Genomic DNA, 57,273 nt, shown 5'->3' with positions numbered 1-57,273 from the left:
GCAGCGCCTTGCGGCGGGCGGTGCGTGCGGCGGCCGTCCGCACGGGGCGTTCCGGGGCGGTGGCAGCGGCTTTGCGGACAGGGTCGAGAAGGTCGGTCATGGCTCAGTCACCCGCCGAGATCAGGTTGTTGCGGCCCCGCATCAGCAGCGCCGTGAAGGCCATGGCCAGGGCGAACAGCACGAGGGCGACGACACAGGCGGCGCCGTAGTCGAAGCGCTGGAAGCCCAGGTTGTAGACGAGCTGGGGCAGCGTCAGTGTCGACTTGTCGGGATAGCCGGGTTCGAAGGACTGGCCGGAGCCGCCGATGACCCCGGAGGCGACCTTTCCGGCGACCAGCGGCTGCGTGTAGTACTGCATCGCCTGGATGACGCCCGTCACCACGGCGAACATCACGATGGGCGAGATGTTCGGCAGGGTCACGAACCGGAACTTCTGCCAGGCGGACGCCCCGTCCAGCTCGGCCGCCTCGTACTGCTCGCCCGGCACGTCCAGCAGGGAGGCCATAAAGATGACCATCAGGTCCCCGATGCCCCACACCGCGAGCATGGTGAGCGCCGGCTTGGACCAGGACGCGTCGTTGAACCAGCCCGGTGCCGGCAGCCCGAAGTCCTGGAGGATCGCGTTGACCGGCCCGGTGCCGGGGTTGAGGAGGAAGACGAAGGCGAGCGTCGCGGCGACCGGCGGAGCCAGGTACGGCAGGTAGAACAGGGTTCGGAAGACACCCGTCCCCGTCTTGATCTTCGTGATCAGCAGCCCGATCCCGAGGCCGAACACGACCCTGCAGGTGACCACGACGACCACCAGCCAGAGCGTGTTCCCCAGCGACGGCCAGAACATCGGGTAGTCGCTGAAGACATACGTCCAGTTGGTCAGTCCGTTGAAGACCGGCGCCCCGAACCCGTCGTAGTCCGTGAACGAGAAGTAGACCGTCGAGACCATCGGGTAGGCGAAGAAGACCGAGAACCCGATCAGCCACGGCGACATGAAGGCCGCGTTCCGCAGCGCCGACCGGCGGCGCTTGGAACGGAGGGTGTGCGTCGTCATCGGAGGCTACTTGGCCTTGGCGATGTCGGTGTCGATCTGCCGCGCGGTCTTCTCCAGACCCGCCTGGAGGTCCTTCACCGCGCCCTTCTCGTACTGGTAGCCGAAGTCCTGGAGGGTCAGCTGGTACGTGGCCCCGTTGACGGCACCGTCGGAGGTCATGGACTCCGGGTGCTGGGCGATGTCCAGGAAGGTCTTGAAGCGCGGGTCGAACTTCAGGTCGGGCGACTTCAGCGCCTCCAGGGTGGAGGGCACGTTCCGGATGCCGTTGGAGAAGTTGACGACCGCCTCCGTGTCGCTGGTCATGAACTTGACCAGCTCCCAGGCGGCGTTCTGCTTCTTGCTGGCCGGGGCGATACCCACGATGGTGCCGGAGAGGTAGCCCTTGCCGTAGCTGTCCGCCTCGTCGTCGGCGACGGGCATCGGCGCGACCCCGATCTCGAAGTCGGCCCCGGCGTCCTCGGCCATCCCGAGCCGCCACTCGCCGTCCAGCTGCATGGCCACCTGGCCGGTGTGGAACGGGTGCTTGGCGCCCCACTCGTCACCGAAGGCGCCCCGGTACTTCTCCAGCCTGTCGTAACCACCGAGGCTGTCCACCAGCTTCTTCTGGTACGTGAACATCTTGGCGAACGCCGGGTCCTTGGCGATGTTGGACTTGCCGTTCTCGTCGAAGTAGGCGTGGTTCCACGAGGGCATGTAATGGCTGACGACGGTCTCGTAGCCGTGGAAGTTCGGCATGAAGCCGAGCTGCTCGTAGGTGTCGCCCTTCTCGACCGTCAGCTTCTTCGCCACGTCGGCCAGTTCGGACATCGTCTTCGGCGGCGCGGTGATCCCGGCCTTCTTGAAGGCGTCCTTGTTGTAGTAGAGGCCGTAGGCGTCGGTGAGCAGCGGCAGGGCGCAGCGCTTGCCCTCGAACTGGGTGTAGTCCAGGAGGACCTTCGGGAAGGTCTTCTCCAGGTCCAGCTTCGACTTCTCGATGAACGGCTTCAGATCGGTGAAGGCGCCCGACGAGCAGAACTTGCCGACGTTGGCCGTGGTGAAGGACGAGACCACGTCCGGCCCGTCCGAACCGCCCGCGCGCAGGGCCTGGTTGAGCTTGTCGTCGTTGATGTTGCCGGAGACCTTCACCGTGATGTTCGGGTGGGCCTTCTCGAACCGGTCGATATTGTCCTGGATCGCCTTCACCTCGGCGGGCGCGCTCCAGCCGTGCCAGAAGTTGATCGCGGTCTTCGCGTTCGGGTCGTCGGAGGCGCCGGCCTCCGACTGGCCGGTACACGCGGTGGCGAGCACCGATATCGCGGCGACGGCGACCGCGGTGGTGGTGAGACGGCTGGTGCGCATGACGAAACTCCCAGGGACCAGGGACGGGGAAGAGAGCAGACGGCAGGGGACGGGAAGAACGGGGACGGGAAGAGGGGGACGGGCTCAGCGCGAGGTGTCGAACACTTCGTCGCGGGTGTCGGCGAGCGCCCGCTCCAGGGCGCCGCGCAGGACGGGGGTGCGGTCGATCTCGCCGACCACCAGACGCGGCCGGGAGGCGGCCAGTTCGGCCAGCTCGGACTGGATCAGGGAGCGCAGGACCTCGCCGCCCGCCGCGACCGCCCCGCCGGAGAGCACGATCAGCCCGGGGTCCAGGACGGCGGTGACGGAGGCGAGGCCGGTGGCGAGCCGCTGGGCGTACTGGCGCAGCAGCTCGGTGAGCGCCTCGTCCTCCTCGTACGCGCCGGCCGCCCGCGCCAGCAGTTCGGCGGCGACCTTCGCGTACGGCTGCTGCGGGGTGCCGATGCCCAGCGCCTTCGCGAGCCGGGGCACCGCCTGGGCGCCCGCCAGCTCCTGGAAGCCGCCGCTGTTGGCCTTGACGACCTGCCGGACCAGCGGGGTGCCCGGCACCGGCAGGAAGCCGACCTCGCCCGCGCCGCCCGTGAAGCCGCGGTGCAGCCGGCCGTTGATGACGAGGGCGGCGCCGAGGCCCTCCTCGTTCCACAGCAGCACGAAGTCCTCGTGGCCGCGGGCCGCGCCGAGGCGCTGCTCGGCGACGGCGACGAGGTTGACGTCGTTCTCGTACTCCACCGGCATCGGCAGGAACGCGGCCAGCTCGTCCAGCAGGGTGGGGGAGTGCCAGCCGGGCAGGTGCGAGGCGTACCGCAGCCGCCCGGTGCCCGGATCGAACGCGCCCGGGGTGCCGATGACGATCCGGTGGATGTCCGCACGGGTCAGCCCCGCGTCCTTCACCGCCCCGTCCAGCGCGTCGGCGACCTGCCGCACCACGCTGTCGGCGCGCCGCCCCGGGGTGGCCAGCTCGAACTGCCCGACGGTCGCCCCGGTCACGTCCGCGACGGCGGCGACGATGCGCTGCCCGTTCACGTCGAGCCCGGCGACATGGGCGGCGCGCGGGTTCACCGTGTAGAGCTGCGCGCTGGGCCCGGGGCGCCCCTCGCTGGTCCCGGTGGCGACGACGAGCCCCGCCGCCTCCAGCCGGGCCAGCAGCTGGGACGCGGTGGGCTTGGAGAGCCCGGTCAGCTTGCCGATCCGGGTCCGGGAGAGCGGCCCGTGCTCCAGCAGCAGATCGAGGGCGGCCCGGTCGTTCATGGCCCGCAGTACCCGGGGGGTGCCCGGGGTCGTTCCCGTCATCGTGGATGCACCCGCCTCTGTGAGGAGCTGCGCCGGATCCGCGCGGACTCTGTTAGGAAACTTTCCTATTCAGGGAGGACCGTAAGGCGCGGGTCGCCGACACGTCAAGAGGCGCCCCACCGATCCGGTGGAGCGCCTCTTCTCCGGCTGACGCGCGGCGTTACGGGTGCCTGGCCGGCTCCTACTGCTTGTTCAGGCTGGGCGGGGGGATCGGTGCCGCCGCCAGGGACTGCGGGGAGACGGCGGACGCATACGCGGAAGGAGCGGCGACGCCCGCCGCCGGGTCGGCCGAGCTCCCGCCGTCGTCCTGGAGCGGCAGGGTGCCGACCATCCGGATGCCCGCGTCGTCCAGCGCCTGCTTGATGCGCCAGCGCAGTTCGCGTTCCACGCCGACCGACTTGCCCGGCATCGTCTTCGCGGTCACCCGGACCGTCATCGAGTCCAGCAGCACCTCGTCCAGGCCGAGCACCTCGACCGGGCCCCACAGCTGCTCCGACCAGGGCTCCTGTTTGCTCATGCTCTCGGCCGCCGCGGTGATCGCCTTGCGGACCTGCTCCAGGTCCTCGGTCGGGCGCACCGTGACGTCGACCCCGGCCGTGGACCAGCCCTGGCTGAGGTTGCCGATCCGCTTCACCTCGCCGTTGCGGATGTACCAGATCGCACCGTTCTCGCCGCGCAGCTTGGTGACGCGCAGCCCCACCTCGATGACCTCGCCGGAGGCCACGCCCGCGTCGATCGTGTCGCCGACCCCGTACTGGTCCTCCAGGATCATGAAGACGCCGGAGAGGAAGTCCGTGACCAGGTTGCGGGCGCCGAAGCCGAGCGCCACACCCGCGACACCGGCCGAGGCCAGCAGCGGCGCCAGGTTGATCTTGAAGGCGCCCAGGATCATCAGGGCGGCCGTGCTCATGATCAGGAACGAGGCCACCGAGCGCAGCACCGAGCCGATCGCCTCCGACCGCTGGCGTCTTCGCTCGGCGTTCACCAGCAGCCCGCCCAGCGCCGTGCCCTCCACGGCCTGGGCGCTGCGGTTCATCCGGTCTATCAGGTTGGTCAGGGCACGCCGGATCAGATAGCGCAGTGTGATCGCCACGGCGACGATCAGCAGGATGCGCAAACCGGTGCTCAGCCAGGTGGACCAGTTCTCCTCGACCCAGCCCGCGGCGTTCCCGGCCTGCTCGGCGGCGTCGCCCAGCGAGCCGACCGGCTCGGGAGACGGGGCTGCGGCCAAGAGGGCGGACAGGGACACGACGAGGACCTCCAGGGGGACGACGGCTGGTCAATAACATTAACGAAGCCGGGGGAGTGGATCGTTGCCGTCGCGGGAGGAGAGACGGGTCTCACCGGGAACACCTGTGCTGTGGCCGATCGCACAGCACGGACGGCCGCCCTGGTGAGCCGCCTGTTCGACGCCGCGGGACGGTGCGCGGAGCCCGGGGTGAGGAAAATCCTCCCGGCCCGTTACCCGTACGTGGTGGCGCTTTGACCAGGCATGAGGAGAGACTGAGATCGGATCGTCCCGGCGCGAGCCACGCGCCGCCGGCGTACAAGGAGGCATCCACCGTGCCGCACGTCCTGGTTCTCAACGCGTCGTACGAGCCGCTCGGCGTCGTACCGCTCCGCCGCGCGCTCGTCCTCGTCCTCGAGAACAAGGCCATCTGTCTTGAGGAGTCCGGCGCCTTTCTGCACAGTGCCACCCGTGCCGTGCCCGCACCCAGTGTGGTCCGGCTCAAGCGCTTCGTCCGGGTGCCCTACCGGGGCCCCGTCCCGCTCACCCGCCGGGCGCTGTTCGCCCGGGACGGCGGGCGCTGCATGTACTGCGGGGCCGCCGCGACCAGCGTCGACCATGTCATTCCGCGCAGCCGCGGCGGACAGCACGCCTGGGACAACGTGGTGGCGGCCTGCCGCCGCTGCAACCACGTCAAGGCCGACCGCCATCTGCCCGAGCTCGGCTGGCGGCTGCGCCATCAGCCCGCCCCGCCGACCGGCCTGGCCTGGCGGATCATCGGGACCGGACACCGCGACCCGCGCTGGCTGCCGTATCTGCAACCGTTCGGCGCGGACGACGTGATGGCCCGGATCGACGGCGTGTCCGCCTGAGACCGGGCCTTCGTCGTCCCCGGTCGTCCGGTCGGCTGCCCCGGTACGGCTCAGTCGTCCGCGACCGCGTACGCCTCCACCGACCAGAGGGAGTAGCCGTACTCCGTGGCCCGGCGCTCGCCCTGCACCCGGACGAACCGGGTGTCCTTCGCGTCCATCCGGACCGACTCGCGGCCGCCCCGGCCCTCCGTCACGGTCGCGGCGGTGCGCCAGACGCGGCCGTCGGCGGAGACCTGTATGCGGTAGCGGGAGGCGTACGCGTCCTGCCAGCTCAGCACCACCTGGCCCAGCCGCACCGGCTTCGCCAGCTCGGTCTGCCACCAGGCGCCGTCCTCCGCCGGCGAGGACCACCGGGTCTCCGGATCGCCGTCGGTGGCCGCCGACGCGGGGAAGTCCGGGGTCTCGTCGCCGGACGAGGAGGCCTTCGCCGTACGCGCCAGATCCGGGCCGCCCGTACGCGGGAAGGCCCGCACGGTCAGCGTCGACTCCTGGCCGCCGAAGGCCAGCGGCACCTCGTACTCGCCCGCCGGGGTGTCCTTCGGGACGGTGATGTCGACGGGCACCTCCGTACGCGATCCGCGCGGCACGGTCGTCTGCTTCGGGACCCGCACCTCGATGCCCTTCGGGGCCTTGGCGGTGAGCCTGCCCTTGACCTCGGCCGGACGCCGGCCCGCCAGCCGTGCCGCGACCCGCTGGGGTTCGCCGCCGATCTCCGCGTCGGTCTCGCCGTGCTTCAGGTCGAGCGTGGCCGCGGGCTCGTCGCCGAACCACGGCACCAGGGCCCGCACCTGCGGGGCCCCCGCCACGACCGCGGGGGCGGCGGGCAGGGTCGGGCTGAGATACGGCGGCCGGGCGCTCCCGGCGGCCTCCGGCACGGTGACCCGTACGGCGTCGGCGCGCAGCCCCTTCGCCTCGGTCTGGGTGAAGCCGCTCGGCGAGAGCCGCCCGAGCGGACGCCACCCCTCACCGGGCACATGGGCCTCCACGACCGCGTCGGCGAGGGCGTGCCCGGGCTCGGCGAGCGCCGTGACGGCCTCCACCGGGCGGGCCGCGTCCAGCCGGACCGTATAGCTGCGGGCGTCCTTGGTGACCCGGCCCGAGGCGCGGTCGGTGCCGTTCCACCCGGCGGCCACCTTCGCCGCCCTGTCCAGGAACGGGTCCAGCACCCCCTTGCCGACGGTGGCCCGGCCCGCCCTGATCTCCTCGCGCAGCGGCTCCAGGGCCAGCTGGATGCGCCAGGCGGCGGCGCCGTCCCCGGCGGCCTGGGCCTGGAGCAGGTCAACCGCCAGCTCACCGGCCCGGCCGTAACGGGCCAGCTGCTCGGTCCAGGGACGCACCTCGTCGGTCAGCCGGCCCTCCGCGGGGGTCTTCAGCCGCTCGGGGGCCTGCCGCATCACGGAGAACGCGGCCCGCAGCTCCTTCGCCGCCCGGTCGCGGCGGGCGGCGTCGGCGCGGGTGCTCCAGAAGGCGTCGAACAGGGGCTGGAGGTAGGCGGACTCCTCCGCGCCGAGCACCGAGCCCGCGCTGTTCCCGGCCAGGGCCAGCAGCGCGTCCCGGGCGGTCGCGTCCCCGCCCGCCAGATCGTCGATCGCGGCCCGCCAGGACGCGGCGGGATCGTAGGCCTTGGGGTTCCAGGCGAAGTCGGCGGCGGTGAAGAGGGGAATCCGGGAGGCGGACGGCTGCTCCATCGCGTTGGCCAGCAGCACCGCCGAACCGCTCGCCACGGCCGGGTCCCGGCCGGTGTACGGACCGAGGAAGATGCGGTCCTGGGCGTAGTCGTTGACCGGGTAGTTGTCCATCGTCACCAGCGGGTGGCGGAACGCGGCGCGTGCCCCGGCCAGTTCACCCCCGGTGATCTTCTTCGGGACCACCCCGACGCCCGTCCAGGCCACCTGCACCCGATCGTCCAGCTCGGCCGCCAGCGCGGTGCGGTAGTCGGTGGCCCCGTCCTGGTAGAACTCCGTCGGCAGCACGGACAGCGGAGCCCCGTCCGGGTGCCGTTCGGCCAGATGCCGGGCGAGGGCGCCCGCCACCCGGGCCTGGGCGCGGGCCGCCGCCTTCGGGCCGCTGCCGAAGGTCTCGGCGTCCAGATCGCAGTGCCACTCGCTGTAGCTGACGTCCTGGAACTGGAGCTGGAAGACCCGGACGCCCAGCGCCCACATGGCGTCGATCTTCCTGGTCAGCGCCCTGACGTCCTGGTCGGACGCCATGCACATCGCCTGACCGGGGGAGACGGCCCAGCCGAGCGTGACGTGCTCGGCGCGCGCCCGCTCGGCCAGCGCCCGGAAGTCGGCCCGCGTGTCCGCGGGATAGGGCTCGCGCCAGCGCGCCAGCCGGTAGGGGTCGTCACCCGGCGCGTAGAGATAGCGGTTCTGCTTGGTGCGGCCCATGAAGGAGATCTGGGCGAGCCGCTCCTCGCGGGTCCACGGCTGTCCGTAGAACCCCTCGGCCATGCCGCGTACGGCGGTTCCCGGCCAGTCCCGGACGGTCACCCCGGCCACCGATCCGCCGACGACCAGTTGGCGCAGGGTCTGGACGGCGTGGAACAGGCCGTCCCCGCCGAGCCCCTCCAGCGCGACGGTGGCCCGCCCGGCGACCTCGCCGACCGCGAGCCGGTAGCCGCCCGACGGCAGATCGGCCCGTTCGGGGGCGCGCAGCGCCCGCAGCGCCTCGCCCGCCCCCGAGCCGCCGAGCCGGACCACGGGGCCACGGCCCGGCAGGCTCTCGTGCAGGGTCCGGACGCCCGCCGAGCGCAGCAGCGAGCGCGCCTGTTCGACGGCGTACGGATCGGCGTCCGGCGCGGCGACGAGCGTGGCCTCGGAGCCGAGCGGTACGGCGGACCCGGTGGTCCTCATGCTCTGCGGGCGGGGCCACACGGACGGCGTCCGCGCACGGTCGGCACGGTCGGCGACGGACCTGCCGGGATCGCCGGGGACGGCGGGGGCGGCCGCCGCCGACGGAGCGACGGCGACGGATCCGAGGAGTCCGCCGATCACGGCGGCGGCCACGGCCGTCGCCTGCCTTCTGCGCCCGATCCGCACGTCGCGTCCCCTTCCGTACGTCACCACTGCCGCTGGCGGGCTCCGAGCCCACCACCCGGGCGCAAGGGTGTCAATGCGCTTGGCCGTTCTGCCGGAATTGCCGGAAATCGTGACACCTCGGGTCCTGTGGGACTGGTGTGACGGGCGGGAGTGGCTGAAAACGGCCCATACCTGCCGTGCGGGGGAACGGAGTGTGACCCAGAGCACGTTGTGCTCGTTGTCATAACGCCTACATCACGTCCACGTCTGCCGGGGCGAGGCCTGGGTAGGTCTGCTGTGTCCTGTTCCCCATGGCCAGGAGGCCACCATGCCCGCAGCTGCGCAGCTTCTGCTCTCCGCCCTCTCCAAACAGGTGCCCACCCAGCCCGCGTCCGGGCCCCTGACCAGCGAACTTCCCCTGTCCGACGTCGCCCACCTGATCAGCGGGCCGCCGCTCGCCGAAGTCCCCCTGCTGCTCGGTGAATCCTCGTTCGCCGATTCCGCGCCGCTGACCAGCGAGCCGCCGCTCGCCGATGCCACACCTCTCACGAGCGAGCCGCCGCTCGCCGCCGTCGCCCCACTGACCAGCGAGCCGACCGCACCCGGCACCGCGGGGGGCATGGAGTTCCCAGGAGTCTGAATGGGCTTGTCCCGGCTCGCCGCACTGCACGGTGTCGCCACCTCCTACTCCCCGTCGCCGGATGTCACGGTGTCCGTCCCCGACGACACGGTCATCGCCGTGCTCGCCGCGCTGGGCGTCGACGCCGGCACTCCGGCGGACGTACGGAAGTGCCTCGCCGCCGCGGAGTCCCGCTCGCGCCTGCTGCCGCCGACCGTGGTGGTCTGGGCCGGCGAGCCCCTGCCGCCCGCTCTGGCCGGCCTGCCCCCCGGCTCGACCGTCACGGTCGAGCCGGAGCCGTCCGACCCCCCGGGACGCCCTGCGGGCCGCCCGCCCGCCCCGCTGAGCATGCGGGCCCGGGCGGCGGCCCCGGCCCCGGCCGCCGGCGAGGGGGCCGTTCCGGCCCCGGACGCCCCGGGCGGGGCCGCTCCGGCGTCGGGCGGGACGGCCGCCGAGGGCCTCACCCCCGCCTGGTGGATTGCGCCGCCCCACGGCGTCCACCGCATCCACGTCCGTACGCCGGACAACCGCCGGGCCACCGCCACCCTCGTCGCCGCCCCGCCCCGTGTGCCGCAGCCGCCCGAGCGCACCCACGGCTTCCTGGTGCAGCTCTACTCCCTGCTCTCCGCCCGCTCCTGGGGCATGGGCGACCTCGGGGACTTGGCCGACCTCGCCATCTGGGCCGGGCGCAGCGTCGGCTCCGGGTTCGTGCAGGTCAACCCGTTGCACGCGGCCGTTCCCGGGAAGCCCACCGACCCCTCCCCGTACCGCCCCTCCTCGCGCCGCTTCCCCGACCCGGTCCACCTGCACATCGAGTCGATCCCCGAATACGGCCACGTCCGCGACCGGGCCACCCTGGACGACCTCCGGCAGGACGCCGCCGCGCTCAGCGAGGCCGTGCTGAACAAGGGCGCCCTGATCGACCGGGACGCCGTCTGGGAGCTGAAGCGCCAGGCCCTGGAGCTGGTCGTCCGAGTGCCCCTCACCCCCGGCCGCCGCGCCGACTACTGCGACTTCCTGGCCGAGCAGGGGCAGGCGCTGGAGGACCACGCCCTGTGGTGCGCCCTCGCCGAGGTCCACGGCCCCGACTGGCACACCTGGCCCGAGGCCCTGCGCGACCCCCGCTCCCCGGGCACCTCCCGCGCCCGCTCCGAGCTGCTGGACCGGGTCGACTTCCACTGCCGCCTCGCCTGGCTGACCGCCGGCCAGCTCGCCGCCGCCCAGCGGGCCGCCGAGGACGCCGGGATGGGCGTCGGCATCGTCCACGACCTCGCCGTCGGCGTGCATCCGGCCGGCGCCGACACCTGGTCCCAGCAGGAGGCCTTCGCCCACGGCATCTCGGTCGGCGCGCCCCCCGACGCGTTCAACGCCCGCGGCCAGGACTGGGGCCTGCCGCCCTGGCGCCCCGACGTCCTCGCCGCCACCGGTTACGCCGCCTACCGGGGCCTGCTGCGCGGACTGCTGGCCCACGCGGGAGCCCTGCGCATCGACCACGTGATGGGGCTCTTCCGGCTCTGGTGGGTCCCCGAGGGCCGCCCGCCCACCGACGGCACGTACGTCGCGTACGACGCCGAGGCCATGCTCGCCGTCCTCGTCCTGGAGGCCCACCGGGCCGGGGCCGCCGTCGTCGGTGAGGACCTCGGCACCGTCGCCCCCGGGGTCCGCGAGGCGCTCGCCCGGCGCGGGGTGCTCGGCACCTCGGTGCTCTGGTTCGAGCGCGACTGGGAGGGCGACGGCCGGCCCCTCGCCCCGGAGGAGTGGCGCCAAGACTGCCTGGCCACCGCCACCACCCACGATCTGCCGTCCACCGCCGCCCGGCTGACCGGCGATCATGTGACGCTGCGCCACCGCCTCGGTCTGCTCACCCGCTCCCTGGAGGAGGAGCTGACCGAGGACACCACCGACACCGCCGAGTGGCTGGCCCTCCTGGCCCGGCTGCGGATGCTCCCCGAGGGCGACGGCGACGAGGAGGCCGCCGTCCGGGCCGTCCACCGCTTCCTGCGCCGCACCCCCGCCCGGATGACCGGCGTCTGGCTCCCCGACACCGTGGGCGACCGCCGCCCGCAGAATCTCCCCGGCACCTGGGACCAGTACCCCAACTGGCGGCTCCCGATCGCCGACCCCGAGGGCCATCCGGTCACCCTGGAGGAGATCACCGCCTCGCCCCGGCTGCACGCGCTGATGGAGGTCCTCGGGCCCCGAAAGCCCCGTACGGCACCCCCGGGCGAGCGCCTCCCGTAGGCGTTCGCTACGTTTGCACCGTGGACAAGAAGAACGCTATGCGCGCCGGCGTCGTTGCGGCCGGGACGACGCTGATGATGCTGCTCATGTCGGCCCCGGCGCTCGCGCTCACGCCCGACGACGGTGACGACCCGGCTCCGCGCCTGAGCGCGATCGAGACCATCGGTCTCTACGTGGTCGCGCCCATCGGCCTGTTCGTGGTGATCACGGCCCTGGTGATGGTCCTGGACAAGTCCAAGAAGCAGGTCTGACCCGCTCACGTACGACACGTACAGAACGCTCGACTCGCGTACGACACGTACAGCACGCTCGACGGGTGCGCCGCCGGTGAGAACCACCGCGCGGCGCACCCGTGCGTGCGGTCCCGGACGGCCCCGCCCGTGCCGCGTGCGGCCGCGGACGGTCCGCCCCGGTTCCGTACCGCTCCGCCCGCGCCGGGCCGGTAGGTTGCGCCCATGACCGAGTGGGACGTCAAGAAGCTCCGCATCCTGCGCACCCTGCGCGACCGGGGCACGGTCACGGCGACCGCCGAGGCGCTCCTGATGACCCCCTCCGCGGTCTCCCAGCAGCTCACGAACCTGGCCAAGCAGCTCGGCGTGGACCTCCTGGAGGCCCAGGGCCGCCGCGTTCGCCTCACCGACGCCGCCCACCTCGTCCTGCGCCACGCCGAGGCGGTCTTCGCCCAGCTGGAGCGGGCCGAGGCCGAACTGACCGGCTATCTGCGCGGCGAGGCCGGAGAGGTCAGGGTCGCCGCGTTCTCCACCGCCGTGCCCGCCCTCGTCGTCCCCGCCGTCCGGCTGCTGCGCGCCGGGGACCGCCCGGGGCCCGACGTACGCGTCCGGGAGGCCGAGGCCGCCCAGGCGTACGAGCTGCTCACCGCGGGCGAGGTGGACCTCGCCCTCTCGCTGGCCGCCCACGCGCCCACCGCCCGCGATCCCCGCTTCAGCCTCTTCCCGCTGCTCGCCGACCCGCTCGACGTCGCCCTCCCGGCCGGCCACCCGCTGGCCGGCGCGCCCGGACTGCGCCTCGCGGACCTGGCCGCCGACCGCTGGATCTTCGGCGGCTCCGGACCCTGGTCCGAGATCACCACCGCCGCCTGCGAGGCGGCGGGCTTCGTCCCCGAGCAGGCCCACAGCGCCGCCGGCTGGACCGCGATCCTCGCCCTGGTCGAGGCGGGCATGGGAGTGGCGCTGGTCCCCCGGATGGCCGCCAGGGAGCGCCGCGAGGGCGTGGTGATGCGGGTGCTGGAGGCGGACCGGCCGCGCCGCCACGTGGTGGCGGCACTCCGGCACGGGGCGGAGAGCGGACCGGCGGTGGCGCGGGTCCTCGCGGCGCTCACCGAAACCGCTCGATCGTTCAGCTGAGCTGAAAGATATCTGCGAAAACTTTCGATGGACCTGATGTGTCCGTTGCGGCGAAGGTAGGAGACATGACCTTCGACGCGAGCGAGACGACATTCCAGAACCCCGACACCGACCCCCATGCCAATGACGCCGCGCCCTACGGCGGCGGCGACCCGTACGCCGACTACCGCGAGGCGGGTGACCTCGCCTTCACCGAGCTGGTCGACCTCGCCGACCGCCGCCTGGGCGCGGGCGTGATCGCCGCCAACGACGAGTTCTTCGCCGAACGCGAGAACCTGCTGATCCGCGAGCGCGCCGTCTTCGACCCCGAGCACTTCGGGCACAAGGGCAAGATCATGGACGGCTGGGAGACCCGCCGCCGCCGCGGCGCGGACGCCGACCACCCCTTCCCCGCCCCCGAGGACCACGACTGGGCGATCGTCCGCCTCGGCGCCCCCGGGATCATCCGCGGCCTGGTCGTGGACACCGCTCACTTCCGCGGCAACTACCCGCAGCGCGTATCCGTGCAGGCCGCCTCCGTCGAGGGCGCCCCGGGCCCCGGGCACCTGCTCGCCGACGACGTGAAGTGGGAGGAGATCCTCCCGCCCACCCCCGTACGCGGCCACGCCGCCAACGCCTTCGAGATCACGAGCGGCCGCCGCTACACCCACCTCCGCCTCTGCCAGCACCCCGACGGCGGCATCGCCCGCCTCCGCGTGCACGGCGAGGTCGTCCCGGACCCGGCCTGGCTCGCCGCGCTCGGCACCGTCGACCTGATCTCGGTCCTCAACGGCGGTACCTGCGAGGACGCGTCCGACCGCTTCTACTCCTCGCCCACCCAGATCATCCTGCCGGGCACCTCCCGCAAGATGGACGACGGCTGGGAGAACCGCCGCCGCAGGGTCCGCGACACCAACGACTGGGTGCGCTTCCGCCTCCCCGCCCAGGGCGCGGTCCGCGCGATCGAGATCGACACCGCCTACCTCAAGGGCAACTCCGCCGGCTGGATCGCCCTCCAGGGCCGCAACGGCGACACCGGCGAGTGGTTCGAGATCCTCCCGCGCACCCGCCTCCAGCCCGACACCCCGCACCGCTTCGTGCTGCGCGCCCAGGCCGTCGTCACCCACGTCCGCCTGGACGCCTTCCCCGACGGCGGCGTGGCCCGGATGCGGCTGCACGGCACCCTCACGGAGTCCGGCGCGGCCGAGCTGACCCGCCGCTACGAGGAGTCGGGCGCGTAACCCGTAGAACCTCCCGGCGGCCCCCGGTCCCCGCCCGGCGGACGGTTGCGCACCAGCGCCCGCCCGCCGGGCGGCTTCCAACGGACCCGGCGGACCCAACGGACCCGGCGGACCCAACGGACCCGGCGGCCCGGCGGCTCAGGCCGCGTACGCCGTGAAGCGCAGCGTCTTGGCCAGCACCCGCCAGGTCACCCAGGCGAACGCCCGGTTCACCCCGTTGCAGAAGGCCTCGCCCGTGCAGTCGGTGGGCCGGTCCTGCCAGGCCCGGACCGTCATGGTGTGGAAGCCGAGGGTCCGCGAGAACGCGAAGCGGATGTGCATGCCCCGGCCCAGCTGGTGGCCCGGCAACGTGTTGATCTGGAAGAAGTCGTCCCCGATGTGCTCGACCTCGACCGGGTTGCCGCCCAGCAGCTCGCAGCGCGCCCCCGCCCGGATCCGCCCCGCACACCCGCCGCTGACCGGGAAGAGCCAGAAGTGGCGGGTCAGCTGCCGCCGCACGGCGTCCGGCCCGGTGAACGGGTGCAGCCCCAGGGTGTAGCCGTACGTGTAGAGGTCGTAGCAGTCCGCCGGACCGGCCCGGCAGTCGGCGGCGGGAGACGCGGCGGTGGCAGGCGCGGGGGAGGGACCTGTCAGCAGACCCGCGCACAGGGCCAGCGCGACCGGCACGGCGGCGAAGCCGGGCATCCGAACCCTCCCGTGGCCCGCGGCCGAAGCATCATGCGACGACCCTTCGGACCGTAGGCCACGGGAGACCCACCCGCGCGCGGGCGTACGGCAAAAGCGTCATGGCGTACGGCGAACGCGCGAGCGCACGGGCGGCCCGGCCCGCGACCGCACGCCGAAGGGGCGCCCTCCCGAGCCGGGCGGCCCGCACCCCGGCCGACGCCCGTGACCGCACGCCGAAGGGGCGCCCCCTTGGCCGCGACGAATCCGCCGCGGCGAAGCAGACGCCCCTGGGGGTGTACGGGTCAGGCCGTGGCCGCCGCCGCGTCCGCCGCCTGGGCCTTCAGGGCGCGCTCCACACCGGACCGCGACTCCGACATCAGCCGGCGCAGGGCCGCGCTCGGCTCGGCCGAGTCCAGCCAGGCGTCGGTGGCGTCCAGGGTCTCCTTGGAGACCTGGAGGGCCGGGTAGAGGCCCACGATGATCTGCTGGGCCATCTCGTGGCTGCGCGAGTCCGAGACCTCCTTCACCGAGGCGAAGTACTTCTCCGTGTACGGGGCCAGCAGCTCACGCTGGTCCGGCTGGACGAAGCCGCTGATGACCGCCTCCTGGAGGGAGTTGGGCAGCTCGCCGGATTCCACGACCGCGGCCCACGCCTGGGCCTTGGCCTCCTCGGACGGCTGGGCCGCCCGCGCGGACGCCGCGTGACGCTCACCCGCGGCGGTCTTGTCGCGCTCGTACTCGGCGGCGATCTCCTCCTCGTCCAGCAGCCCGGCCGCGGCCAGCCGCTGCACGAACGCCCACCGCAGCTCGGTGTCGACGGCCAGGCCCTCGATCGACTCGGTGCCGTCCAGCAGCGACTGGAGCAGGTCCAGTTGCTGCGGGTTGCGGGCCGTGGCCGCGAAGGCGCGGGCCCACGCCAGCTGGTGGTCGCTGCCCGGCTCGGCCGCCTGCAGGTGCGCCAGCGTCGCTTCCGTCCACTGGTTGAGCGCGGCCTGACGGGTCTCCGGGGCCGCGTACAGGTCGAGCGCCAGCTTCACCTGGCGGTGCAGCGACTGGACGACGCCGATGTCCGACTCCTTGCCGATGCCCGAGAGCACCAGCGAGAGGTAGTCGCGGGTCGCCAGCTCGCCGTCGCGCGTCATGTCCCACGCCGAGGCCCAGCTCAGGGCGCGGGGCAGCGACTCGGCGAAGTCGCCCAGGTGCTCGGTGACGACCCGCAGCGACTCGGCGTCCAGGCGGACCTTCGCGTACGACAGGTCGTCGTCGTTGAGCAGGACGACCGCCGGGCGGGCCCTGCCCACCAGGGCGGGCACGTCGGTGCGCTCGCCGTCGACGTCCAGCTCGATCCGGTCGGTGCGCACGAGCTTGCCGTCGGCGTCGAGATCGTACGCGCCGATGGCGATCCGGTGCGGGCGCAGCGTCGGCTCGCCCTTGGCGCCGGCGGGCAGCGCCGGGGCCTCCTGGAGCACGGTGAAGGAGGTGACGACGCCGTTCTCGTCGGTCTCGATCTCCGGGCGCAGGATGTTGATCCCGGCCGTCTCCAGCCACGCCTTCGACCAGGTCTTCAGATCGCGTCCGGAGGTCTCCTCCAGCGCGCCCAGCAGGTCGGAGAGGCGGGTGTTGCCGAAGGCGTGCGCCTTGAAGTACGCCTGCACACCCTCGAAGAACGCGTCCTTGCCGACGTACGCCACGAGCTGCTTGAGCACCGAGGCGCCCTTGGCGTACGTGATCCCGTCGAAGTTGACGAGGACGTCGTCCAGGTCGCTGATGTCCGCCATGATCGGGTGCGTGGAGGGCAGCTGGTCCTGCCGGTACGCCCAGGTCTTCATGGAGTTGGCGAACGTGGTCCAGGAGTGCGGCCACTTCGAGCCGGCCGCGTCCGCCTGGCAGGCGATCGAGGTGTAGGTGGCGAACGACTCGTTCAGCCAGAGGTCGTTCCACCACTCCATCGTCACGAGGTCGCCGAACCACATGTGGGCCAGCTCGTGCAGGATCGTCTCGGCGCGGACCTCGTACGCCGCGTCCGTCACCTTGGAGCGGAAGACGTACTGGTCGCGGATGGTGACCGCGCCCGCGTTCTCCATCGCGCCCGCGTTGAACTCCGGGACGAAGAGCTGGTCGTACTTGGCGAACGGGTAGGCGTAGTCGAACTTCTCCTGGAACCACTCGAAGCCCTGCCGGGTCACGGCGAAGATGTCGTCCGCGTCCAGGTACTCCGCCAGCGAGGGGCGGCAGTAGATGCCGAGCGGGACGGTCTGGCCGTCCTTCTCGTACGTGCTGTGCACCGAGTGGTACGGGCCGGCGATGAGGGCCGTGATGTACGTGGAGATGCGGGGCGTCGGCTCGAACGTCCAGACGTCGTCCTTCGGCTCCGGCGTCGGCGAGTTCGAGATGACCGTCCAGCCGGAGGGGGCCTTCACGGTGAACTGGAAGGTCGCCTTCAGGTCCGGCTGCTCGAACGAGGCGAACACCCGGCGGGCGTCGGGGACCTCGAACTGCGTGTACAGGTAGGCCTGCTCGTCGACCGGGTCGACGAACCGGTGCAGGCCCTCGCCGGTGTTGGTGTACGAGCAGTCGGCGACGACCTTCAGCTCGTTGGCGCCCTCGCGCAGCCCGGCCAGGGCGATCCGGGAGTCACGGAACACGGCGGCGACGTCCAGCGCCTCACCGTTGAGCACGGCCTCGTGGACGGCCGGGGCGACCAGGTCGATGAAGGTCTCCGCACCGGCCTCCGCGGAGTCGAAGCGCACGGTGGTCACGGACCGGTAGGTGCCGCCCTCCTGCGCTCCGGAGAGGTCGAGATCGATCTCGTACGCGTCCACGGTCAGCAGGCGCGCCCGCTCCTGTGCCTCTTCGCGGGTCAGATTCGTGCCAGGCACGCGGTCATCTCCTAGGTGTGCGACTTGATATGCGGCTTTCCGGCCATCCTTCCACGTGCCGGGCTCCCAGCGCGATGTCCGTTTTCCGCCGGACGCGGACGGCCTCGGGGGGCAGGCTCGAACCATGACCGGATACCAGCCCCGCCCCATCGATCCCGCCGCCCTCGGCGAACTCCGCGCCACCGACGACGCGGGCCACCCCTGCATGCCGTTCGCCGCCGACGAGGGCGGCCACCCCCTGCGCTGCTGCCTGCGCGGCAGCGAGCCGGGTGAGCGCATCGCCCTCGTCTCCTACGCCCCGCTGCGCCGCTGGGCCGCCGAGACCGGGGCGAGCCCGGGGGCGTACGACGAGCAGGGCCCGGTCTTCATCCACGCCGAGGCGTGCGCGGGCCCGGACCCGGAGCGCGAGGGCTACCCGTTCTCGCGCCCCGGCGCCCTGCGTACGGTCCGCCGCTACGACGCCCGGGGTCACATCGGGGGCGGACGGCTGCTGGAGATCCCGGCCGAGGAGGCGAAGGGGTTCGACGCGGCCCTGGACGAGGCGTTCGCGGACCCGGAGGTGGCGCTGGTGCATGTGCGTGCGGTGGAGTACGGGTGCTTCCACTTCGAGGTGCGGCGGCCCTGAGGCGGGCATGGGGAAGGGGCGGCCGCCGGTGTGCCCGGCGGCCGCCCCTTCCCGTGCGCGCACGCGGTGCGAGGGCCGTGCGTCAGCCCTTCAGCTCGGCCGCCACCAGCTCCGCGATCTGCACGGTGTTCAGCGCCGCGCCCTTGCGGAGGTTGTCGTTGGAGACGAACAGCGCGAGGCCGTGGTCCACCGTCTCGTCCACCCGGATGCGGCCGACGTAGGAGGCGTCCTTGCCCGCCGCCTGGAGCGGGGTCGGGATCTCGGACAGCTCGACGCCCTCGGCGTCCTTCAGCAGCTCGTAGGCGCGCTCGACGCCGATCGGGCGGGCGAAGCGGGCGTGGATCTGGAGCGAGTGGCCCGTGAAGACCGGGACCCGGACACAGGTGCCGGAGACCTTCAGCTCCGGGATCTCCAGGATCTTGCGGGACTCGTTGCGGAGCTTCTGCTCCTCGTCCGTCTCGAACGAGCCGTCGTCCACGATCGAGCCGGCCAGCGGCAGCACGTTGAAGGCGATCGGGCGCTTGTAGACACCGGGCTCGGGGAAGTCCACGGCCTCGCCGTCGTGGACCAGCCTCTCGGCGTCGGCGACGACCTTGGCGGTCTGGCCGTGCAGCTCGGAGACCCCGGCGAGCCCGGAACCGGAGACGGCCTGGTAGGTGGCGACGGTCAGCGCTTCGAGGCCGGCCTCGTCGTGCAGCGGGCGCAGCACCGGCATCGCGGCCATCGTGGTGCAGTTCGGGTTGGCGATGATCCCCTTGGGGCGGACCTTCGCCGCGTGCGGGTTGACCTCGGAGACGACGAGCGGGACCTCGGGGTCCTTGCGCCAGGCGGAGGAGTTGTCGATCACCACGGCGCCCTGGGAGGCGACCTTCTCGGCCAGCGCCTTCGAGGTCGCGCCGCCGGCGGAGAACAGCACGATGTCCAGGCCCGTGTAGTCGGCCGTGGAGGCGTCCTCGACGGTGACGGCGGATCCCTGGAAGTCGATCGTGGAACCCGCGGACCGGGCGGAGGCGAACAGCCGCAGCTCGTCGACCGGGAAGTTGCGCTCGGCCAGGATGCTGAGCATGACTGTGCCGACCTGACCGGTGGCGCCGACGATTCCGACCTTCACGAGGACTCCTCTGTTCTGTACACCTGTGCGTCTGTGCGGTCCGTATGCCGCACCATGATGCGTATGTCCCGGCCTGCCTTGTCCAATCCATTGTCCGACCTGCGGACTCTTCCCGCGAGGACCGCAGAATCTGCCATGGCCTTGCCCGCGTGGGAAAACATCTGCGGCGGCCCCCGCGGACTGTGACGAGGAACACGCACAGCGGGGCGGGTGCTCGTGAGAGCGCCCGCCCCGCCGTCGTATCGCAGGGATCCGTTACGGCGTGACCTTCTCGATCACGACGCTGCCGGTGCCCGCGGCGGTGCCGCGCGCGTTGACCAGCTGGACCTCACCGAAGAACTGACGGCCCTCGGGGGCCGCCCCGGCGACCACGACCTCGGCGCCGACCTGGGCGGAGGCACCGTTGGCCAGGTTCACCGCCTTGGTGGAGTCGACCTTGATCGTGCCGAGCGACGCCGCGTAGTACACGTCGCGGTAGTCGTACGTGGTCGACCCGGCCGGGACCGAGTAGCCCTCGACGATCACCGTGTACGTGCCCGCGGCGGGCTTCACCAGGCTGACCGCCTCCTCGGAACCGGCGGAGGTGGCGCTGCCGACCTGCGTGGCGCCCCGGAAGACGTACAGGTCGAGGTCGGCGTTGGCGTCCGACGTACCGCCGATGGCGAAGTCGAGCTTCTCGACGCCCGACCCGATGGTCACCGTGGTCTCACGGGTCTCACCGGTGGAGATCGACGGCTTGGCCACCTTGGCCGAGCCGAGCGAACCGCCCTGGAGCTTGCCCTGGAGGGCGGCGGCGGTGTTGGTGACCGTCCAGTCCACCGCGGCCGGGGCGCCGATCTTCGCCTCGGCGATGGTGCGCACCGCCGGGTCGAAGACCGCGCCGAGCAGCGAGACATCCAGCTTGTACGGGTTGTCCAGCAGCGGCGACGTACGGCGCGACTCGACCTCGATCTCCCAGACGCCGGGCTGCGGGTCCTTGTAGGAGCGCGTGTCCGGGCGGCAGGTGTTGGCCGGGTTCTCGTAGTTCGGGTAGCAGTTGATCGTGGAGGTCGGGTCGACCGGCGTCCCGTACGGGTGCAGGGCGATGAACCGGGTCTGGCTGCCCGACCGCAGCGCGCTGAGGGCGACCTCAAGGGTCTTCGCGCCCTCCGGCACGTTCACGAAGTACGACGTGGTGCCGTTGCGCTGCACCGAGCCGGACGTCTTGTAGGCGTAGCCGGGCTGCTTCAGGTCGTGGGCGACGACGACCGTGGTCATGATCTGGTGGTCGACGCCGGAGGTCTTCTTGTCGTCGACCCGGAGGATGGCGCTGTGCACCCCGGCGGTCTTGGCCTTGGCCCTGACCTTCAGCTTGACCGGCTTGTCGAGCGGCAGCGAGACGTACCGGGGGCTGCTGAGCTCGAAGGTGCCGTCGTTGTTCTTCCACGTCAGCTTGTGCTGGACGTCGCGGTCCGGGCCCGTGGTGCGGGTGACGACGACGTCGTAGACCTTGGACTCGCCGACCTTCAGGCCGCCCTCGCGGTCGTAGAGGCCGGTGCCGAAGCCCGGGTCCTTGAGCGCGAAGTCGATCGCGGTGTCGACCGGGGCCTTCACCGAGAACTCGTGGGCGGGCTTGCCCTGCTTGGCGATCTGCTTCCAGGCCTTGACGATGTTGATCAGACCGGAGCCCTGGACGTGCGCGGGCACGTCCTTGATGTGGCCGGCGGTGCTGGTCAGCGCCACACGCAGGTCGGCCGGGGGAAGCTCGATGCCCTTCTGCTTCGCCTTCGACAGCAGCAGCGCGGCAGCGCCCGCGGCCTGCGGGGAGGCCATCGAGGTGCCCTGGAGCATGGAGTAGCCGGCCGGCAGGTCGTAACCCGCCTCCTTGACCGGACCGCCCGGCGCCCAGGTCTGGGTGGTGTTGATGGAGGCACCCGGCGCCGAGATGATCGGCGTGAAGCCGCCGTCCTCACGCGGACCGCGCGAGGAGAAGGGCAGCATGTCGTACTTCTTGGTGACGTGGGAGCCGTAGTTGGCCGCCCAGGTCTCCTTGGAGATCGACGCGCCGACCGAGATCACGTGGTCGGCGAGCGACGGGTCGCCGATCGTGTTGAGCCCCGGGCCGCTGTTGCCGGCCGAGATGACCAGCTGGACGCCGTAGATGTCGACGAGCCGCTTGTACAGCTCGGCGCGCGCGTTGTTGCCGTCGTTCAGCGGCGGCAGGCCGCCGATCGACATGTTGACGATGTCGACGCCGCGGTTGACGACGAGGTCGATCATGCCCTCGGTCAGCGCGATGTTGGTGCAGCCGCCGGACCAGGTGCAGGCGCGCGAGGAGACGATCTTGGCGCCGGGGGCGGCACCGTTCATCTCGCCGCCGAACAGCCCGTTGGCCGCGGTGATGCCCGCGACGTGCGTGCCGTGCGAGCCCTCGATGACACCGATGTTGACGAAGTCGGCCTTGGCGCCGGCCGCGTTGTAGGTGACGCCCTTGCGGGTCTCGACGACGAACGGGATGCGCTCGACGACCGGGGTCCGCGGGTCGTCCTCGCCGAAGTAGGAGACCTGGAACTTCTCCTTGTACGGCTTGAGGACCTTGTCGTCGGAGAAGTCCGCGTTGCTGTTCAGGTCGACCCGCGTGGTGCCGGTGACCGGGTCGTACAGCACGCCCCAGACGTCGGTGGTGTCACCGTCGCGGTTGAGGTCGCCCGCCATGTCGCCGCCGGTGGTGGCCGACTCGGCGAACGTGGCGAACTTGTAGCTGCCCGTGGGGGCCGCGTACGTCTTGCCGCCGGCCGTGAACGTCGGGCCGCTGACCGACTCGCTCATCCGCAGCCAGGTGCCGTCGCCGTCGCTCACCGGGTCGGTGGCGGTCACCCAGTCGACGATCTTGCGCTCGCCGGTGGTGGTCTTCCTCAGCGCCGGGTGACCGAGGTCGACGCCGGAGTCCAGGATGCCGATGGTGATCCCGCGGCCGTCGGCCTTCGGGTTCTTCTTGACGAAGTCGACCGCACCGGTCTCGAACGACGGGTTGTACGGGTTCTTCGCCGGGGTCTTCTTGTTCGGCGCCGCGTAACTGCCCGTCGCCTTCGTCTGCTTGGCCCCGGCGGCCCGGTCGCCCTTGGGCGTCGGGTCGTCCAGCTCGATCTCCTGCTTGAGATCGATGCCGAGCACGGAGGAGAGCTTGGAGGCCGCCTTGATGGTGGACTCGGCGCTCTTCGTCGGAACCGTCGCCCGGACATAGCCGAGCTTGTCGTAGGTCTGGCCGAGCACGGAGCCCTCGACGGCGTCCAGCTTCTTGCTGACCTGCTCGGTCGCCCCGGGGGTGGTGGCGACCATCATGGTGATGTTCTTCTCGCCCTTGGCCTCGGCCTTCGCCAGGACGTCGGCGTCGGCCTTGCCGAGCTTGTCGCCCCGGTCGCTCGTGGCGGCCGGTTTGACGGGGGCCGGAGCCGGGTCGTCGGCGGCGAACACCGGAGCGGCACCGGTGGCGGTGAGAGCGGCCACGAGGCCCGCCGCGGCCGCTATGCGGGCCGCTCGTCTCGCGCCCGGTATGGAACTGGGGGATTCCTTGGTCATCAGCATCCCTGTTAGTGAAAGAGAGAGTCCGGAATTCGGTACCGGATGACCGCTCACCCTGTCGTAAATGACAGAGGTTTGTGGAGAGTTGACGGAGACGAGTTGGCGACATGGCATGGATCCGCCACTGAGGGCAATGCGCCACCAGGGACGAATGAGGTGAAAGTGACCTCTGGATAGGCGATTTCGAGCCACGTGGTCCGGACCAGCAGCCGAGACCGCTGCCCTCCACGAGGTACGGCAACACCCTCGCGACCCCTCAGTGCGGCAGCCCCGCGCGCCCGCTCATGACGGCAGCCGCTCGCGACCACTCATGGCGGCAGCCCCTCGCACCCGCTCAGCGAGGCAGCACCATCACGTACGCGGCCGGCTCCCGGTCCGCCGCCGCCATCAGCGCCGTCCGTACCACCGTCGCCTGCTGGTCGAGTGCCTCGCGCAGTTTCCTCGGCGTGAGGTGGACGACCGTGATCCCGAGGCGCTCCAGATGCTCCCGCTTCGCGGCGTACGCGGACCACTGCGGGTCCGCCTGCGCCCGATGGCCCCGCCGCCCGGGCGCGCCGTGCCGGGGCGCCCGGGAGTCCAGCTCCACCGCCACCGCGTGATCGGGCCAGTAGGCGTCGACCCCGCCGAGGACCGGTCCGCCCGGCAGCCGCAGCTCCACGTTCCACACCGGCTCCGGCAGCCCGTGCTCGCGCACCATCGCGTACAGCCGCGCCTCCGCCACCGCCCGCCCCTCGGCCAGCAGCGCGTCCACCGCACCCACCACGGCGGGCCGCCCCAGCAGCTTCGCCTCGCTCAACTCACGTACCACTGCCGCTGGTTCGCAGTGACCGTCTCGTACCGCCTCGGTCAGCAGCCGCCGGACGTCCGCCGCGTCCGCCGTGGCCGCCACCGCGTCCGCCAGTGCCCGCTCCACCGGAGCGACGGGCACCTCGCCCACCCGCACCGGGCCCGGCATCGAGGCGGTCCGCAGCACCTCCACGAACCGGGTGGACCGCAACCGCCGGGTACGGGGGACCAGTACGTCGATCCGGTGCAGCGCGCCCAGCTCCCCGGCCGAGGCGAAGCCGTGCAGCGCGAGCGCGGCGACCCCGGTGACCATCGCCTCCCCGTACCCCGCGTCCGCGGCGCCCGCCGCGGTCCGCCGCGCGGAGACCGGCGGACGCCCCGCGTACAGCAGCGCCCCGTGCAGCCGCTCCTGGCCGGTGGGCGGGCCCGGGTGCAGCAGATAGACCCCGGGCAGCAGGTGCTGCCAGGGGCCGCCGGGCAGGCACTGCGCCGACGTCTGTGCGGCGGACACGCCCCGTGCCCTCAACTGGGCGGCGGACAGGACACGCTGCGTCACATCGTCGGGGTGAAGGGGGAGACGCGGGAGGCGGGCGGAGAGCGGGGTGTTCTGGGTCATGTCCCGGGGTTTCCCGCCCCCGAAGGGGGTCCTAACCCCTGTTACAGGCCCGTTGACATTCCCGGACAACGCCGTCCTAAAGTACGGACGTTCGACAACCGATAAGGGCCGTCGCGCCGGGAATCGGGGAGGGGCGCACCGGGCGGGTGTACGAGCGCCGCTTTCACGCCGCACGCACGCTCCGCCCGAGCGCCCCCCGGTCACGCCCTCCCGCTCACGCGGCCCGAGCGCCCCCCCGGGTCACGCCCTCCCCGGGTCACGCCCTCCCGCCTACGCGGCCCGGTCGCACTCCTGCCCACGCAGCGCCCGCGCGAGATCGTCCCGGGCCTCCAGCACCAGCCGCCGGAGCGCCGGAGCCGCGTCCTCGTGCTCGCCGAGCCAGTCGTCGGCCGCCGCGAGGGTCGCGGGGCTGTCCTGGAGACCGGGGAACATCCCCCGCACCACATGCATGCCGATCTGGATCGACCGCTCCGCCCAGATCCGCTCGATCACCTCGAAGTAACGCGTGGTGTACGGGGCCAGCAGCTCCCGCTGCGAAGACTGCTCGAAGCCCGCGATGGTCGCCTCGACCAGCGCGTTGGACAGCTTGTCCGACTCCACGACCGCCGCCCACGCCTGCGCCTTCACCGCCTCCGACGGCCGCGAGGCCAGGCACCGTACGTGGTGGCGCTTGCCGGACGCCGTGTCGTCGCGGGCCAGTTCGGAGTCGATGGCCGCCTCGTTCGCCACCCCGTGCGAGGCGAGCGGCGAGAGGAAGGCCCAGCGCAGCTCCTGCTCGACGTCGAGACCGTCGATCCGGGCCGTGCCGTCCAGCAGCCCGCCCAGCAGCTGGAAGTCCTCCTCCGACGAGGCGACCGCGGCGAAGAAGCGGGCCCAGGCCAGCTGGTGCTCGCTGCCCGGCTCGGCGGCCCGCAGCTCGCGCAGCGCGCCCTCGCCCAGCGCCCGGCCGCCCTCCTCGCGCCAGTCGGGGGCGACGTAGTTGACCAGCGCGGACTGCGCCCAGGCGTGCAGCATCTGCAGGACGCCGATGTCGCTCTCGCGCCCGGCGTGCGCCAGCACGAGCGCGACGAAGTCACGGGCCGGGAGAACGGCGTCCCGGGTCAGACCCCACAGGGCCGACCAGCACAGGGCACGGGCCAGCGGGTCCGTGATCCCGCCGAGGTGGTCGCGGAGCGTGGCCAGCGACCCCTCGTCGAAGCGGACCTTGCAATAGGTGAGGTCGTCGTCGTTGACCAGGATCAGATCGGGCCGCTCGGAGCCGGCCAGCGCCTCGACCACGGTCCGCTCGCCGGCCACGTCCACCTCGGCGCGCGCGTACCGGGTCAGCTCACCCTCGGGCGTACGCCGGTACAGGCCGACCGCGACGCGGTGCGGGCGCAGCTCGGGGTGCGAGGCGGCGGCCTCCTGGACGACGGCCAGCTCGGTGAGGACGCCCGCCGCGTCGTACACGGGCACCGGGGTGAGCGTGTTGACGCCCGCCGTCTGGAGCCAGGAGCGCGACCAGGCGGTCATGTCCCGGCCCGAGGTCTCGGCCAGCACCGACAGCAGGTCCCCGAGCCGGGTGTTGCCGTACGCGTGCTGCTTGAAATAGCGCCGCGCGCCTTCGAGGAATGCCTCCCGCCCCACGTACGCCACGAGCTGCTTCAGCACGGAGGCGCCCTTGGCGTACGTGATCCCGTCGAAGTTCAGCTTGGCGTCCTCCAGGTCACGGATGTCGGCCGTGATGGGGTGCGTGGAGGGCAGCTGGTCGGCGCGGTAGGCCCAGGCCTTGCGGTTGTTGGCGAAGGTGATCCAGCCGTTGGTGAACCGGGTCGACTCCACCATCGAGAAGGAGCCCATGAAGTCCGCGAAGGACTCCTTCAGCCACAGGTCGTCCCACCACTCCATGGTGACCAGGTCGCCGAACCACATGTGCGCCATCTCGTGGAGGATGACGTTGGCCCGCCGCTCGTAGGCCGCCGAGGTGACCTTGCCGCGGTAGATGTACTCCTCGCGGAAGGTGACCATGCCCGGGTTCTCCATGGCCCCGAGGTTGTACTCGGGCACGAAGGCCTGGTCGTACTTGCCGAAGGGGTAGGGGAAGTCGAAGTTGTCGTGGAAGAAGTCCAGGCCCTGCTTGGTGATCAGGAAGACGTCGTCCGCGTCGAAGTGCTTGGCCAGCCCCTTGCGGCACATCGCGCCGAGCGGGATGTCCAGCGTGGTGCCGTCGGCGAACGTACGGCTGTAGTGGTCACTCACGTAGTGGTACGGACCGGCGACTACGGCGGTGATGTAGGTGGAGATCGGCTTGGTCTCCGCGAACCGCCACACCCCGCCCTCCCGCGACTCCTCGGCCCCGTTGGACCAGACCCGCCAGCCCTCGGGCGCGGTGACCTGGAAGCGGTAGGGGGCCTTCAGGTCGGGCTGTTCGAAATTGGCGAAGACGCGGCGGGCGTCGGCCGGCTCGTACTGCGTGTAGAGGTAGACCTCGCCGTCCTCCGGGTCGACGAAGCGGTGCATGCCCTCGCCGGTCCGGCTGTACGCGCAGCGGGCGTCGACCACGAGGACGTTCTCGCCCTCCAGCAGCCCGTCCAGGGCCACCCGGGCACCGTCGAACACGACGGCCGGGTCCAGGGCGTTCCCGTTCAGCGTCACGGCGTCCACACCCGGCGCGACCAGGTCGGCGAAGGTCGACGCGCCGGCCCGGGCGGAGCGGAACCGGATCGTGGTGAGTGACCGGAACGTCAGCGGACCGCCGTCCCCGCCGGTCCCCTCGGGCTCCCCGACGGCGGACCGCAGGTCGAGCGCGACCTCGTATCCGTCGACGGTCAGCAGCTCGGCCCTCTTCTGGGCCTCGTCGCGGGACAGGTTTTCACCGGGCACGGGCACTCCTTCGTGACGCGCGTTTTGTGTCGTGTTCGAACCCATTGATCCTTGCACGCGTCCTCGCGCGGCGGCAGGCAGGGAATGGGTCGCCCCCGCGAGACGTTCTCGTCCGAAGGTGAACACGCCCTCCGTGCGCCACACCCTGGTGTGGAACACGCCCTGCAGAGGAGAGACATGTCCGAGAACACCCCGGCGAACGGCAAGACCCCGGTCGACTTCTGGTTCGACCCGCTCTGCCCCTGGGCGTGGATGACCTCGCGCTGGATGCTGGAGGTGGAGAAGGTCCGGGACGTCGAGGTCCGCTGGCACGTGATGAGCCTGGCCGTCCTGAACGAGGACAAGCTGGACGAGCTGCCCGAGGAGTACCGGGACATGCTGGCGAACCAGGCGTGGGGCCCGGTCCGGGTCGTCATCGCCGCGCAGCAGCTCCACGGCGACGACGTGGTCGGCCCCCTCTACACCGCGCTCGGCACCCGCTTCCACAACAACGGCGAAGGGCCCACCCCCGAGGCCGTGGCCGCCGCGCTGAAGGACGTCGGCCTCCCCGCCGACCTCGCGGAGTACGCCGACAAGGACACGTACGACACCGAGCTGCGCGCCTCCCACCAGGAGGGCATCGACAAGGTCGGCCAGGAGGTCGGTACCCCGGTCATCGCGGTCCCCGGTGCGGACGGCGAGCAGATCGCCTTCTTCGGCCCGGTCGTGACCCCCGCCCCCAAGGGCGAGGAGGCGGCGAAGCTCTGGGACGGCACGCTGCTGGTCGCGTCCATCCCCGGCTTCTACGAGATCAAGCGGACCCGGACGCAGGGCCCGGTCTTCGACTGACGCGACCCCCGGACCGACGCGCGGGTGTCCGCATGGGGGAGCGCGCGGGTGTCCGCATGGGGGAGACTGCCCCCATGCGGATACGCGCGGGCGAGGCGGCCGAGGCCGCCGCACTGACGGACCTGGCCCTGCGGTCGAAGGGCCACTGGGAGTACGACGCCGAGTTCCTGGCCGCCTGCCGCGAGGAGCTGACGATGCTCCCCGCGGAGGTGGCGGCGCGGCGGACGGCGGTGGCCGAGGAGGACGGCAGGATCCTGGGCTTCACCACCCTGGACGGAGAGCCGCCGGAAGGCGCGCTCGGCATGATGTTCGTCGAGCCGGACACCATCGGCAGGGGCGTCGGGCGGCGGCTGTTCAGCCACACGGTCGACGAGGCGCGCCGCCTGGGCTTCACACGCCTCACCATCGACGCCGACCCCCACGCGGAGCCGTTCTACCGGGCCATGGGCGCGGTCCGGATCGGCGCCACGCCGTCCGGCTCCATCCCGGGCCGCGAGCTGCCGCTGCTGGAGGTCGTCCTGGTCTGATCGGCCCCACGAGCCCCTGTGCCGCGGGGCGTTGTCAGTGGTGCGCCGTACGGTGAGGAGCATGCGAATCTCACCGGAGATGATCACGATCGACTGCGCCGACCCCCAGACGCTGGCCGCCTGGTGGGCCGAGGCGCTCGGCGTCGAGGACATCCAGGACTACGACGCGTTCGTCGTCCTCGCGGCCACCCCGCTGGTCCTCGGCTTCCAGCGGGTGCCCGAGCCCAAGCCCGGCAAGAACCGGGTGCACATCGACTTCGCCTCGCCCGACCGCCCGGCCGACGTGGAGCGCCTGGCGAAGCTGGGCGCGACGGTCGTTGGCGAGCGGTCGATGCAGGGGATGAGCTGGACGGTCCTCAAGGACCCGGAGGGCAACGAGTTCTGTCTGGCGGACGCCGGCAGCCACTGACTGCTGCCGGGGCCCGCCGATCCAAGGACGGGGGGCGCTCGTTCCATTCGAACGAGCGCCCCCCGTTGCTCTCAGGCGAGTGAACCGCTGAACCACCGGCCGGGAGGCGGCTGCGTGAAACCCCGAAGCCCGCTCACGCGAGCTGAAGAAGCCCGCTCACGCGAGCCGAAGGGGATCGCCCTCACTCACCGGGGGTGAGGATGGTCATTTCATTCCGAGCACCTGCTCCAGCGGATCGATCAGGAAGTACACGAGGAAGAGCGCCGCGGTGCCCCACAGCAGCCAGTGGACCTCGCGCGCCTTGCCCAGGCACGCCTTGATGACCACATAGGCGACGAAGCCGGCGCCGATGCCGTTGGTGATGGAGTAGGTGAACGGCATGACGACGATGGTGAGGAAGGCCGGGATGGCGACGTCGTAGCGGTCCCAGTCGATGTGCTTGACCTGGGTCATCATCAGGAATCCGACCACCACGAGGGCGGGCGCCGCCGCCTGCATCGGCACGATGGTCAGCACGGGCGTGAGGAACAGGGCGAGCGCGAACAGCCCGCCGGTGACCAGGTTGGCGAAGCCGGTGCGGGCCCCTTCACCGACACCCGCCGCGGACTCGATGTAGGTGGTGGCCGACGACGAGGACGTGGCGCCACCGACGACGGCGGCAGCCCCGTCGATCAGCAGGACGCGGCCGAGACCGGGCACCTGGCCGCGCTCGTCGAGGAGACCGGCCTCCGCCGTGACACCCACGACGGTGCCCATCGTGTCGAAGAAGTCGGACAGGATCAGGGTGAAGATGAGCAGGACGACCGTCAGCACGCTGACCTGACCGAACGACCCGAGCAGGTCGAACTGGAACAGCAGCCCGAAGTCCGGCGCGGCGACGGGGTTGCCGGGGATCGAGGGCGACGTCAGGCCCCAGGCCTTGATGTCGGCGATCTCGTTGACGACGATGGCGACGGCGGTCATCAGGACGATGCTGATGAGGATCGCGCCCTTCACCTTCCGGGCGACCAGGACGATCGTCAGGAGCACACCGAGGCAGAAGACGAGCATCGGCCAGCCGGTGAGCGTGCCGGTGCCGAGCTGGACGGGCACGGTGGAGTTCGCGGCGTCGGGGATGCGGGTGACGAACCCGGCGTCCACGAAGCCGATGAAGGCGATGAAGAGACCGATGCCGACGCTGATCGCCTGCTTCAGGGGCTGCGGGATGGCGTGCATGATCGCCTCGCGCAACCCGGTCATCACCAGGACACAGATCAAGAGCCCTTCGAGCACGATGAGCCCCATCGCGTCTTCCCAGCTCATCAGGGGCGCGATCTGGAAGGCCACGACGGCGTTGATGCCCAGACCCGCCGCCAGGGCCAAGGGCAGGTTGCCGCCCACACCCATGATCAGCGTCATCACCGCGGCGACCAGAGCGGTGGCGGTCACCAACTGCACGCTGTCCAGCTGCTCACCGAACTTGTCCTCGGCCCCGCCGAGGATGATCGGGTTGAGCACGAGGATGTATGCCATCGTGAAGAACGTGGCGAATCCGCCGCGTATCTCCCGTATGTAGGACGAGCCGCGTTCGCTGATGCGGAAGAACCGGTCGACGGCGCCCCCCGATGCGGCGGTCTTCGTGTCGGGCGGCGGCGGTGGGCTGGTCGGGCTGGCGTGCATGACGAAGTCTCCTGGACATGCGGATGAATGAGGGGGCGGGGTGGGCGCCGGCGCTCCCCGCGGCGAGTGACAGGCACTGTGCGAACGCACATACGGAACCTTGCGAGCGGATCATACGCGGCACTCAGGGGATCGCAACTACCCGCGTAGAGCGTGCAGTTGATGCCCTTTCGCTCCTGTGCTTTCCTACGGAATCGACGGCGACCTTTGCCGCCAAACCGGCAGGCAGCCGACAGCGGGTATGGAAGTGGCGGTGACAACTCCCCTACTCTCCGTGGCGTGCACCCACCACTCCCCTTCAACGCGCGGGCAGCGCGCGCCTTGCGCGAGAAGCTCGGGATGGCCCCCGGTCATGTCGCCTACGGCATGCGCGCGTCCTTCGGAACATCGCACATCACCCCCGAGCACGTGATCGCGTGGGAACGCGGCACGCACGTCCCGGACGCGGGTGAACTGACCGCCCTGGCAGGCGCTTTGTGGTGCCGGCCGAGTGAACTGATGGGCCACCCCGGCACCTTGCTGGAACACCGCATCGCGCGCGGAGTCTCGGCCGAGGACGTCGCACGCGCCACGGGCCTGTCCCTCGACGCGTACCTGTCCATGGAGCAGGCCGGTCACTGGGCCGGCGACAAACGGCAGTCGGCCAAGCTCGGCGAGGTCCTCGGTCTGCCTCCCCGCGACTTCATCGCGATCACCAGGCTGGAGGAGGAGCTGGCCCGCCTCCTCACCGAGGCGGTCTCCACCCGCTGGCAGGCCCACATCCGCGACATCGCCAAGCTGGTCTCGATGGACCGCCGCGACCTGAAGGCCCCGTTGCAGGCCATGCACCAGGACTACCAGGCCCTGATGGCGGCCACCCTGAGCCGGGCGGGCGGCTCCACGGCATCCGGCGAGGACGGCCGCCGCTACGTCGAGAACATCGTCGACCACTTCTGGAGCCGGCTGCCGGGGGCGTCCTAGGCCGACAGGACCTGCCCGTCGCCCCGGCGTCCCGCGGGCACCTGCGGGCACGCGGGACGCGACCTCACACCGGCAGGTCCCACCCAGGACCGCCCTCGGCGCCGATCCACACCCGCTGCCGGGCGTCCGAAACCGTGACGCCGAACCCCTCCTGATGCGGCTCGCCCGCCGCCTGCCAGAGCCGGATCGCTGCTTCGACGCGGTCCCACAGACGTACGGGGCCCCGCTGGACGACCGTCCACCCGCCCTCGGGCCCCGGCGCGGTCCGAGCCTGAGAACCGGTGGAGACATCCCAGAGGATCTGCTCCGCCCCCGCCCCCATCCGCTCCGCCGCCGGAACGGCGAGCTGGGCCACCCAACCGCCGGTCCACGTCCCGATCACCGCCGGGTCGATCCGGCTCGGCCGCTCCGCACCGGGCAGCAGGGCCAGGGTCGGGCGCGGCGGCCGGTCGTGCGGGCGCGCGATCATGAAGCTGGTGTATCCGGGCAGGAACCGCCCTGCCGCCGTCCCGGGGCCGGTCACGGTGAGGAGCGCCAGCCCGGACGCGTAACTCCACCCGGAGAGGGTGACCAGGATCTTCCCGCCCGGTTTCACCTGGTGGAGCCAGGCCGTGGGGACGTACCGGACCGAGCAGGTGGCGATCAGCCGGTCGTACGTGTTCACGCTCGCGTGCGGGTCGCCCCGCAGACCGTCCCCGACGACCAGGCGCGGCGCGTACCCGGCCGCCTTGAGGGCGGAGGCGGCGGCCCGCCCGACCACCGGGTCGTACTCGATGCTGGTCAACCGGTCGTCGCCGAGGCGGTGCGCACCGAGAGCGGTCGAGTATCCGGTTCCGGTGCCGATCTCCAACACCGTCTGCCCTGCCTCGACTCCGAGCTGCTGCCACATGCGCAGTACAAGTGACGGCAGGGTCGACGAGGATGTCGGGTCGCCGGTGACGCTGCTGTCCGTCACGTCACAGGGCCGGACGCGGCCGTCGAGCTGGGTGATGAGCGTCCGGTCGGTGTAGATCCCCTCCAGCCACCCGTCCTCACCCTGGCGAACGGGTAGATAGCGGGTCGGGCTGCTGCCGGGGACCTGTATGAAGTAGGAGCCCAGGAACAGTTCGCGGGGGACCGCTGCGGCGGCCTCGCGCCAGGCAGGGTCGGTGAGCGTCCCGCCCCCGGTGAGCGTGTCTGCGAGGACGGTACGCAGGTGAGCGGAGGTACTCATGGGGCGGAGCCTTTCTCCAGCTGGTCGGCGAGAGCGTGGGCGATGCCGTCGGTGACGTCGGGCGGTTGCCATGCCCACTGCCCGTTGGGGTTGCATTCGAGGAAGTACCAGGTCCCGTCATGGGTTACGGCGAAGTCGAAGGCTCCGTACACGAGACGGAAGCCAGCGAGGTAGGCGCGGACGGACTGCACGATCGCACCGGGGATCTCCACAGGCCCGCACCGCATGAGCCCCTGCCGACGCCGCCAGTCCAGATCCGGGCTGTCGATCCGCACTCCGGACAGTCACGGTCCGACAGCGGTCACCCGCACGTCGAACGCCTTGTCCACCCGGGCCTGGAAGAGGTGGGGGCAGCCGGCCACGGCGTCGGTGATCTCCTGCTCGCGTACTTCGCGCACCCACACACTGTGAGGGCGACCGGCCACGCGATAGGGCGTGTTCCACAAGGGCTTGTAGACGACTCCGCTGCCATGGGAGGCAACGAACTCCCGTGCTTCCCGGGCAGCATGGGTGATCAACGTATCGGGCACCAGGAATCCGGACTGCTGCGCGGCCGAGAGCTGAGCGGGCTTGTACTCGGCCGCACGGTTGTTCCAGGGGTGGTTGACGTAGTGGGCGTGGGGGAGAGACGCGAGGACGCCCCCGATTCCCCAGAAGGCCTGCTCCCGTGCGAACCGGCGGTCGTGTTCGTCGAGCCCCGGGGGCCCGTCGTACGCCGACGGCCTGCGAACCCAGACCGACCGCACTCGGGTGAGATCGAGATCCCGGCTCGGAGTGCGCAGTGTGCCCCGCTGACCACCGGTGCCGTACGAGGCGGACAGCGAGGCCCCAGCGAACAGGTCGGTGCCGGGGTCGAGACGAACCACGGGCACGCGCCGCGCGGCGAGGACGCGGAGCACGATGTCCGTGGTCACGTCGTGGAGGTGGGTCAGAACCAGCACCGACCCGCGTGGGCCGTCCATCAAGCGGACTGGTCCTGGTCGTAGGACTCGGTGCTGTCGGAATCGGTCGCTCCGCCCGGCGCGGCCCCGTCCCCCGGAGTGGTGTGGGTCGGCGTCAATCCGCTGGTGCTCGTGCCGTGGCCGCCCATCTCGACTGTGCGCCCGTACTCGTCGACGACCAGGGCGACCTGCGTTTCGGGGTCGAGTACGGGGGTGAACCGCGGGACGGCGACGGTGTCCTCGTACGGTCCCATTCGCCCTGTGCCCCAGGGTGCGGGCGTGTAGGTGCTCATTGCTGTACCTCCGTGCCAGTGTTGGTCGGCTGTTCTCTGTCTGACGTCTGCCACACGGCTCGTTATGGCGGCGACCTCAGTCGCCGTACCAGCGCCTCCACCTCGGCCGAGCGCCAACGCCCTCGCCGGGCGATCGCGGCACCCAGCCCGGGGTAGTACCGGGCTCGGTAGGCGGGGTCGGTCTCGATACGTACGCGTTCGGCGAAAGGGGATGGCGGGGGAGGCGTACGCGGGCGGCGCGACAGCCGGTTCACCGCTGGCCGGCCCCGACGGACAGGTGAGCCCAGACGGTCTTGCCGGGGTTACGCGGTCGTACGCCCCACTGCTCGGCGAGCGCGCCGACGATGAGCAGGCCCCGGCCGGAGGTCTCGTCGTCGACGAGACCGCCGAGCTTCCAGCCGAGCAGAACCGCTCTGACGTGCCGCCGTGCGGCGGGAATGGAGTCCCTTCGGACCCGGAACCTCTTGCTGTCTGTGCGCCCGGACATACGTCCCCCAAGGTCGTGGGCAGGCGGAATCAGAGATCACCTGGCGTGCTGGATTGGGCACCCGTTGTGACGCAATCCACGCTAGGGGTCGGGTGAGATGCAAAGCAAGCGAATCTGTGATGCAAGTTTGCGTTCACTCGTCCGAGGCAACTCGCTAGCGAGGTCGAACAGTTGCCAGGCAGACTGGCCGGAGGGAGAGGGGGAGCTATGCCCGCAGGTGGGAAGCCCACGGTGCGCAGTCGGCGGTTGGGGGCGGCGCTCAAGCGGCTGAGGTTGAACGCATGTTTGGACCAGGAACATGCGGCCGAGGCGGTGGCGTGTTCCACCGCCAAGATCAGCAGAATCGAATCGGGCACGGTCAGTGCACGCGTCGGTGATGTGCGTATGCTGCTCGACCTGTACGAGGTGGTAGACGTTGACGAACGTCAGCTTCTGGAGAAGTTGGCCCGGGACAGCAACAAGCGTGGCTGGTGGATGGACTTCGACGCCGGCCAGCCCGTGCGGGAGATTCTGGGCGACTTCCTGTCCCTGGAGTCCGATGCCACATACATCCGTACGTGGCAGCCGGTTCTCATCCCGGGTCTGTTGCAGACCCCTGAGTACACGCGCGCGTTGACCGATGCCAGCCCGGATGTGATCAGTGAGGAAGCGGCCGACATGGTCGTCAAAGTCAGGCAGGAGAGACGCCGCGTCTTCGAGGAGACGGGCGCACGGTTCGCCGCCGTGATCTGGGAGCCGGCCATCACCGGTCCGATGCCATCACCCACTGTGCACCTGGCTCAGCTCGCCCACCTCGACAAGATGGCCAAGCAGCCCAACATGACGATTCAGGTGCTGCCGCATACCGAATGGGCTGCCGCGCGCGTGTCACCCGCGTTCGTGGGCCTTTCGTACGGCCAGGAGACTTCGCCCGAAGTGATCGTTGTCGATGCGGTCGCCAACTGCATCATCCTCGAAGAGCGGGACGTCATGGCCAGCTATGTGCACGCGTTTGACACGCTCAGGTCTGCAGCCCTCACGCGGACTGAGAGCATGGCTTTCATCGAGAAGGTCGCGAACAACATCGCCGCAGGGAACGAGGGACCGTGAGCAGCCAAGACATAGTGACTCCCTTCGAGAGGTCTTCGCACTCCTCCGGGGGCCAGGGGACCGAGTGCGTCGAGGTCGCCCACACCGCCGATGGAGGCCGGGCCGTCCGCGACAGCAAGGACCCGGCCGCCGGGCTCCAGTTCTACGGCCCCGAACACTGGGGCGCGTTCATCGACGGCATCAAGGCCGGTACCTTCGGCGGCTGACAGCAGGGTCACCGGTCATGAACCACGTCTTCCTGCTGCTGGCTGTATTGCCCGTTTTCGTCATGCCGACCGCCCTGGTTTGGCTGCTGGGGCGGCGAGCGGGCTTCCCCGGTTGGATGCTGCTCGCGTTCCTGCTGGCCGGGTGGCTGACCGTGTTCGTCGGCTGGTCACTTTCGCAGCGTGCGCAGCCGTTCCTGTTTCCCGACACGTCCCCCTGCTACGGCACGCGCAGCATTCCGGTCTCGCAGTACTTCCCGCCCGACTCGTTCTGCCGCCACGCGGACGGGGAGCTGCGGACAGTCAATGGACCTGACGCCAAGCTCGTCTTCTGGACTGCCGCGACGACCACCGTCGCTATGGCCGGTGCCGCGGTGGTGTGGCGTCGTCGACGGGTCGGCGAGCGAGAGGACCCTGCTCAACGTCGCTGAAGCTCTTCGCGCTCGGCGTCCGGGATCCTCATCGATTCGGCGAGCACGGCGGCGAGTGCGTTCACTTGAGCATGGTCGATATCAGCGTGGAAGAGCCACCGGATGTTCTCGTCGCGCGTGATCAGGTCGATTGCCAGGCGCGTGCTTCTGTCCTGTGTGGTCGTTGCTCGGACGTACCGCACCTGGTCGATCGGGATGGCTGGACGGATCTCCGCCTGCTCCAGAAACGCGTTCGTCTTCCCGTATGACCTTCCGTGATGTCCTCGAACTCCGCTCAACGCTTGCGTGTCTCTTCGCCCCGCCCTGCACCCCCCGGCGCCGCCGCCTCCAGCTCCGCCACCGTGCCCGACATCACCGTACGGATGTGGCGCGTGAGGTGTTCCGCAGGCCAGTCCCACCAGGCCACCGCCAGCAACCGCGCGATGTCCTCCTCCTCGTACCGGGTACGGATCAGGCGGGCCGGGTTGCCGCCGACGATGCCGTAGTCCGGGACGTCCGAGACGACCACGGACCGGGCGCTGATGATCGCGCCGTGCCCGATGCGGACGCCCGGCATGATCACCGCCTCGTAGCCGATCCAGACGTCGTTGCCGATCACCGTGTCACCCCGGTCGGGGAGGCCCGTCAGCAGGTCGAAGTGGTCGGTCCAGGAGCCGCCGAGCGTGGGGAAGGGGAACGTGGACGGGCCGTCCATACGGTGGTTGGAGCCGTTCATGATGAACCGCACCCCCGTCGCCAGCGCGCAGAACTTGCCGATCACCAGGCGCTCGGGGCCGTAGTGGTACAGCACGTTCCGGGTCTCGAACTCCGTGGCGTGCTCGGGGTCGTCGTAGTACGTGTAGTCACCCACCTCGATCAGCTCCGAGGTGACCAGCGGCTTCAGCTGCACCACGCGCGGCTGGCCGGGCATCGGGTGCAGGACGGTGGGGTCCGCCGGGACGGGGGCGGGGGCAGGACTCATGGCGTCATCGTGGCATCCGGGCCCGCCGGTCCGCTGACGATTTCCGCCCCCGCCACCTCTGGTGGCCGCCCGCCCCGCCCGCCGTCCTCCTCCCCGCCCAGTGCGGCTCCGGACCCGCCGACCGGTAACCCCCTACGTGCCCCTACGCCGCCCTACGCGGTCCCCACGCCCGCCCCGCGCACCACCCGAAACGGCTTCCCCTGCGCCCAGTTGGCCGCCACGCCCCGCATCACCAGTGCGCTGTCCAGCACCGCGCTGCCCGGCGGGAAGCGGTCTCGGTCCTCGAAGAACGTGGAGCGTACGTGGCGGGGGCGGCCCGCCGTCACCTTCCAGGCGTCCGTGGAGAGTTCCAGGACGTCCAGGTGATCGCTCCCGGCGCCCGGGGAGAGGCCCCGGCTGCCCCGGCGGAAGAACTCCGACGCCTCCGCCAGGTCCGTGAACAGGCCGCTGCCGTGCAGTTCTTCGGCCGGTTCCACCGTGGCGTCCACCTCCACCTCGCCGTCCCGGGTCGCGAAGGCCACGCGTACGGCGTCGGGCTCCTCCCGCACCGTGAAGTCCGCGAGACCGTGTTCGCCCGGGTAGATCCGGCCGCCCGCGAAGGCGTTGAGGCGGGAGGCGGTGTCGCGGCGCGGGATGTAGACGCCCTGCTCGACGCCGTCCGGGCCGTCCCACTCCACGGCGATGCGGTGGGCCGCGTTCTCGCTGGTCAGGCCGGTCGCGGCCGGGGCCCAGGCGGGGCGGACGCCGCCGATGCGGAGGAGGCAGATTCCGGCCACCGCCTGGCCGCGCACCAGTTGGGGCCGCAGCGGCGCGGGCAGCAGGGCCGCCGCGACGTACGGGTCCACCCGGTAGTTCACCAGGAGGCGGCGTTCGATGACGCTGGACAGCCGGGATCCGATCACGAGGCGTCGCCTTCCGGCGCGGAGCGCCACTTGGTGTTGCGGAGCACGATCTGCTCGGGGCAGACGCTGCTGAGGAAGCGGCCCACGCACAGGGCGAGCCGCTCCTCGGCGAGCGAGTAGAGGATGCGGTTGGCGTCCCGGCGCTCCGTGACGAGCCCGGCCCCCTTGAGTACGCCCAGGTGGCGCGAGATGGACGGGGCGCTGATCGAGAACCGGCTCGCGATCTCCCCGGCGGCCAGCTCGCCGCCCCGCAGGTCCTCCAGGATCTGGCGACGGGTGGGATCGGCGAGCGCGCGGAAGGCGCTCGCCTCGTCATCGGACGGAACGGAGGACGGGACGGAGGGCGGGGCGGCGGGTGAATCCATGCGTGCATGTTTAGCACATGAGCTAAACAGCTAAACAACGGCCATGGGAAAGCCCCCGCGAGTCACGTCCTCGCGGGGGCTCTCCGTTCCTCCGCCTGCCGGAGTGAAGGTTGAGAAGACGATCACGAGGCAGGACGATTCCGGCGGGCCGGCGTCGCTCAGGGGGCGAGCAGCAGCACGTCCGCGCGCTCCTTGGCCGCCGCGTAACGCTTGGCCACGTCCTGCCAGTTGACGACCTGCCACATTGCCTCGATGAAGTCCACCTTCTGGTTCTTGTACTGCAGGTAGAAGGCGTGCTCCCAGGCGTCGAAGACGAGGATCGGGACCGAGCCCTGGCCGACGTTGCCCTGGTGGTCGTAGACCTGCTCGACGATCAGCTTCCCGCTGACGGGCTCGTACGCGAGCACGCCCCAGCCCGAACCCTGGGTGGTGGCCGCGGCCTTCGTCAGCTGGGACTTGAAGCCCGCGTAGGAGCCGAAGGACTCCGCGATCGCGTCGGCGAGGTCGCCCACGCCGTCCGCCGCGAGGGGCTCGCCGCCGCCGTCGCCGGTCATGTTGTGCCAGTAGATCGAGTGCAGGATGTGGCCGGAGAGGTGGAACGCGAGGTTCTTCTGGAGGCCGTTGATCGCTCCCCAGGCCCCCTTGTCGCGGGCCTCTTCCAACTGCTCCAGGGTGTCGTTCGCGCCCTTGACGTACGCGGCGTGGTGCTTGTCGTGGTGCAGCTCGATGATCTGCGGGTTGATGACCGGTTCGAGCGCCGCGTAGTCGTACGGGAGTTCCGGGAGCGTGTACGTGGCCATGGTTCGAACCCTCCGACTGCTGGGAATGCCGTCCAGTTGTTATTGCAACCTATATGCAGGAGCAATCTACGAGCAGGCTAACAGCAGGACGGTCCGCGAAGTGATCAGCCCTTCGGCCTAGGACCAGCGACCCCGCCCTTCCTCTGTTTTGTCGCGTAAAGGTGATTTGCTCCTTCTTCAGCGCTGCGTACGCCGTCGCGCGTTTGGTCCCGTCGTTCCGGGGGACCCGGCCCAGCAGCCGGGCGGCCGGTGCCGGGACCGCGTGCGCGCGCCGCCCGCAGACCCGCCCACCCCGCTGACCAGGAGGACTCGATGGCACCCCCCAACGCCCCCGAAGCGACGGACGGCCCGGACCGTGGCCGCGATCCACGACTGGCCCGACCCCTGGCCGAGGCGGCGGGCTGGGGACCGCTCGACGTCCGCGCCGTCGACACCGTGCGGGTGCTCGCCGCCGACGCCGTGCAGAAGGCGGGTCACGGCCATCCGGGCACCGCGATGAGCCTGGCCCCGCTGGCGTACCTGCTGTTCCAGCAGGTGATGCGGCACGACCCGGCCGACGACCAGTGGATCGGCCGCGACCGCTTCGTGCTCTCCTGCGGCCACTCCAGCCTCACGCTGTACATCCAGCTCTATCTGAGCGGGTACGGGATGGAGCTGGACGATCTGAAGGCGCTGCGCACCTGGGGCTCGACCACCCCCGGCCATCCCGAGTACCGCCACACCCGGGGTGTCGAGATCACCACCGGGCCGCTCGGGCAGGGGCTCGCCTCCGCCGTCGGCATGGCCATGGCGGGGCGCCGGGAGCGCGGTCTCCTCGACCCCGACGCGCCCGCCGGCACCAGCCCCTTCGACCACCATGTGTACGTCGTCGCCTCCGACGGCGACCTGATGGAGGGCGTGACGTCCGAGGCCAGTTCGCTCGCCGGACACCAGGAGCTCGGCAACCTGATCGTCTTCTACGACTCCAACCACATCTCCATCGAGGACGACACCGACATCGCCTTCAGCGAGGACGTCACCGCCCGCTACGCCGCGTACGGCTGGCACGTCCAGACGGTCGACTTCACCCGGACCGGTGATTACGTCGAGGACGTCGACGCCCTGCTCGCCGCCGTCGAGGCCGCGAAGAGCGAGAGCGGCCGACCCTCCCTGATCCTGCTCCGTACGATCATCGGCTGGCCCGCGCCCACCAAGCAGAACACCGGCAAGGCCCACGGCTCCGCGCTCGGCGACGACGAGGTCGCCGCCACCAAGAAGCTGCTCGGCTTCGACCCGGACGCCGACTTCACCGTCGAGGACGACGTACTGGAGCACGCCCGCGCGGTCGTCGAGCGAGGGGCCTCCGCCCACCGCGCCTGGGAGCCCCGCTACCAGGTGTGGCGCGCCGCCCACCCCGAGCGCGCCGCACTTCTCGACCGGCTGCGGGAACAGAGGCTGCCGGAGGGCTGGACCGACAGCCTGCCCGTCTTCGACCCCGACCCCAAGGGCATCGCCACCCGCAAGGCCTCCGGTGACGTCCTCACCGCGCTGGCCCCCGTGCTCCCCGAGCTGTGGGGCGGTTCGGCCGACCTCGCCGGGAGCAACAACACCACCATGGAGGGCGAGCCGTCCTTCGTGCCGGAGCGGAAGCAGACGGGCGAGTTCCCCGGCGATCCGTACGGCCGCACGCTCCACTTCGGCATCCGCGAGCACGCCATGGGGGCCGTCCTCAACGGCATCGCGCTCCAGAGCCTCACCCGGCCCTACGGCGGTACGTTCCTGATCTTCAGCGACTACATGCGCCCAGCCGTCCGGCTCGCCGCCCTGATGAAGCTGCCGGTCACCTACGTCTGGACCCATGACTCCATCGGCCTCGGCGAGGACGGCCCCACCCACCAGCCCGTCGAGCAACTGGCCGCCCTCCGCGCGATTCCCGGCCTCGACGTCGTACGGCCCGCCGACGCCAACGAGACCTCCGTCTGCTGGCGCACCGTCCTGGAGCACCACGACCGGCCCGCCGGACTCGCCCTGACCCGGCAGCCGTTGCCGGTCCTGGAGCGGGGGGCGGGCTCCTGCGCCCCCGCGTCCGGCGCCGCCCGCGGCGGGTACGTCCTCGCCGACAGCCGCGGCGAGACGCCCGACGTCATCCTCGTCGGCACCGGCTCCGAGGTGCATATCGCCCTGGAGGCCCGGGAGTTGCTGGCCGCCGACGGGGTCGACGCACGGGTGGTCTCGATGCCCTGCCGCGAGTGGTTCGCCGACCAGCCGTACGCGTACCAGGACGAGGTGCTGCCGCCCGGGGTCCGGGCCCGGGTCAGCGTCGAGGCGGCCGTCGCCCAGGGGTGGCGGGACATCGTGGGCGACGCGGGCCGCATGGTCAGCCTGGAGCACTTCGGCGCGTCCGCCGCCTACCAGCGCCTGTACGAGGAGTTCGGCATCACGCCCGCCGCGGTCGCCGAAGCCGCCCGGGAGAGCGTCCGCGCGGCGGCCGGCCCCGTCCGGCCCGGCGGGGAGCGGCCCGGCGCGACCCCGACGGCCGGCGGTACGGGGGATGCCGGGTAGGCCCGACGGCCCCAGGCCGGTGGGGGCGCCGGCCCCAGGGCCGGTGGGGGAGTCGGCCAGGCCCTTGCCCACCGGCCAGGCCCCCCGCCCGGCAGGCCCCATCGGTGAGGCCCCTTGCCCGACAGGCCCCACCGGCCAGGCTCCTTGCCCGACAAGCCCCACCGGCCGAGCCCTCGCCCGGCAGGCCCCATCGGTGAAGCCCCCCCCAGCCAAGCCCCCGCCCGCCGGAAGGGCCTCCCCGCTACCCCCGCAGGTCCTCCCTGGCCTGCACCGCGATGTCCGGGAAGTCCGTCACCACCGCGTCCACGCCCCGCCCGTAGTGGAAGGCGTACTCCGCGAACGCGTCGCCGAACGCGTGCGGGTCCGTGCCTCGGCGGTACGCGGCCGGGAGGTACTGGTTCTCCGCCCGGAACGTGTACGCGCCGACCTTCAGGCCCGCCGCGTGCGCGTCCGCCAGCAGGGTGTTCGGGGGGACCAGCGAGGACTTGTCCGGGCCGATCCAGTCGGCGTACGAGGCGATCTCGCGCAGCCCGGCCGGGGTCATCATGTCCCGGTAGGTGATCCCGTGCCCGTACGGGCCGCCGCTCGTGCCCAGCGCCTGCCACAGCGGGAGGCCCAGGCGGGCGGCGGCCACCCGGCGCAGGCTGCCGGGCTCGAAGGACTGGACGACGCAGTCCCGGGCGGTCAGCCGGTTGCGGCGGATCACCCGGATCAGCTCCTCCTCCAGCGGCAGCCCGATCGAGCGGAAGTACGTCGGGTGCTTCGTCTCCGGGAACACCGCGATCCGTCGGCCCGACTCCCGCGACAGCCGCCGGGCCAGGTCCACGACCTCCTGGAACGTCAGCACCCGGCCCCGCCCGTCGAAGACCGTGTTGCGGTTCCGGACCAGCGGCAGCCGCTCCACCGTGCGCAGCGTCCGCAGCTCGCGCAGCGTGAAGTCCTCGGTGAACCAGCCGGTCACCGTCTTGCCGTCGACCGTCTTGGTGGTCCGGCGGTCCGCGAACTCCGGACGGTCCGCGACATCGGTCGTCCCGCCGATCTCGTTCTCGTGCCGCACGACCAGGACATGGTCCTTCGTCGGCACGAGGTCCGGCTCGATCCAGTCGGCCCCGGCCCGTACGGCACAGGTGTACGCGTCGGCGGTGTGCTCGGGCCGCCAGCCCGCCGCCCCACGGTGCCCGATGACCAGGGGGCCCGCAGGGCGGTGGGGGTGACGGTCCCCGGCGGGGGCGGCGAGCGCCGGGGCGGTGGCCGCGGCGGTGACGGCGGCGGTGGCCAGGAGGATCGAACGGCGCCTGGGGGCAACGGACATGACGGCTCCTCGGGTGGGGTGAGCCATCACGGAAGCGAGAACGGGTGACGGCCCGGGGGACGGCGCCCGGCCCTGCGATGTCCTGTCGGCCACGGATGCGCGCCGCGCCGGGGCCCGGCACCGGAACGCGAGAGGCCGAAAACGCCGGAATGCCGGGCTCCGCCCCGATCGTACGAGGAGGAGCCCGGCATGCGTGGAGGCCGTGCGGGAGCCGTGCGTGCGGCAGTCGTGCCGTAACTACCGCCGCTGTGCCGGGATCTCGGCCGCGGTGCCGGTGCCGGCCTCCGGTCCGGCCTCCGGTCCGGCCCCGGAGCCCGCCCCGGGATCGGCCCCCGTGCCCGTACCGTCGTCGGCTCCCTCGTCGCCCCGCCGGCGCTGACGCAGCAGGCCGAGGCCGATGAGCACCACCGTCAGCGCCCCCGTGGCCAGCAGCTGGTCACGGGTGTCCGGCTGGCGCAGCATCAGCAGGAAGATGCCCACCATGGCCGCGAGGGCGACCATCGTGCCGACGGGGAAGAACCACATCCGCACGACCAGCGTCTGAGGCGCCTCCCGCTCGGTGCGCCGGCGCAGGATCAGCTGCGAGACCGCGATGAAGATCCACACCACCAGGATCACCGCGCCGATCATGTTCAGCAGCCAGGGGAAGACGTCGTCCGGCCGCCAGTAGCTGAGCAGCACGCACAGGAACCCGAAGACCGAGGAGAACATCACCGCGTTGCGCGGCACCCCGGAGGAGATCCTGCCGAGCACCGACGGGCCCTGGCCGCGCGCGACCAGCGAACGGGCCATGCGCGACGCACCGTAGATGTTGGCGTTCATCGCGGAGAGCAGCGCGATGAGGATGACCACGTTCATGATCTGCGCGGCGCTGCCGACGCCCAGGTGGTCGAGCATCGCGTAGAACGGGCCGACCTCGGCGACCTTCGGGTCGTCCCAGGGGACCAGCGTGACGATGACCGCCATCGAGCCGATGTAGAAGACCGCGATGCGCCACATCGCCGTACGGACCGCCTTCGCGACGCCCTGCACGGGGTTCTCGGACTCGGCCGCCGCGATGGTGACGGTCTCCAGACCGCCGTACGCGAACACGGAGGCGAGGAGCCCGATGATGAAGCCGTCCATGCCCTTCGGCAGGAAGCCGCCGTCCCCCGTGAGGTTGCTGAGGCCGGGCGCGTCCGTGTCCGGCAGCACGCCGAAGATCGCCAGCAGGCCGAGCACCAGGAACAGCGTGATCGCGATGACCTTGAGCGCGGCGAACCAGAACTCGAACTCGCCGAAGTTCTTCACGGCGGCCAGGTTCGTGCCCAGGAAGATCACCATGAACAGGGCGACCCAGGCCCACTCCGGGGTTCCCGGCAGCCAGCCGCTGACGATCTGCGCGGCACCGATGCCCTCCAGGCCCACGGCGACGCAGAGCAGGAACCAGAAGGACCAGCCCGCGGTGAACCCGGCCCACGGGCCGATCGCCCGCTCGGCGTGCACGGAGAAGGAGCCGGACGCCGGGTTGGCCGCCGACATCTCGCCGAGCATGCGCATCACCATCATGACGAGCAGCCCGGATATGGCGTACGCGACGATGATCGAGGGTCCGGCGGCGGCGATCCCGGCGCCCGAGCCGACGAAGAGCCCGGCGCCGATCACCCCGCCGAGGGCGATCATCGAGAGGTGGCGCTGCTTGAGGCCGTGGGTGAGCGCGGAGTCCGCCGAGGGCCCTGCGGGAGCCGCGGAGTCTGCGGTGGGGGGAGACGCGGAGGTCCGAGGCATGGACGAGCTCTGTTCGTTAGCTGAGACGGGGGGATGAACCCACAGTCTGAACATCCGTACCGCTCACACGGAACGACTGTCCGCTATACGGTCACCAGGCTCACACAAGGTGCACACGCGCTATCGATCGGTAAACGCCGAGCGCTCCTGGCCGTGCCCCCGGGGCCTCTTGCGGTCCCGCCGCTCGCGCCCCACCGCCACCAGCAGCACCAGCGCCGTCGCCCCCGCCGACCACAGCACCTGCGGCCGGGCCGCGTCGTCGGTCAGCATCAGCAGCAGCACCCCCAGCAGACCGGCCAGCGTCACCCAGGTCAGATACGGGAACCACCACATCCGCAGCGCGAGCGCGGCGGGCGCCTCCTGCTCCAGCCGGGCACGCAGCCGCAGCTGGGAGGCGGCGATCAGCGCCCAGACGAACAGCAGCACCGCGCCGACCGAGTTGAGCATGAAGAGGAACACCGTGTCGGGCCACAGCAGATTGAGCAGGACGGAGACGAAGCCGAACACCACCGACGCCAGCACCGCCCGCCTCGGCACACCACCCTCCGCCCCGGCCTTCCGGGACACCTTCAGCAGCCCGCGCGGCGCCTCCCCGCGCTCCGCCAGCGAGAAGACCATGCGGGAGGAGCCGTACAGATTGGCGTTGAGCGCGGAGAGCAGCGCCACGAACACCACGATGTTCATGATCTGCCCGGCCGACGGCACCCCGATCGCGTCCAGCACCTTCACATACGGGCTCAGCCCGGCCTGCTGCGCGGTCCACGGCAGCACGGTCACGATCACCAGCATCGAGCCGACGTAGAAGAAGAGGATCCGCACCACCGCGCTGCGGACCGCCCGGCCCACCGCGCGCGCCGGGTCGTCCGTCTCGGCGGCGGCGATGGTGACGACCTCCAGGCCGCCGAAGGCGAACACCACGGTCAGTACACCGGAGACGACCCCGCTCCAGCCGTTCGGCAGGAAGCCCCCCTGTCCGGTCAGGTTGGTCATCCCGACCGGGTCGGTGTCCGGCAGCAGGCCGAAGACCGCCAGCCCGCCGAGCACCAGGAAGACCACGATCGCGCCGACCTTCAAGGAGGCGAACCAGAACTCGAACTCGCCGAAGTTCTTCACCGCCGTCAGGTTCGCCACGGTGAACACCACCATGAACAGCAGCACCCACGCCCAGGGTTCGACGGCCGGCACCCAGCCGTGGGCGATCTGCGCGGCCGCCGTCGCCTCCACGGCGAGGACCACGACCAGCAGGAACCAGTACAGCCAGCCGACGCTGAACCCGGCCCACCGCCCGAGCGCCCGCTCCGCGTGCACGGAGAACGAACCGGAGGCGGGCATCGCTGCCGACATCTCGCCCAGCATCCGCATCACCAGCATCGCGAGCGCCCCCGCGATCAGATACGAGACGACGATCGCGGGCCCCGCCACCGCGATCCCGGCGCCCGAGCCCACGAACAGACCCGCCCCGATCACCCCGCCGAGCCCCAGCATCGTCAGATGGCGCTGCTTGAGCCCGTGCGACAGCGGCTCGGCGGGGGCGGCGGGCGAATTGGCGGCAGGGGTGGGGGGAGCCTCGTGCATGGGGTGCGGTTCACTCTCGGATGATTTATGGGGAACCTACAGTCTGGGGCCGGGGTCCCTTTCCCGCCAAAACGGACCCCCACCCGCCCGACCTCCGTGACGAGCGTCACGCGGGAACGCGATTGCGCCGCGGGCTTTGTGTGAATCCCACCAACCCATCAACCACCGCTTTGTGGGCGGCTGATGGTGAACGAGCGTTGACCGGTGGACTAACGTCGGCGGGAGCCCGACCCCACCCCGACCGCCGGGGGCCGCCCCGGCCCACCTGCCCTCACCCGCGGAGTCCCGATGAGCACTGCTGCCGCCCCCGTCCGCTCCGGAGCGGTCCTCGCCGACCTGCTGCCCGCAGCCCGGTACCGCTACGCCGTGGACGCGGCCCTCGTCCTCGGCGGCGCGGCCCTGACCGGTATCGCGGCCCAGATAGCCGTCCCGGTGCCCGGCTCCCCGGTCCCGGTCACCGGCCAGACCTTCGCCGCGCTCCTGATCGGCACCGCGCTGGGTGCCCGCCGCGGCTTCCTCTCCCTCGCGCTGTACGCCCTCGTCGGCATGGCCGGCGTGCCGTGGTTCGCGGAGGCCACCTCGGGGTGGAGCATGCCGTCCCTCGGCTACGTCTTCGGCATGCTCCTGGCCGCCACCGTCGTCGGCGCCCTCGCCCGCCGCGGCGCCGACCGCTCCGTGCTGCGCACCGCGGGCACGATGGCGCTCGGCTCCGCGATCATCTACGCCATCGGCGTGCCCTACCTGGCGCTCTCCACCGGGATGTCGATGAGCGCCGCCGTCGCGGCGGGCCTCACCCCGTTCCTGATCGGGGACGCCCTCAAGGCGGCGCTGGCCATGGGCGTCCTGCCGGCCACCTGGAAGCTGCTGGGCCACCGCGGCTGACCCCCGCTCAGCCCTCGCAAGGCCCTTCGGAGAGGCCCGCCGGATCGTACTGGGAGACCAGGCCGGCGAGCCTCTTCGCCGTTTCCGGCTCGGGCGATCCGGCCGTACGGCCCCCGCCGCCGCGGCAGAAGCTCGCCGACCGCCCGGAGCCCGAGCCCGGCGGCGTATGCCCCGGCCCCCCTCCGTCGTCGGGGGTACGGGCCCGGGGCCGGGTCGGGGAGCCGGCCGGGAAGGCGGCGGGTGCGCAACCCATGAGGGGAGGCTCTCCTTCGCTCGCGTTCCGCGCGGTACGAAGATGAGCCTCCCCGGGAAGCGTGACAGCCTCCGTCAGGTGGGGATCACTTCTCGACGGCCTTGCGGCCGCGCATCTCCCGGACCAGCGAGATGCCCACCACCAGAGCCGCGACCAGCAGCGACAGCACGACCTGCTCGCGGGCGGTGTCGTCGGTCAGCATGTAGACCAGGACGAAGGAGATCGCCGCGATCGTCGCCCAGGTGAGGTACGGGAAGAGCCACATCCGTACGACCAGCCTGCCCGGGGTCTCGCGGAGGATGATCCCGCGCATCCGCAGCTGGGTGAAGCAGATGACCAGCCACACGAAGAGCGCGACCGCGCCGGAGGAGTTCAGCAGGAACTGGAACACCGTGTCCGGCCACTGGTAGTTGAAGAACACCGCCACGAAGCCGAAGACGACCGAGGACAGGATCGCCGCCTGCGGCACCCCGCGCCGGTTGACCGTGGCGAAGGACTTCGGCGCGTCGCCCCTCTCGCCGAGCGAGAAGGCCATCCGGGAGGCCGTGTACAGACCGGAGTTGAGGCAGGACAGCACGGCCGTCAGCACGATGAAGTCCATGACGTTGCCGGCCTGCGGGATCCCGATCGAGTCGAGAGCGGCGACGTAGCTGCCCTTCTCCGGGATCGACGGGTCGTTCCACGGCAGCAACGTCAGTACGACGAAGATCGAGCCGAGGTAGAAGACGGCGATACGCCAGATCACGCTGTTGGTGGCCTTCGAGACGGCCCGCTGCGGGTCGGAGGACTCGCCGGCGGCCAGCGTCACGATCTCACTGCCCATGAACGAGAAGACGACCATCAGCACACCGGTCAGGATGGCGCCCGGCCCCTCGGGGAAGAACCCGCCGCTGTCCGTCAGATGGGCCAGACCCGACCCCGGGTTGTCCGAACCGGGCAGCAGCCCGAAGACCGCGAGGAATCCGACGACCACGAACGCGCCGATCGCCACGGCCTTGATCCCGGCGAACCAGAACTCGAACTCGCCGTAACTGCCCACCGAGACCAGATTGGTGGCGGTCAGCACGACCATCACGATCAGCGCCCAGGCCCACTGGGGCACGCCCGGGATCCAGTTCTCCAGGATCGCCGCGCCCGCCGTGGCCTCGACGGCCAGCACCACGACCCAGAAGAACCAGTACAGCCAGCCGATGGAGAAACCGGCCCAACGGCCCAGCGCCTGGTCGGCGTAGGCGGAGAAGGAGCCGGAGCTGGGCCGGGCGGCGGCCATCTCGCCGAGCATCCGCATCACGAGGACGACCATCAGGCCGACCATCGCGTACGAGATCAGGATCGCCGGACCCGCGGCCGCGATGCCCGCGCTGGATCCCACGAAGAGCCCGGCGCCGATCACGCCGCCGATCGCGATCATCGAGAGGTGGCGGTTCTTCAGGCCTGCCTGAAGCCCGCCCGACGAGTCCGGCCGGTCCGGCTCACCGGGCTCCTGGCCCGGCTCCGCCAGCGTCGTCTGCGACGTCATGGGGGGATTCCTTACCTTTTCGCGCATGAGGGTCTGCCCTGCTCCGCCGTGGCGTGCTGCCCGTGGGGTGGGCGAAGACAAGGCCACGCATTCAAGCCCGATGCAAGGTGGAAGGGGAACCCCCCTTTCGGATCGTTTGCCTGATCATTGCTTGAGTGGTGTTCGCCACACAAAAATCGGGACCACGCCTGCGAATCATCGAATCGGGGTCTGCGCCCCCCTGACGACCGCCCCGTGAGGGTCGCCCCGCCGAGTTCGTGCCACACTTCGCACCATGCGCGTGTACCTCGGATCCGACCATGCCGGCTACGAACTCAAGAACCACCTCGTCGAGTGGCTCGGCGCTCACGGCCACGAGGCCGTCGACTGCGGCCCCCACATCTACGACGCCCAGGACGACTACCCGCCGTTCTGCCTGCGGGCCGCCGAGAAGACGGCCGCCGACCCGGACAGCCTCGGCATCGTGATCGGCGGCTCCGGCAACGGCGAGCAGATCGCCGCCAACAAGGTCAAGGGCGTCCGCGCCGCACTGGCCTGGAGCGAGCAGACCGCCGCGCTCGGCCGCGAGCACAACAACGCCAACGTCGTCGCGATCGGCGGCCGGATGCACACGGTCGAGGAGTCCACGAAGTTCGTCGAGATCTTCCTCTCCACGCCGTACTCGAACGAGGAGCGCCACACGCGCCGCATCGAGATGCTCTCGGCGTACGAGAACACCGGCGAGCTCCCCCCGATCCCGGCCCACCACCCCCAGCAGGGCTGACCCGCTCCCACTCCTCGCGTGCCGCCGGGTCCCGGACCCGGCGGCACGGTCATGTCACCGCCACCGCCACCGCCACCGTCAACGCCACCCGCCGTCGCACATCGCAGGAGCCCGCCGTGCCCGAGGGACACACCATCCGCCGCCTCGCCGACGACCACACCGAACGGTTCGCCGGCGCACCGGTCCGGGTGAGCAGTCCGCAGGGCAAGTTCTCCGACAGCGCGGCCCTGCTCGACGGGCACACCCTCACCGCCACCGACGCCCACGGCAAGCACCTCTTCCTCGGCTTCGGCGGCACCGGCTGGGTCCACATCCACCTCGGCCTCTTCGGCAAGCTCGGCTTCGGCGCCGCCCCGCCCCCGCCGCCCACCGACACCGTCCGCCTCCGCCTGGTCAACTCCGGCCACTACGCGGATCTGCGCGGCCCCACCACCTGCGCCCTGATCACCGAGCCCGAGAAGCGCGCGATACACGAGCGCCTGGGACCGGACCCGCTGCGCGGCGACGAGGACGGGGAGCGGGCCTGGCAGCGGGTCTCCCGCAGCCGGACCACCATCGCCGCCCTGCTGATGGACCAGAAGGTGATCGCGGGCGTCGGCAACGTCTACCGCGCCGAGGTCCTCTTCCGCCACGGCATTGACCCCTACCGCACGGGCCGCGACCTCACCCGCGCCGAGTGGGAGACGATCTGGGCGGACCTGGTGGAGCTGATGCGCGAGGGCGTACGCCACAACCGCATCGACACCGTCCGGCCCGAACACCTCCCCGAGGCCATGGGCCGCCCGCCCCGCAAGGACGACCACGGCGGCGAGGTCTACGTCTACCGGCGCGCCAACCAGCCCTGCCACATCTGCGGTACGGAGATCCGCACCGCGGACCTGGTCTCCCGCAACCTCTTCTGGTGCCCCCGGTGCCAGCCCACCCGCCCCTCCGACGGCGGAAAAGGCTGAAAACCGCCCGAAGAAGACCGGCGGGAACGCGCGGACGACCCCATTTCGAGCGCATTGTCACCGGGGTCCCCCTGCACCGGAGGCGTCCGGGTGGATAAGGTCCCGGCAGTGGCCCGTAGCGGAGGAACAGACGACTTCTGGGCCCGGTGGCGCAGAAAGATGCACCGGGCCCGTATCGGGCTGCGCAAATCCGGGGTCGACTACTTCCGCGGCGACGGCTCCGACTGGATCGCCCTGGCCGGTCTGCTGCTGACGATCCCGGCCATCACCGTGGCCACCGTCGTCAGCCCGATCTGGGTCGACCCGGCCGCCCTCGCCCTGCCCATCGTGGCGGGCGGCCTCCTGCTGCGCCCCTCCAGCCTGCTGGGCCTGTACGCGACGGCCGCCGGCGCGCTGATCGTCGAGGCGCTCACCCTCGGCCCCTATCTGGACGGCCCCGCCCGGGTCACCCCGGGCACCGTGCTCGTGGTCGCCGCCTGCGGGTTCTTCGGGCTGATCCTCGCCCAGTTCCGGGCCCGGGTCGGCGTGCCCTGGCGGCGCGGCGGCACGATGCTCTTCGACCTGCGCGAACGCATCCGGGTCCAGAGCTCCCTGCCCCGGCTGCCCCAGGGCTGGCACCGCGAGATGGCCCTGCGCCCGGCCGGCGGCCAGTCGTTCTCCGGGGACTTCGTCGTCGCGGCCCGCACCCACGGGGGCCGCACCCTGGAAGCCGTTCTGACCGACGTCTCCGGCAAGGGCATGGACGCGGGTTCCCGAGCGCTGCTGCTGTCCGGCGCCTTCGGCGGGCTGCTCGGCTCCCTGCCCCCGCACGCCTTCCTGCCCGCGGCCAACGGCTATCTCCTGCGCCAGGACTGGGACGAGGGGTTCGCCACCTCCATCCACCTGGTCCTGGACCTGGATTCGGGCGACTACGAGATCTACTCGGCGGGCCATCCGCCCGCCCTCCAACTGCACGCGGGCAGCGGCCAGTGGGAGGAGAAGTCGGGGGAGGGGCCCCTGCTCGGCGTCTACGACGGGGCCGAGTTCGACGCGGTCAAGGGCTCGCTCGCGCCCGGCGACGTCCTGATGCTCTTCACCGACGGTCTGGTGGAGGCCTCGGACCGGGACATCGCCGAGGGCATCGACCGGCTGACCGGCGAGGCCGACCGCTATGTCTCCACCGGCTTCGAGGGCGCGGCCTGGCATCTGATCGAGGCCTGCGCCAAGGACGTCAACGACGACCGGGCGCTGCTGCTGCTCTCCCGCCGGGCCTGAGGCGGCCTCCGGCACCCCCAGGGGCCGGGTGGACCGCGGAAGGCGGAGAGGCGCCCGTCGCCCGGAGTGCCGGGGGTCGGGCGCCTCTCCGCCGTCCGGTGGTGCTCCGCAGGTACCGGTCAGACCGACACCGGGACCTGGTCCTGGTCCTGGTGGCCGTCCTTCTCGCGGCCGCCCGGCAGGATGCGGGCCAGCCAGTGCGAGCGTCCGGCGGCCAGCGGGGCGAGGACGGCGAGCAGGAGGACGTAACCGGCGATGAACGGCGAGAGCCGCTCGTCCAGTCCGGCGGCCGCCGCCATCGTGGCCAGGATGAGCGCGAACTCACCGCGGGCGACCAGTGTGGTGGCGATGTTGGACGTGGCCTGCGCGCCGAAGGAGTAGACCCTGGCCGCCGCGAGGCCGGCCGCGATGTTCATGGCGAGCGTCAGCAGCACGGCCGCCACCACGGGCCACAGCACGCTCGGCAGGTCACCCGGGTCGATGGAGAGTCCGAAGGCGAAGAAGAAGATGGCGCCGAAGGCGTCCCGCAGCGGGTGCACCAGCTTGAGGATGCGGTCGCCCGAGGAGGTGGAGCCGAGCATCAGGCCGACCATGAACGCGCCGATCGCGTCGGCGACGCCGAACATCTCCGAGACACCGGCGATGAATACGGCCACACCCAGGAACGAGATGACGAGGAGCTCGTCGTCCTTGGTGTTCATGAGCTTGCCGATGAGCTTCGTACCGAACCGGGCCGCCAGCGCGAGCAGCAGCAGGAAGCCGAAGGCCTTGCCGCCGTCGGTCAGCGCGGCCGAGAGGCTGTCCGCACCGGACAGGATCGGCTGGAGCGCGGCGAGATACAGGGCGAGGAAGATGTCCTCGACGACGATGATGCCGAGGATCGGACGGGTCTCCGGATTACCGATGCGCCCCAGGTCCACCAGGATCTTGGTGACGATCGCGGACGAGGAGATACCGAGGACACCGGCGAGGACCAGCGCCTCCGAGGTGCCCCAGCCCAGCGCGAAGCCGAATATCAGACCGGCGCCGACGTTCAGGACGAGATACGTCCCGCCCGCGATGGCCATCTTGCGGCCGCCCGTCTTCAGGTCGTCCATGTGGAACTCGAGCCCCAGGTAGAAGAGCAGGAGGACGAGTCCCAGCGCGGAGAGCATCTCCAGGTCGTGCGGGTTCGAGAGGAGCGTGTATCCGGGGGTGTGCGGGCCGAGGAGGATTCCGGCCAGGATGAACAGGGGAATCGTCGGCAGCCCGATACGGCCGCCGAGGCGGGCGAGGACGGCAGCGGCCAGGAAGGCGCCGCCCATGGCGAGGAGGGTGTCTGCGTGTCCGATGAGCCTGGTCCTTCAGGGTCGGTCAAGAATCGGTCAAGGGGGCATCAAGGATCCATCAGTAATTAGTTTACCGAACGATTGACGTTGCAACTATGGATCCGTCGCCTTGCCGGTTTTCGTCCGCTTCGACCGGTCGAGGGATCTCGTCAACAACGTCACCGAAGCGCCGAGTTCGGATCGGGCCCCGGACGCGGCCGTAGGGTCGGCCCATGACCGGACGGCATCTGAGCGTCAACGAGGTGGAGGCCATCGCCCGCGCGGCCCATGCGCGGCAGACCGACAAGGCGGGCCGCCCGTACGTGGAACATCTCGCGGCGGTGGCCGAAGGGGTACGGACGCGCGGCGGCGACGACGGGCAGATCGCGGCGGCCTGGCTGCACGACGCGGTCGAGGACGATGCGCTCTCCGCACAGTGGCTGGCGGACGCCGCCCTGCCCCGGGAAGTGAAGGACATCGTCCTGGCGGTGACCAAGCGGCCGGGGGAGGAGCTGTCCTCGTACACCGCGCGGATCCTGGCCACCCCAGGCGCGCTGCTCGTCAAGGAGGCGGACCTCGCCCACAACGCGGATCCCGCCCGCCTGGCGGTCCTGGACGAGCCGACCCGTACCCGGCTGACGGCGAAGTATGCGCAGGTACGAGGGCTGCTGGGGCTGATCGGCGGCGAATCACCCTCGGACCGAAAGAATCCGGCCAACCCGGAGACGCACTGATCCACCCGCGGCAGGGCCGGCGGGTGGATCGGTGGAGGGCGGTGCAAGGCACCCCTCAAGGGGCGGCGACCAGGTCGGCGGGAGCGCTCGTGCTCCGGGGCTCAGCGCCGTGCGGCGGCCTTCCGGAACGCCCAGTTCATCTCCGGCTCGGTGGCCCATTTCAGCGCGCGGCCCACCAGCGGGGAGCACATGAGCGTCACGGCGACCGCCGCTACGAGCGAGACGACGACCAGCCCGACCGGGCCGGAGAGCCAGGTGTAGTGGTCGAACAGGCCCGCGTACTCGGCCCCCTTGATCAGGAATCCGTGCAGCAGATAGCCGCAGATCGTGCCGGCTCCAAGCACCGTGAACCACCGGGCCCGGCCGGGAACCCAGGCCAGGAAGCCGACCGTCAGGGCCAGTGCGCAGCCGAACGTCGCGAGCGTCATCACCGCGCCCGACCACCACGGGGCGCCCATCTCCTGCGCGCTGTTGGCGCGGTAGAACCAGCCGAGCTGCATGCGCGGGGCGGCCCAGTAGGCGAAGAGCAGCGCGCCGGCGAACAGCGGCAGGGACAGCAGCCGCACCTCGCGCCGCCTGACCCGTTGGAAGTGCTCGGGCTTCAGCAGCAGGCCGAGCACGAAGAACGGCAGGAACTGCAGCACCCGCTGGAGATCGAGGTCGTCGCCGATGTCGGGGGAGACGGAGGCGAGCATCGCGATGGCGAGCGCCACCGGCAGCGGATGGCGGATCGCCTGCCAGATCGGCGTGGTCACCCGCCAGATGAACAGGGCGATCAGGAACCAGGTCAGGAAGAACGGGTCCACCAGACTGATCGCCATGTCGGGCGAATCGTCGGCGTACCGCTTGAAGAGCGAATAGGCCGTCTCGAACAGCACGTACGGCACCGCGACCGAGGTGATCAGCCGCTTCACCTTGGGGGCCGTCATGTCGAACGACCGGGAGAAATAGCCGGAGATGAGGATGAACGCCGGCATGTGGAACATGTACACGATCATGTACAGCGCCCGGGTGGCCCGACTGCCGTCCATCACGGGTTCCCAGGCGTGGGCCACCGCGACGAGGACGATGGCCAGATACTTCACGTTGTCGAAGTAGGGATCGCGCTTCTTCGCCGACGCGGCCGCCGGAGCGGCGGCGCCCGGAGCGCTGGTCCCGGCGGCTGCCCGGGGCGCGGTGGCGGTGAGCGTCTGCTCGTGTCTGGGCTCCGACTCCCGGGTCGCCGGGGGGAGCGGGGCCCTCTGAAATAGGCTCGGAGCTTGGAACATCTAAGGCACCTTAGACCGGTCGATTGCCTCACGTAAAACTACGGGGAGATATCGCGTGTTCCCCTTTGTTCGAATGTGAAACGGTTGAACAGCGCCCGCTATGACCCCTCTTATCCCCCTCAAACAGGGCGTACCGCCTGGGTGTTGACCGGAGTGAATTACGTCGCATCCACGCCGTCAATTGACTGTGAATGAAGTGTGGGGATGCGGAAACGATCGCGGCGACGGATATTCGGCCACCGGATTTTCACAGCCTGCGCACAGGGGGGCGGCGGGGCGGTGCGAGGCCGGTGCCCCTCACGGGTGCGGCACGGTGGCGGCCCCGTGCCGCACCCGCCACCGCGAGGCCACCGGCCGGGAAGGATGGCGGGATCCTGTCACTCCGTTCCGTCACCCGGCAGCACCCACGGGGGAGTTGGTGGCACGATGGAGGCGACGGGGCGTGCGGTGGTGCACGCTTCCGGGCCGGCAAGGCCGACCGACCGAGGGTGTGATCAGACGTGGCTATATCACTGTCTATGGTGCTGCTGTTCGCGGTCATTCTGGTGGTAATGATCCGTGGCGGCTCCATCAAGGCCGGCCCCGCGATCGTCGCCGTGCTCTTCGGCTTCTTCCTGGCGTCGACCGGCATGGCCCCGTCGATCAACAGATTCATGGACTCGCTCGCCGAGACCATCAACCAGATCGGCTTCTGAGGTCCGGACCTTCCGAGGTCCGGACCGGTTTCCGGCGGCGCAACGCGCGAGGGCCGGGCCGGAGGATCATCCTCAGGCCCGGCCCTCGACTGCGTGGAGCGGGCGACGGGAATCGAACCCGCGTAGCTAGTTTGGAAGACTAGGGCTCTACCATTGAGCTACGCCCGCAAGCGTCGCACCGCAGGTCCGTGGACCGCGGCACGAAGAGCATCGTAGCGGGTCGGTGGCGGTGCCCGCACACCCGTTGTGCCGGCCGAAGGACCGGACCTGTCGCCGCGGCCGTCCCGGACCGGTGAGACCGCTCCGTAAAGGCGGATCCCCGGGTCGCCGTGCATGTACCCTACGTGTCGCACCGACGGGGTGTGGCGCAGCTTGGTAGCGCGTCCGCTTTGGGAGCGGAAGGTCGTCGGTTCGAATCCGGCCACCCCGACCACCAGCAAGATCGCATTGTGGGAGTCCTCCCCCTTGCCGTTACTATGCAAAATGCGTGCCCGTGTGTCTGATGTACCGGGCTCGGTCCGCGAAGCCGTCACTCGGCGGCCCAGCAGAACCCCAAGAAGTCAGCCACCAAGGAGACCGAACCGTGAAGAGCGCCGTGGAGACCCTGAACCCGACTCGGGTTCGGCTCAGCATCGAGGTGCCCTTCGAGGAGCTCAAGGACAGCCTCGACGCGGCGTACAAGAAGATCAACCAGCAGGTCACGGTGAAGGGCTTCCGCAAGGGCAAGATCCCCGCCCGGGTCATCGACCAGCGGTTCGGCCGCGGTGCGGTGCTGGAGGAGGCCGTCAACGACGCCCTCCCGAAGTTCTACACCGAGGCGGTCAACGAGGGTGAGCTGAACGTCCTCGGCCAGCCCGAGGTCGACATCACCGAGCTGAAGGACGGCGAACTGCTGGCCTTCACCGCCGAGGTTGACGTACGCCCCGAGATCGAGATCCCGGACTACTCCGGCATCGAGGTCACCGTCGACGCCCTCGAGGTCACCGACGAAGAGGTCGAGAAGGCCGTGGAGCAGCTCCGCGAGCGCTTCGCCTCCACCAAC

Annotated in this window: 49 protein-coding genes, 2 tRNA genes and 2 pseudogenes (2 of these 53 running past the window's edge); 23 read left to right on the top strand and 30 right to left on the bottom strand. The window is 71.1% G+C overall.

The window, feature by feature from the left end:
• The 5 genes from IE145_RS19000 to IE145_RS18980 form a co-directional block, all read right to left on the bottom strand.
• A protein-coding gene (locus tag IE145_RS19000; protein WP_189526437.1) for a carbohydrate ABC transporter permease crosses the window boundary here: on the bottom strand, positions 1-100 show its 5' portion. Its footprint begins 812 nt before the window's first position; the window shows 100 of its 912 coding nt (coding positions 1-100); it begins with the start codon at positions 98-100; its stop codon lies off the left edge, out of view.
• Between the two features lie 3 nt (positions 101-103).
• Positions 104-1,045 (bottom strand): carbohydrate ABC transporter permease, encoded by a 942-nt coding sequence (locus IE145_RS18995; RefSeq protein WP_189526435.1) that lies wholly within the window; start codon positions 1,043-1,045, stop codon positions 104-106.
• 6 nt (positions 1,046-1,051) lie between these two features.
• Positions 1,052-2,383 carry an ABC transporter substrate-binding protein gene (locus IE145_RS18990; RefSeq protein ID WP_189526434.1) on the bottom strand — a complete coding sequence of 444 codons (1,332 nt, stop codon included), beginning with the start codon at positions 2,381-2,383 and terminating at the stop codon, positions 1,052-1,054.
• Positions 2,384-2,467: 84 nt separating this feature from the next.
• Positions 2,468-3,673 carry an ROK family transcriptional regulator gene (locus tag IE145_RS18985; RefSeq protein ID WP_189526432.1) on the bottom strand — a complete coding sequence of 402 codons (1,206 nt, stop codon included), beginning with the start codon at positions 3,671-3,673 and terminating at the stop codon, positions 2,468-2,470.
• A 181-nt stretch (positions 3,674-3,854) separates the two neighbouring features.
• The gene (locus IE145_RS18980) at positions 3,855-4,922 is read right to left on the bottom strand and encodes a mechanosensitive ion channel family protein (RefSeq protein WP_189526430.1); all 1,068 of its coding nucleotides are present in this window, start codon (positions 4,920-4,922) and stop codon (positions 3,855-3,857) included.
• A gap of 314 nt (positions 4,923-5,236) precedes the next feature.
• Here IE145_RS18980 and IE145_RS18975 point away from each other — a divergent pair, with 314 nt between their 5' ends.
• Positions 5,237-5,773, top strand: coding sequence for an HNH endonuclease (locus tag IE145_RS18975; protein WP_006124472.1), 537 nt, complete (start codon positions 5,237-5,239; stop codon positions 5,771-5,773).
• Between the two features lie 50 nt (positions 5,774-5,823).
• Here IE145_RS18975 and IE145_RS18970 read toward each other — a convergent pair whose 3' ends face one another.
• Entirely contained in the window at positions 5,824-8,814 is a 2,991-nt protein-coding gene (locus IE145_RS18970) for a glycoside hydrolase family 84 protein (RefSeq protein WP_189526428.1), read from the bottom strand.
• Positions 8,815-9,121: 307 nt separating this feature from the next.
• Here IE145_RS18970 and IE145_RS18965 point away from each other — a divergent pair, with 307 nt between their 5' ends.
• The 5 genes from IE145_RS18965 (at position 9,122) to alc (ending at position 14,237) form a co-directional block, all read left to right on the top strand.
• On the top strand, positions 9,122-9,433 hold the full coding sequence (locus IE145_RS18965; RefSeq protein WP_189526426.1) for a hypothetical protein: 312 nt from the start codon (positions 9,122-9,124) through the stop codon (positions 9,431-9,433).
• Entirely contained in the window at positions 9,434-11,653 is a 2,220-nt protein-coding gene (gene malQ / locus IE145_RS18960; protein ID WP_189526424.1) for a 4-alpha-glucanotransferase, read from the top strand. It abuts the gene before it with no gap.
• 20 nt (positions 11,654-11,673) lie between these two features.
• The gene (locus tag IE145_RS18955; RefSeq protein WP_434744485.1) at positions 11,674-11,904 is read left to right on the top strand and encodes a hypothetical protein; all 231 of its coding nucleotides are present in this window, start codon (positions 11,674-11,676) and stop codon (positions 11,902-11,904) included.
• 204 nt (positions 11,905-12,108) lie between these two features.
• On the top strand, positions 12,109-13,017 hold the full coding sequence (locus tag IE145_RS18950) for a LysR family transcriptional regulator (RefSeq protein ID WP_189526422.1): 909 nt from the start codon (positions 12,109-12,111) through the stop codon (positions 13,015-13,017).
• Between the two features lie 65 nt (positions 13,018-13,082).
• A complete protein-coding gene (alc, locus tag IE145_RS18945) occupies positions 13,083-14,237 on the top strand; it encodes an allantoicase (RefSeq protein WP_189526420.1) in 1,155 nt (384 codons plus the stop codon).
• Between the two features lie 138 nt (positions 14,238-14,375).
• Here alc and IE145_RS18940 read toward each other — a convergent pair whose 3' ends face one another.
• Both IE145_RS18940 and pepN (IE145_RS18935) read right to left on the bottom strand, forming a co-directional pair.
• Positions 14,376-14,921, bottom strand: coding sequence for a hypothetical protein (locus tag IE145_RS18940; protein WP_189526418.1), 546 nt, complete (start codon positions 14,919-14,921; stop codon positions 14,376-14,378).
• A gap of 284 nt (positions 14,922-15,205) precedes the next feature.
• Positions 15,206-17,782, bottom strand: coding sequence for an aminopeptidase N (pepN, locus tag IE145_RS18935; RefSeq protein WP_189526416.1), 2,577 nt, complete (start codon positions 17,780-17,782; stop codon positions 15,206-15,208).
• Positions 17,783-17,906: 124 nt separating this feature from the next.
• On the opposite strand from pepN (IE145_RS18935), the gene IE145_RS18930 reads away from it, so the two are divergent.
• A complete protein-coding gene (locus IE145_RS18930; protein ID WP_189526414.1) occupies positions 17,907-18,407 on the top strand; it encodes a DUF1203 domain-containing protein in 501 nt (166 codons plus the stop codon).
• 82 nt (positions 18,408-18,489) lie between these two features.
• Here IE145_RS18930 and IE145_RS18925 read toward each other — a convergent pair whose 3' ends face one another.
• The 4 genes from IE145_RS18925 to pepN (IE145_RS18910) all read right to left on the bottom strand — a co-directional run bounded on the left by IE145_RS18925 (position 18,490) and on the right by pepN (IE145_RS18910) (position 27,343).
• Positions 18,490-19,518: an aspartate-semialdehyde dehydrogenase gene (locus tag IE145_RS18925; RefSeq protein WP_189526412.1), complete on the bottom strand. Its 1,029-nt coding sequence runs from the start codon at positions 19,516-19,518 to the stop codon at positions 18,490-18,492.
• A gap of 255 nt (positions 19,519-19,773) precedes the next feature.
• Entirely contained in the window at positions 19,774-23,082 is a 3,309-nt protein-coding gene (locus IE145_RS18920) for a S8 family serine peptidase (protein WP_189526411.1), read from the bottom strand.
• A 331-nt stretch (positions 23,083-23,413) separates the two neighbouring features.
• Positions 23,414-24,481 carry a hypothetical protein gene (locus IE145_RS18915; protein ID WP_189526409.1) on the bottom strand — a complete coding sequence of 356 codons (1,068 nt, stop codon included), beginning with the start codon at positions 24,479-24,481 and terminating at the stop codon, positions 23,414-23,416.
• Between the two features lie 270 nt (positions 24,482-24,751).
• Complete coding sequence (gene pepN, locus IE145_RS18910; RefSeq protein WP_189526407.1) at positions 24,752-27,343, bottom strand: aminopeptidase N; 2,592 nt, start codon at positions 27,341-27,343, stop codon at positions 24,752-24,754.
• A 177-nt stretch (positions 27,344-27,520) separates the two neighbouring features.
• Between pepN (IE145_RS18910) and IE145_RS18905 the strand changes: the two genes are divergently transcribed.
• From IE145_RS18905 to IE145_RS18895, 3 genes are all read left to right on the top strand, one after another.
• Complete coding sequence (locus IE145_RS18905; RefSeq protein WP_189526406.1) at positions 27,521-28,171, top strand: mycothiol-dependent nitroreductase Rv2466c family protein; 651 nt, start codon at positions 27,521-27,523, stop codon at positions 28,169-28,171.
• A gap of 74 nt (positions 28,172-28,245) precedes the next feature.
• Positions 28,246-28,698, top strand: coding sequence for a GNAT family N-acetyltransferase (locus IE145_RS18900; RefSeq protein ID WP_189526404.1), 453 nt, complete (start codon positions 28,246-28,248; stop codon positions 28,696-28,698).
• 61 nt (positions 28,699-28,759) lie between these two features.
• Entirely contained in the window at positions 28,760-29,107 is a 348-nt protein-coding gene (locus IE145_RS18895) for a VOC family protein (RefSeq protein ID WP_189526402.1), read from the top strand.
• 204 nt (positions 29,108-29,311) lie between these two features.
• Here the strand turns inward: IE145_RS18895 and IE145_RS18890 are convergent, their stop codons facing one another.
• Entirely contained in the window at positions 29,312-30,766 is a 1,455-nt protein-coding gene (locus IE145_RS18890; protein WP_189526400.1) for an NCS2 family permease, read from the bottom strand.
• Positions 30,767-31,105: 339 nt separating this feature from the next.
• On the opposite strand from IE145_RS18890, the gene IE145_RS18885 reads away from it, so the two are divergent.
• Positions 31,106-31,726: an XRE family transcriptional regulator gene (locus IE145_RS18885; protein WP_189526484.1), complete on the top strand. Its 621-nt coding sequence runs from the start codon at positions 31,106-31,108 to the stop codon at positions 31,724-31,726.
• A gap of 64 nt (positions 31,727-31,790) precedes the next feature.
• On the opposite strand, the gene tgmC is transcribed toward IE145_RS18885, so the two are convergent.
• The 4 genes and pseudogenes from tgmC to IE145_RS33960 form a co-directional block, all read right to left on the bottom strand.
• A complete protein-coding gene (gene tgmC, locus IE145_RS18880; RefSeq protein WP_189526398.1) occupies positions 31,791-32,939 on the bottom strand; it encodes an ATP-grasp peptide maturase system methyltransferase in 1,149 nt (382 codons plus the stop codon).
• Positions 32,936-33,901: pseudogene (gene tgmB, locus IE145_RS18875) on the bottom strand (ATP-grasp ribosomal peptide maturase). The gene tgmC and the pseudogene tgmB overlap by 4 nt, the downstream one beginning before the upstream one ends.
• Positions 33,901-34,173 (bottom strand): putative ATP-grasp-modified RiPP, encoded by a 273-nt coding sequence (tgmA, locus tag IE145_RS18870; protein WP_189526396.1) that lies wholly within the window; start codon positions 34,171-34,173, stop codon positions 33,901-33,903. Before tgmA ends, tgmB begins: the two are co-directional and overlap by 1 nt.
• 250 nt (positions 34,174-34,423) lie before the next feature.
• Entirely contained in the window at positions 34,424-34,660 is a 237-nt protein-coding gene (locus IE145_RS33960; protein ID WP_189526394.1) for an ATP-binding protein, read from the bottom strand.
• A gap of 207 nt (positions 34,661-34,867) precedes the next feature.
• Between IE145_RS33960 and IE145_RS18860 the strand changes: the two genes are divergently transcribed.
• The 3 genes from IE145_RS18860 to IE145_RS18850 are packed head-to-tail and all read left to right on the top strand — an operon-like array spanning position 34,868 to position 36,383.
• A complete protein-coding gene (locus IE145_RS18860) occupies positions 34,868-35,749 on the top strand; it encodes a helix-turn-helix domain-containing protein (RefSeq protein WP_189526392.1) in 882 nt (293 codons plus the stop codon).
• Positions 35,746-35,955, top strand: coding sequence for a DUF397 domain-containing protein (locus tag IE145_RS18855; protein ID WP_189526391.1), 210 nt, complete (start codon positions 35,746-35,748; stop codon positions 35,953-35,955). The genes IE145_RS18860 and IE145_RS18855 overlap by 4 nt, the downstream gene beginning before the upstream one ends.
• A gap of 17 nt (positions 35,956-35,972) precedes the next feature.
• Positions 35,973-36,383, top strand: a complete 411-nt coding sequence (locus IE145_RS18850) for a hypothetical protein (RefSeq protein ID WP_189526389.1) — start codon at positions 35,973-35,975, stop codon at positions 36,381-36,383.
• On the opposite strand, the gene IE145_RS18845 is transcribed toward IE145_RS18850, so the two are convergent.
• From IE145_RS18845 to IE145_RS18825, 5 genes are all read right to left on the bottom strand, one after another.
• On the bottom strand, positions 36,371-36,661 hold the full coding sequence (locus tag IE145_RS18845) for a hypothetical protein (RefSeq protein WP_229825653.1): 291 nt from the start codon (positions 36,659-36,661) through the stop codon (positions 36,371-36,373). The genes IE145_RS18850 and IE145_RS18845 overlap by 13 nt on opposite strands.
• Positions 36,658-37,344 carry a CatB-related O-acetyltransferase gene (locus tag IE145_RS18840; protein ID WP_189526387.1) on the bottom strand — a complete coding sequence of 229 codons (687 nt, stop codon included), beginning with the start codon at positions 37,342-37,344 and terminating at the stop codon, positions 36,658-36,660. The genes IE145_RS18845 and IE145_RS18840 overlap by 4 nt, the downstream gene beginning before the upstream one ends.
• Positions 37,345-37,496: 152 nt before the next feature.
• Complete coding sequence (locus tag IE145_RS18835; RefSeq protein WP_189526386.1) at positions 37,497-38,246, bottom strand: DUF2071 domain-containing protein; 750 nt, start codon at positions 38,244-38,246, stop codon at positions 37,497-37,499.
• Positions 38,243-38,611 (bottom strand): metalloregulator ArsR/SmtB family transcription factor, encoded by a 369-nt coding sequence (locus IE145_RS18830; RefSeq protein WP_189526384.1) that lies wholly within the window; start codon positions 38,609-38,611, stop codon positions 38,243-38,245. The genes IE145_RS18835 and IE145_RS18830 overlap by 4 nt, the downstream gene beginning before the upstream one ends.
• 158 nt (positions 38,612-38,769) lie before the next feature.
• Positions 38,770-39,411 carry a superoxide dismutase gene (locus IE145_RS18825; protein WP_189526382.1) on the bottom strand — a complete coding sequence of 214 codons (642 nt, stop codon included), beginning with the start codon at positions 39,409-39,411 and terminating at the stop codon, positions 38,770-38,772.
• Positions 39,412-39,723: 312 nt separating this feature from the next.
• On the opposite strand from IE145_RS18825, the gene tkt reads away from it, so the two are divergent.
• Positions 39,724-41,952 (top strand): transketolase, encoded by a 2,229-nt coding sequence (tkt, locus tag IE145_RS18820; RefSeq protein ID WP_189526380.1) that lies wholly within the window; start codon positions 39,724-39,726, stop codon positions 41,950-41,952.
• Positions 41,953-42,193: 241 nt separating this feature from the next.
• On the opposite strand, the gene IE145_RS18815 is transcribed toward tkt, so the two are convergent.
• The 3 genes from IE145_RS18815 to IE145_RS18805 all read right to left on the bottom strand — a co-directional run bounded on the left by IE145_RS18815 (position 42,194) and on the right by IE145_RS18805 (position 46,606).
• On the bottom strand, positions 42,194-43,264 hold the full coding sequence (locus IE145_RS18815) for a glycerophosphodiester phosphodiesterase family protein (RefSeq protein ID WP_189526379.1): 1,071 nt from the start codon (positions 43,262-43,264) through the stop codon (positions 42,194-42,196).
• A 237-nt stretch (positions 43,265-43,501) separates the two neighbouring features.
• Positions 43,502-45,031, bottom strand: coding sequence for an amino acid permease (locus IE145_RS18810; RefSeq protein WP_229825652.1), 1,530 nt, complete (start codon positions 45,029-45,031; stop codon positions 43,502-43,504).
• A gap of 120 nt (positions 45,032-45,151) precedes the next feature.
• A complete protein-coding gene (locus tag IE145_RS18805; protein WP_189526377.1) occupies positions 45,152-46,606 on the bottom strand; it encodes an amino acid permease in 1,455 nt (484 codons plus the stop codon).
• Between the two features lie 288 nt (positions 46,607-46,894).
• On the opposite strand from IE145_RS18805, the gene IE145_RS18800 reads away from it, so the two are divergent.
• Positions 46,895-47,488, top strand: coding sequence for a biotin transporter BioY (locus IE145_RS18800; protein ID WP_189526375.1), 594 nt, complete (start codon positions 46,895-46,897; stop codon positions 47,486-47,488).
• A 7-nt stretch (positions 47,489-47,495) separates the two neighbouring features.
• Here the strand turns inward: IE145_RS18800 and IE145_RS33430 are convergent.
• Both IE145_RS33430 and IE145_RS18795 read right to left on the bottom strand, forming a co-directional pair.
• A pseudogene (locus IE145_RS33430) lies at positions 47,496-47,633 on the bottom strand (FAD-binding protein); the annotation flags it as partial.
• Between the two features lie 193 nt (positions 47,634-47,826).
• Positions 47,827-49,260 (bottom strand): amino acid permease, encoded by a 1,434-nt coding sequence (locus IE145_RS18795; RefSeq protein WP_189526373.1) that lies wholly within the window; start codon positions 49,258-49,260, stop codon positions 47,827-47,829.
• Positions 49,261-49,534: 274 nt separating this feature from the next.
• Between IE145_RS18795 and IE145_RS18790 the strand changes: the two genes are divergently transcribed.
• The 3 genes from IE145_RS18790 to IE145_RS18780 all read left to right on the top strand — a co-directional run bounded on the left by IE145_RS18790 (position 49,535) and on the right by IE145_RS18780 (position 52,227).
• Positions 49,535-50,023: a ribose-5-phosphate isomerase gene (locus IE145_RS18790; RefSeq protein WP_010062974.1), complete on the top strand. Its 489-nt coding sequence runs from the start codon at positions 49,535-49,537 to the stop codon at positions 50,021-50,023.
• 116 nt (positions 50,024-50,139) lie between these two features.
• Positions 50,140-50,973 (top strand): Fpg/Nei family DNA glycosylase, encoded by an 834-nt coding sequence (locus tag IE145_RS18785; protein ID WP_189526371.1) that lies wholly within the window; start codon positions 50,140-50,142, stop codon positions 50,971-50,973.
• A 159-nt stretch (positions 50,974-51,132) separates the two neighbouring features.
• Positions 51,133-52,227 carry a PP2C family protein-serine/threonine phosphatase gene (locus tag IE145_RS18780; RefSeq protein ID WP_373296605.1) on the top strand — a complete coding sequence of 365 codons (1,095 nt, stop codon included), beginning with the start codon at positions 51,133-51,135 and terminating at the stop codon, positions 52,225-52,227.
• Positions 52,228-52,346: 119 nt separating this feature from the next.
• Here the strand turns inward: IE145_RS18780 and IE145_RS18775 are convergent, their stop codons facing one another.
• A complete protein-coding gene (locus IE145_RS18775) occupies positions 52,347-53,531 on the bottom strand; it encodes a cation:proton antiporter (RefSeq protein WP_189526367.1) in 1,185 nt (394 codons plus the stop codon).
• 236 nt (positions 53,532-53,767) lie between these two features.
• Between IE145_RS18775 and IE145_RS18770 the strand changes: the two genes are divergently transcribed.
• The gene (locus tag IE145_RS18770; RefSeq protein WP_189526365.1) at positions 53,768-54,268 is read left to right on the top strand and encodes an HD domain-containing protein; all 501 of its coding nucleotides are present in this window, start codon (positions 53,768-53,770) and stop codon (positions 54,266-54,268) included.
• 101 nt (positions 54,269-54,369) lie between these two features.
• Here the strand turns inward: IE145_RS18770 and IE145_RS18765 are convergent, their stop codons facing one another.
• Complete coding sequence (locus tag IE145_RS18765) at positions 54,370-55,536, bottom strand: acyltransferase family protein (RefSeq protein WP_189526363.1); 1,167 nt, start codon at positions 55,534-55,536, stop codon at positions 54,370-54,372.
• A 500-nt stretch (positions 55,537-56,036) separates the two neighbouring features.
• Here IE145_RS18765 and IE145_RS18760 point away from each other — a divergent pair, with 500 nt between their 5' ends.
• Positions 56,037-56,231, top strand: a complete 195-nt coding sequence (locus IE145_RS18760; RefSeq protein ID WP_189526362.1) for a hypothetical protein — start codon at positions 56,037-56,039, stop codon at positions 56,229-56,231.
• Positions 56,232-56,325: 94 nt separating this feature from the next.
• Here the strand turns inward: IE145_RS18760 and IE145_RS18755 are convergent.
• Positions 56,326-56,399: transfer RNA gene (locus IE145_RS18755), tRNA-Gly, on the bottom strand.
• 188 nt (positions 56,400-56,587) lie between these two features.
• Between IE145_RS18755 and IE145_RS18750 the strand changes: the two genes are divergently transcribed.
• Positions 56,588-56,664: transfer RNA gene (locus IE145_RS18750), tRNA-Pro, on the top strand.
• Positions 56,665-56,814: 150 nt separating this feature from the next.
• Positions 56,815-57,273, top strand: the start of a protein-coding gene (tig, locus tag IE145_RS18745; RefSeq protein WP_189526360.1) for a trigger factor. 942 nt of this gene lie beyond the right edge of the window; only the first 459 of its 1,401 coding nucleotides appear in the window; the start codon lies at positions 56,815-56,817; the stop codon falls past the right edge of the window.

The organism is Streptomyces sindenensis, assembly GCF_014649035.1.
In the GTDB taxonomy this organism is placed as follows: Bacteria; Actinomycetota; Actinomycetes; order Streptomycetales; family Streptomycetaceae; genus Streptomyces; species Streptomyces sindenensis.
The sequence above is the reverse complement of the archived record's forward strand: the minus strand, read 5'-3'. Positions and strand labels throughout refer to the sequence as shown.

Coding starts and splice junctions, on each gene's coding strand:
- IE145_RS18995 (WP_189526435.1), bottom strand. CDS start 1,045: ATGACGACGCACACCCTCCGTTCCAAGCGCCGCCGGTCGGCGCTGCGG.
- IE145_RS18990 (WP_189526434.1), bottom strand. CDS start 2,383: ATGCGCACCAGCCGTCTCACCACCACCGCGGTCGCCGTCGCCGCGATA.
- IE145_RS18985 (WP_189526432.1), bottom strand. CDS start 3,673: ATGACGGGAACGACCCCGGGCACCCCCCGGGTACTGCGGGCCATGAAC.
- IE145_RS18965 (WP_189526426.1), top strand. CDS start 9,122: ATGCCCGCAGCTGCGCAGCTTCTGCTCTCCGCCCTCTCCAAACAGGTG.
- malQ (WP_189526424.1), top strand. CDS start 9,434: ATGGGCTTGTCCCGGCTCGCCGCACTGCACGGTGTCGCCACCTCCTAC.
- IE145_RS18950 (WP_189526422.1), top strand. CDS start 12,109: ATGACCGAGTGGGACGTCAAGAAGCTCCGCATCCTGCGCACCCTGCGC.
- alc (WP_189526420.1), top strand. CDS start 13,083: ATGACCTTCGACGCGAGCGAGACGACATTCCAGAACCCCGACACCGAC.
- IE145_RS18940 (WP_189526418.1), bottom strand. CDS start 14,921: ATGCCCGGCTTCGCCGCCGTGCCGGTCGCGCTGGCCCTGTGCGCGGGT.
- IE145_RS18930 (WP_189526414.1), top strand. CDS start 17,907: ATGACCGGATACCAGCCCCGCCCCATCGATCCCGCCGCCCTCGGCGAA.
- IE145_RS18920 (WP_189526411.1), bottom strand. CDS start 23,082: ATGCTGATGACCAAGGAATCCCCCAGTTCCATACCGGGCGCGAGACGA.
- IE145_RS18915 (WP_189526409.1), bottom strand. CDS start 24,481: ATGACCCAGAACACCCCGCTCTCCGCCCGCCTCCCGCGTCTCCCCCTT.
- IE145_RS18905 (WP_189526406.1), top strand. CDS start 27,521: ATGTCCGAGAACACCCCGGCGAACGGCAAGACCCCGGTCGACTTCTGG.
- IE145_RS18900 (WP_189526404.1), top strand. CDS start 28,246: ATGCGGATACGCGCGGGCGAGGCGGCCGAGGCCGCCGCACTGACGGAC.
- IE145_RS18895 (WP_189526402.1), top strand. CDS start 28,760: ATGCGAATCTCACCGGAGATGATCACGATCGACTGCGCCGACCCCCAG.
- IE145_RS18890 (WP_189526400.1), bottom strand. CDS start 30,766: ATGCACGCCAGCCCGACCAGCCCACCGCCGCCGCCCGACACGAAGACC.
- IE145_RS18885 (WP_189526484.1), top strand. CDS start 31,106: ATGGCCCCCGGTCATGTCGCCTACGGCATGCGCGCGTCCTTCGGAACA.
- tgmC (WP_189526398.1), bottom strand. CDS start 32,939: ATGAGTACCTCCGCTCACCTGCGTACCGTCCTCGCAGACACGCTCACC.
- tgmA (WP_189526396.1), bottom strand. CDS start 34,173: ATGAGCACCTACACGCCCGCACCCTGGGGCACAGGGCGAATGGGACCG.
- IE145_RS33960 (WP_189526394.1), bottom strand. CDS start 34,660: ATGTCCGGGCGCACAGACAGCAAGAGGTTCCGGGTCCGAAGGGACTCC.
- IE145_RS18860 (WP_189526392.1), top strand. CDS start 34,868: ATGCCCGCAGGTGGGAAGCCCACGGTGCGCAGTCGGCGGTTGGGGGCG.
- IE145_RS18850 (WP_189526389.1), top strand. CDS start 35,973: ATGAACCACGTCTTCCTGCTGCTGGCTGTATTGCCCGTTTTCGTCATG.
- IE145_RS18840 (WP_189526387.1), bottom strand. CDS start 37,344: ATGAGTCCTGCCCCCGCCCCCGTCCCGGCGGACCCCACCGTCCTGCAC.
- IE145_RS18830 (WP_189526384.1), bottom strand. CDS start 38,611: ATGGATTCACCCGCCGCCCCGCCCTCCGTCCCGTCCTCCGTTCCGTCC.
- IE145_RS18825 (WP_189526382.1), bottom strand. CDS start 39,411: ATGGCCACGTACACGCTCCCGGAACTCCCGTACGACTACGCGGCGCTC.
- tkt (WP_189526380.1), top strand. CDS start 39,724: ATGGCACCCCCCAACGCCCCCGAAGCGACGGACGGCCCGGACCGTGGC.
- IE145_RS18815 (WP_189526379.1), bottom strand. CDS start 43,264: ATGTCCGTTGCCCCCAGGCGCCGTTCGATCCTCCTGGCCACCGCCGCC.
- IE145_RS18810 (WP_229825652.1), bottom strand. CDS start 45,031: ATGCCTCGGACCTCCGCGTCTCCCCCCACCGCAGACTCCGCGGCTCCC.
- IE145_RS18805 (WP_189526377.1), bottom strand. CDS start 46,606: ATGCACGAGGCTCCCCCCACCCCTGCCGCCAATTCGCCCGCCGCCCCC.
- IE145_RS18800 (WP_189526375.1), top strand. CDS start 46,895: ATGAGCACTGCTGCCGCCCCCGTCCGCTCCGGAGCGGTCCTCGCCGAC.
- IE145_RS18795 (WP_189526373.1), bottom strand. CDS start 49,260: ATGACGTCGCAGACGACGCTGGCGGAGCCGGGCCAGGAGCCCGGTGAG.
- IE145_RS18790 (WP_010062974.1), top strand. CDS start 49,535: ATGCGCGTGTACCTCGGATCCGACCATGCCGGCTACGAACTCAAGAAC.
- IE145_RS18780 (WP_373296605.1), top strand. CDS start 51,133: ATGCACCGGGCCCGTATCGGGCTGCGCAAATCCGGGGTCGACTACTTC.
- IE145_RS18775 (WP_189526367.1), bottom strand. CDS start 53,531: ATGGGCGGCGCCTTCCTGGCCGCTGCCGTCCTCGCCCGCCTCGGCGGC.
- IE145_RS18770 (WP_189526365.1), top strand. CDS start 53,768: ATGACCGGACGGCATCTGAGCGTCAACGAGGTGGAGGCCATCGCCCGC.
- IE145_RS18765 (WP_189526363.1), bottom strand. CDS start 55,536: ATGTTCCAAGCTCCGAGCCTATTTCAGAGGGCCCCGCTCCCCCCGGCG.